This is a genomic window from Lactobacillus sp. wkB10, assembly GCF_000760615.1.
Taxonomy (GTDB): Bacteria; Bacillota; Bacilli; order Lactobacillales; family Lactobacillaceae; genus Lactobacillus; species Lactobacillus huangpiensis.
On record NZ_JRJB01000003.1, the window covers coordinates 173014 to 220986 of the forward strand.

At 35.7% G+C, this 47973-nt stretch carries 43 protein-coding genes (1 of these 43 only partly in view); 23 read left to right on the plus strand and 20 right to left on the minus strand.

The annotated features are described in order from the left end of the window. Window positions 1-422 carry the 5' end (the start) of a BspA family leucine-rich repeat surface protein gene (locus tag LACWKB10_RS09795; protein WP_052060262.1) on the minus strand. Its footprint begins 1816 nt before the window's first position, so only the first 422 of its 2238 coding nucleotides appear in the window; its start codon is at window positions 420-422; its stop codon lies off the left edge, out of view. A 569-nt stretch (window positions 423-991) separates the two neighbouring features. Here LACWKB10_RS09795 and LACWKB10_RS03155 point away from each other — a divergent pair. From LACWKB10_RS03155 to LACWKB10_RS03165, 3 genes are read left to right on the plus strand one after another with little or no spacing between them, the layout of a single operon-like run. Further along, window positions 992-2110 carry a hypothetical protein gene (locus tag LACWKB10_RS03155; RefSeq protein WP_034978671.1) on the plus strand — a complete coding sequence of 373 codons (1119 nt, stop codon included), beginning with the start codon at window positions 992-994 and terminating at the stop codon, window positions 2108-2110. Continuing rightward, window positions 2107-3369, plus strand: a complete 1263-nt coding sequence (locus LACWKB10_RS03160) for a tellurium resistance protein TerC (RefSeq protein ID WP_034978673.1) — start codon at window positions 2107-2109, stop codon at window positions 3367-3369. The genes LACWKB10_RS03155 and LACWKB10_RS03160 overlap by 4 nt, the downstream gene beginning before the upstream one ends. 1 nt (window position 3370) lies before the next feature. Then, window positions 3371-4240, plus strand: a complete 870-nt coding sequence (locus tag LACWKB10_RS03165) for an ABC transporter ATP-binding protein (protein ID WP_034978674.1) — start codon at window positions 3371-3373, stop codon at window positions 4238-4240. Here LACWKB10_RS03165 and LACWKB10_RS03170 read toward each other — a convergent pair. Next, window positions 4237-5082, minus strand: a complete 846-nt coding sequence (locus tag LACWKB10_RS03170) for a helix-turn-helix domain-containing protein (protein ID WP_034978676.1) — start codon at window positions 5080-5082, stop codon at window positions 4237-4239. The two genes, LACWKB10_RS03165 and LACWKB10_RS03170, sit on opposite strands and share 4 nt — an antisense overlap. Window positions 5083-5223: 141 nt before the next feature. Here LACWKB10_RS03170 and LACWKB10_RS03175 point away from each other — a divergent pair, with 141 nt between their 5' ends. The 3 genes from LACWKB10_RS03175 to LACWKB10_RS03185 all read left to right on the plus strand — a co-directional run bounded on the left by LACWKB10_RS03175 (window position 5224) and on the right by LACWKB10_RS03185 (window position 7997). After that, window positions 5224-6822 carry an ABC transporter ATP-binding protein gene (locus LACWKB10_RS03175; protein WP_034978678.1) on the plus strand — a complete coding sequence of 533 codons (1599 nt, stop codon included), beginning with the start codon at window positions 5224-5226 and terminating at the stop codon, window positions 6820-6822. Continuing rightward, window positions 6812-7090 carry a DUF2087 domain-containing protein gene (locus tag LACWKB10_RS03180; protein ID WP_034978680.1) on the plus strand — a complete coding sequence of 93 codons (279 nt, stop codon included), beginning with the start codon at window positions 6812-6814 and terminating at the stop codon, window positions 7088-7090. The genes LACWKB10_RS03175 and LACWKB10_RS03180 overlap by 11 nt, the downstream gene beginning before the upstream one ends. A 265-nt stretch (window positions 7091-7355) precedes the next feature. After that, the gene (locus LACWKB10_RS03185; protein ID WP_034978681.1) at window positions 7356-7997 is read left to right on the plus strand and encodes a hypothetical protein; all 642 of its coding nucleotides are present in this window, start codon (window positions 7356-7358) and stop codon (window positions 7995-7997) included. A 252-nt stretch (window positions 7998-8249) separates the two neighbouring features. Here the strand turns inward: LACWKB10_RS03185 and LACWKB10_RS03190 are convergent, their stop codons facing one another. Then, window positions 8250-10055 carry an FAD-dependent oxidoreductase gene (locus tag LACWKB10_RS03190; protein ID WP_034978683.1) on the minus strand — a complete coding sequence of 602 codons (1806 nt, stop codon included), beginning with the start codon at window positions 10053-10055 and terminating at the stop codon, window positions 8250-8252. A 119-nt stretch (window positions 10056-10174) separates the two neighbouring features. On the opposite strand from LACWKB10_RS03190, the gene LACWKB10_RS03195 reads away from it, so the two are divergent. Continuing rightward, window positions 10175-11068: a LysR family transcriptional regulator gene (locus LACWKB10_RS03195; RefSeq protein WP_034978685.1), complete on the plus strand. Its 894-nt coding sequence runs from the start codon at window positions 10175-10177 to the stop codon at window positions 11066-11068. Window positions 11069-11122: 54 nt separating this feature from the next. Here LACWKB10_RS03195 and treC read toward each other — a convergent pair whose 3' ends face one another. Both treC and treR read right to left on the minus strand, forming a co-directional pair. Beyond that, window positions 11123-12775 carry an alpha,alpha-phosphotrehalase gene (gene treC, locus LACWKB10_RS03200; RefSeq protein WP_034978687.1) on the minus strand — a complete coding sequence of 551 codons (1653 nt, stop codon included), beginning with the start codon at window positions 12773-12775 and terminating at the stop codon, window positions 11123-11125. After that, the gene (gene treR, locus LACWKB10_RS03205; protein ID WP_034978689.1) at window positions 12772-13503 is read right to left on the minus strand and encodes a trehalose operon repressor; all 732 of its coding nucleotides are present in this window, start codon (window positions 13501-13503) and stop codon (window positions 12772-12774) included. The genes treC and treR overlap by 4 nt, the downstream gene beginning before the upstream one ends. A 207-nt stretch (window positions 13504-13710) precedes the next feature. On the opposite strand from treR, the gene LACWKB10_RS03210 reads away from it, so the two are divergent. The 6 genes from LACWKB10_RS03210 to LACWKB10_RS03235 all read left to right on the plus strand — a co-directional run bounded on the left by LACWKB10_RS03210 (window position 13711) and on the right by LACWKB10_RS03235 (window position 20774). Further along, window positions 13711-15687, plus strand: a complete 1977-nt coding sequence (locus LACWKB10_RS03210) for a PTS glucose transporter subunit IIABC (protein WP_034978691.1) — start codon at window positions 13711-13713, stop codon at window positions 15685-15687. 160 nt (window positions 15688-15847) lie between these two features. After that, a complete protein-coding gene (locus LACWKB10_RS03215; protein WP_034978693.1) occupies window positions 15848-16516 on the plus strand; it encodes an NAD(P)H-binding protein in 669 nt (222 codons plus the stop codon). A 187-nt stretch (window positions 16517-16703) separates the two neighbouring features. Beyond that, window positions 16704-17549, plus strand: coding sequence for a sce7726 family protein (locus LACWKB10_RS03220; protein WP_034978695.1), 846 nt, complete (start codon window positions 16704-16706; stop codon window positions 17547-17549). 13 nt (window positions 17550-17562) lie between these two features. After that, window positions 17563-18423: a sce7725 family protein gene (locus tag LACWKB10_RS03225; protein WP_034978697.1), complete on the plus strand. Its 861-nt coding sequence runs from the start codon at window positions 17563-17565 to the stop codon at window positions 18421-18423. A 238-nt stretch (window positions 18424-18661) separates the two neighbouring features. Beyond that, window positions 18662-19558: an ABC transporter ATP-binding protein gene (locus LACWKB10_RS03230; protein ID WP_034978699.1), complete on the plus strand. Its 897-nt coding sequence runs from the start codon at window positions 18662-18664 to the stop codon at window positions 19556-19558. Next, window positions 19551-20774 (plus strand): ABC transporter permease, encoded by a 1224-nt coding sequence (locus LACWKB10_RS03235; RefSeq protein WP_034978700.1) that lies wholly within the window; start codon window positions 19551-19553, stop codon window positions 20772-20774. Before LACWKB10_RS03230 ends, LACWKB10_RS03235 begins: the two co-directional genes overlap by 8 nt. A gap of 59 nt (window positions 20775-20833) precedes the next feature. Here the strand turns inward: LACWKB10_RS03235 and LACWKB10_RS03240 are convergent, their stop codons facing one another. From LACWKB10_RS03240 to LACWKB10_RS03250, 3 genes are read right to left on the minus strand one after another with little or no spacing between them, the layout of a single operon-like run. Next, window positions 20834-21451: a TetR/AcrR family transcriptional regulator gene (locus tag LACWKB10_RS03240; protein ID WP_034978701.1), complete on the minus strand. Its 618-nt coding sequence runs from the start codon at window positions 21449-21451 to the stop codon at window positions 20834-20836. 30 nt (window positions 21452-21481) lie between these two features. Beyond that, on the minus strand, window positions 21482-22651 hold the full coding sequence (locus LACWKB10_RS03245) for an ABC transporter permease (protein WP_034978702.1): 1170 nt from the start codon (window positions 22649-22651) through the stop codon (window positions 21482-21484). After that, window positions 22651-23379, minus strand: a complete 729-nt coding sequence (locus LACWKB10_RS03250; protein WP_034978703.1) for an ABC transporter ATP-binding protein — start codon at window positions 23377-23379, stop codon at window positions 22651-22653. The genes LACWKB10_RS03245 and LACWKB10_RS03250 overlap by 1 nt, the downstream gene beginning before the upstream one ends. A 383-nt stretch (window positions 23380-23762) precedes the next feature. Between LACWKB10_RS03250 and LACWKB10_RS03255 the strand changes: the two genes are divergently transcribed. Then, window positions 23763-24656 carry an EamA family transporter gene (locus tag LACWKB10_RS03255; RefSeq protein WP_034978704.1) on the plus strand — a complete coding sequence of 298 codons (894 nt, stop codon included), beginning with the start codon at window positions 23763-23765 and terminating at the stop codon, window positions 24654-24656. 73 nt (window positions 24657-24729) lie between these two features. Continuing rightward, entirely contained in the window at window positions 24730-25248 is a 519-nt protein-coding gene (locus LACWKB10_RS03260; RefSeq protein ID WP_081945331.1) for an ABC-2 family transporter protein, read from the plus strand. Window positions 25249-25288: 40 nt separating this feature from the next. Here the strand turns inward: LACWKB10_RS03260 and LACWKB10_RS03265 are convergent, their stop codons facing one another. The 3 genes from LACWKB10_RS03265 to LACWKB10_RS03275 form a co-directional block, all read right to left on the minus strand. Further along, window positions 25289-26296 carry an aldo/keto reductase gene (locus LACWKB10_RS03265; RefSeq protein WP_034978705.1) on the minus strand — a complete coding sequence of 336 codons (1008 nt, stop codon included), beginning with the start codon at window positions 26294-26296 and terminating at the stop codon, window positions 25289-25291. A gap of 3 nt (window positions 26297-26299) precedes the next feature. After that, on the minus strand, window positions 26300-26992 hold the full coding sequence (locus LACWKB10_RS03270) for a carboxymuconolactone decarboxylase family protein (protein WP_034978706.1): 693 nt from the start codon (window positions 26990-26992) through the stop codon (window positions 26300-26302). 102 nt (window positions 26993-27094) lie between these two features. Beyond that, the gene (locus LACWKB10_RS03275) at window positions 27095-27976 is read right to left on the minus strand and encodes a LysR family transcriptional regulator (protein ID WP_034978707.1); all 882 of its coding nucleotides are present in this window, start codon (window positions 27974-27976) and stop codon (window positions 27095-27097) included. Between the two features lie 313 nt (window positions 27977-28289). Between LACWKB10_RS03275 and LACWKB10_RS03280 the strand changes: the two genes are divergently transcribed. Then, window positions 28290-28643: a MerR family transcriptional regulator gene (locus LACWKB10_RS03280; protein ID WP_034978708.1), complete on the plus strand. Its 354-nt coding sequence runs from the start codon at window positions 28290-28292 to the stop codon at window positions 28641-28643. 13 nt (window positions 28644-28656) lie between these two features. Here LACWKB10_RS03280 and LACWKB10_RS03285 read toward each other — a convergent pair whose 3' ends face one another. Together LACWKB10_RS03285 and LACWKB10_RS03290 are read right to left on the minus strand one after the other, a co-directional pair. Beyond that, on the minus strand, window positions 28657-29523 hold the full coding sequence (locus LACWKB10_RS03285) for an alpha/beta hydrolase (protein WP_034978709.1): 867 nt from the start codon (window positions 29521-29523) through the stop codon (window positions 28657-28659). A gap of 35 nt (window positions 29524-29558) precedes the next feature. Further along, entirely contained in the window at window positions 29559-31304 is a 1746-nt protein-coding gene (locus LACWKB10_RS03290; RefSeq protein WP_034978710.1) for a 1-deoxy-D-xylulose-5-phosphate synthase, read from the minus strand. A 257-nt stretch (window positions 31305-31561) separates the two neighbouring features. Between LACWKB10_RS03290 and LACWKB10_RS03295 the strand changes: the two genes are divergently transcribed. Then, on the plus strand, window positions 31562-32413 hold the full coding sequence (locus tag LACWKB10_RS03295) for a helix-turn-helix domain-containing protein (protein WP_034978711.1): 852 nt from the start codon (window positions 31562-31564) through the stop codon (window positions 32411-32413). Window positions 32414-32490: 77 nt separating this feature from the next. After that, window positions 32491-33354: an NAD(P)-dependent oxidoreductase gene (locus LACWKB10_RS03300; protein WP_034978713.1), complete on the plus strand. Its 864-nt coding sequence runs from the start codon at window positions 32491-32493 to the stop codon at window positions 33352-33354. 77 nt (window positions 33355-33431) lie between these two features. Here the strand turns inward: LACWKB10_RS03300 and LACWKB10_RS03305 are convergent, their stop codons facing one another. The 5 genes from LACWKB10_RS03305 to nrdJ form a co-directional block, all read right to left on the minus strand. Continuing rightward, window positions 33432-33974, minus strand: coding sequence for a cob(I)yrinic acid a,c-diamide adenosyltransferase (locus LACWKB10_RS03305; RefSeq protein WP_034978714.1), 543 nt, complete (start codon window positions 33972-33974; stop codon window positions 33432-33434). Next, window positions 33971-34489 (minus strand): ECF transporter S component, encoded by a 519-nt coding sequence (locus LACWKB10_RS03310; protein WP_034978715.1) that lies wholly within the window; start codon window positions 34487-34489, stop codon window positions 33971-33973. The genes LACWKB10_RS03305 and LACWKB10_RS03310 overlap by 4 nt, the downstream gene beginning before the upstream one ends. 8 nt (window positions 34490-34497) lie before the next feature. Then, complete coding sequence (locus LACWKB10_RS03315) at window positions 34498-34890, minus strand: DUF4430 domain-containing protein (protein WP_034978716.1); 393 nt, start codon at window positions 34888-34890, stop codon at window positions 34498-34500. Window positions 34891-34965: 75 nt separating this feature from the next. Beyond that, window positions 34966-35352 carry a DUF4430 domain-containing protein gene (locus LACWKB10_RS03320; protein WP_034978717.1) on the minus strand — a complete coding sequence of 129 codons (387 nt, stop codon included), beginning with the start codon at window positions 35350-35352 and terminating at the stop codon, window positions 34966-34968. A 36-nt stretch (window positions 35353-35388) separates the two neighbouring features. Next, the gene (nrdJ, locus tag LACWKB10_RS03325) at window positions 35389-37623 is read right to left on the minus strand and encodes a ribonucleoside-triphosphate reductase, adenosylcobalamin-dependent (RefSeq protein WP_034978718.1); all 2235 of its coding nucleotides are present in this window, start codon (window positions 37621-37623) and stop codon (window positions 35389-35391) included. A gap of 636 nt (window positions 37624-38259) precedes the next feature. Between nrdJ and LACWKB10_RS03335 the strand changes: the two genes are divergently transcribed. The 3 genes from LACWKB10_RS03335 (at window position 38260) to proC (ending at window position 40679) form a co-directional block, all read left to right on the plus strand. After that, entirely contained in the window at window positions 38260-38970 is a 711-nt protein-coding gene (locus tag LACWKB10_RS03335; protein WP_034978721.1) for a YjjG family noncanonical pyrimidine nucleotidase, read from the plus strand. 64 nt (window positions 38971-39034) lie between these two features. After that, window positions 39035-39898 (plus strand): aldo/keto reductase, encoded by an 864-nt coding sequence (locus LACWKB10_RS03340; RefSeq protein WP_034978723.1) that lies wholly within the window; start codon window positions 39035-39037, stop codon window positions 39896-39898. Between the two features lie 13 nt (window positions 39899-39911). After that, window positions 39912-40679: a pyrroline-5-carboxylate reductase gene (gene proC, locus LACWKB10_RS03345; RefSeq protein ID WP_034978725.1), complete on the plus strand. Its 768-nt coding sequence runs from the start codon at window positions 39912-39914 to the stop codon at window positions 40677-40679. 88 nt (window positions 40680-40767) lie between these two features. Here proC and LACWKB10_RS03350 read toward each other — a convergent pair whose 3' ends face one another. Continuing rightward, the gene (locus LACWKB10_RS03350) at window positions 40768-41778 is read right to left on the minus strand and encodes a D-2-hydroxyacid dehydrogenase (protein WP_034978727.1); all 1011 of its coding nucleotides are present in this window, start codon (window positions 41776-41778) and stop codon (window positions 40768-40770) included. A gap of 326 nt (window positions 41779-42104) precedes the next feature. On the opposite strand from LACWKB10_RS03350, the gene LACWKB10_RS03355 reads away from it, so the two are divergent. Both LACWKB10_RS03355 and LACWKB10_RS03360 read left to right on the plus strand, forming a co-directional pair. Continuing rightward, on the plus strand, window positions 42105-42932 hold the full coding sequence (locus LACWKB10_RS03355) for an exodeoxyribonuclease III (protein WP_034978729.1): 828 nt from the start codon (window positions 42105-42107) through the stop codon (window positions 42930-42932). Window positions 42933-43005: 73 nt separating this feature from the next. Further along, entirely contained in the window at window positions 43006-45846 is a 2841-nt protein-coding gene (locus LACWKB10_RS03360; RefSeq protein ID WP_034978730.1) for a DUF3427 domain-containing protein, read from the plus strand. A 517-nt stretch (window positions 45847-46363) separates the two neighbouring features. On the opposite strand, the gene LACWKB10_RS03365 is transcribed toward LACWKB10_RS03360, so the two are convergent. Beyond that, window positions 46364-47470: a serine hydrolase domain-containing protein gene (locus tag LACWKB10_RS03365; protein WP_034978761.1), complete on the minus strand. Its 1107-nt coding sequence runs from the start codon at window positions 47468-47470 to the stop codon at window positions 46364-46366. Window positions 47471-47973: the final 503 nt, after the last annotated feature.

The following is a 47973-nucleotide window of genomic DNA, read 5'->3' on the forward strand; positions in this document are numbered from 1 at the left end:
ACTTCTTGATCAGGATCATATGTAAGATGAGCACCATTACTATCAGATGATATTAAGTTGGCTTTTGTAGCAATCTTTTGCTGTTCATTTTCACCATGTTTAACTACAGGAGGCACGTCTTTTTGATTGGCTGCTTTAGCATCTGCATCAGAATTCTCATTATTTTTCGTAGAAATTACCGGCACACTAATTAATGAAGTTGTCTGATCTTTTGAGTTACTATCAGCAGCAGTATTTGTTTGGTCATTACCCTCATTTGTAGCAATAGGATTTTGTGAATCTATATTAGATTTTGTATCATTTCCAGATACAAGATGAGAAACAGCAAGGTGGTCTGCCTTAACTATTTGGGGACTGTTACTTAGTAAGCCGAGACTGACCACAAGGCCACCCAGCAGCAATTTTTCCTTGTTCTTATTCATTATACTTAACCTTCATGTATTAAAAATAGTATATTGTGTATCTAAATGGAGTTTACCACATTTATTATATTAATTAATAATTAAACGCACTTATATATTTTAACAGGTGTAAGAATACTTAAAGCAACGCAAAATAGTTAGAGTGTTTTTAACTACTAACTATTTATATATATTATATATTAATACGATTATTTTAATATTTAAGTATTGAATGAAACACTCTTTTGTCATTTTTCGTTGCACATATGATTAAGCTAACTAGTTAAAATTGCTATAGCTGTCAGTAATAGTCTAGCAAACATAACAAATAGATTTTCTTTTTGCTTTCCTACAGTTTTAAACAAATACAGTAGCAGCATTGGTATTTTTAGCAATTTTTTTAAAATCGGAGTTTTTAATTGCAGCCTTTTGCACCAAATGAAGTTGCTAACCACTTTTCTAACTATATAATTGAAAATATATTTGCAACATAATGCAGTCTTTATTTTTAGCTATAATAGAGCTAAATAAAATATGATAAAATCATTGTTAATTACTTTTCATTTTTAGTAAATCAGGTAGGCATTTCCATGAAGAGAACTTATTTTAAAGCAAATTTTACTATTGCACGCAAATCAAAGAAAAATATTCTGTTAATGGGCGCTTTGGTTTTATTCATGGTTCTCTTTGTATTAGTGGTTGAAGCTCAAAATTTGGGAGATAACTACCGTCAGTGGCGCTCATACTATGATTCTCTTGAGGTTAATATTAGTTATTTTGACAGCAGTCTATTACGCAAACAAGAATATAAAGAGACTTATGACAATTTAAACGCCCAGGAAGGTTGTATTTTCAGTTTGCAAAATGGGGAAGTTTTAAGTGATCCACAAACTTATCTAGACGGGTCGATCACGTTATTTCAAACCATGTTAGACGGCTACCGCAATAATTATCTGGGAGCCAGCACATTGAATGTTCCACCCAAATATCAATTGCATCAAAGATTAGTTACGTATAAATATCTTTATCGTCATCATATACCTGCAGTTATGAATTCAAAGGCATCAGCAACTTATTTAATCTATATTCTCAATTTTGTGGCTATTTTTATTTTCTTTTATATTTTGCTTATTTCTAATGATGTGTGGATGGTTAAGTTGGATCATGATACGGTTTTGCGCGATATCCCTTATCGTGTAGAAGATGAGGTTAAAGGTAAAACCATGATCAATTTGGCTTTAGCCTTGGGTCCTTTACTTATTGGACTAGTCGGTGCATATCTTTTTGCCGGCTTACGAAATGGCTTTCGCAGTTTAAATTACCCTAACGTTTTTTACTTTAATAAAATAATAGCAATCCCTGTCTGGCTGGATTGTTTGCTCTTTTTACTTTATACCGCAGTATTGGTAGTATTTGTGACCAGCTTAACTTTACTTCTTAACCAGTTGACTAAAAATGTATATCTCACTACCTTTATTGGTATTGCTCTATATGTATTAACGTATTTGCCTGCCAAAATGCTTAAAATTATTGCTTGGCTGCCATCTGCATATTTAAATGTTAATGATGTGCTTAATGGCACTGTGGCAAGTAAAACAGGATTTGCAGGGCTAAACCTAGTCACCAGCGGGTGTATCCTATTAGTTTGGTCATTTATTTTGATCATCTGGTTCAGACACCTGGTTAATAAAGGAGGTATTGCACGATGAAATGGCGTTATTTCCTCTTTCAGTTGAAGGCTTTTTTGGTTAATCCCAAAAATATTGGATTGTTTATTGCTACTGTGATTATGTCTTTATATTTTAGTCTGGTCAGTGTGCCTAACCGTCAGGTAATTGAACAGGTCGATGCCAAGCCTATCAGAAAGGAATATATTGATGATACAGCCTTTCTGAAAGTGGCTACGCAAGAGATTGCTTATTCCAAGAAGCCAGGTTATTATTCTATTCCTAGCAAAGGGGCAGTGGACGCTGTCAGTACTTACCCACAGGTCTTATCTTATGATAAAAAAATATTGCTTGCTATAAAGAAAAAAGACTGGGATGCTTATGCTAAATACGCCAGTGCTCGTTATCAATATATTGACGAGTTAATCTTTGTAGAAGGTAACCAAAACTTTTTGTATCCAGCTGCGTATAATCAAAATGATAATTTTAAGCAAGATGGTCATTTTGGCTATCAACGGACGTATCACTTGTATAACGCACTTTTAGCCGGTAAAAAGGATAAGCAAACAGGGCTGAATAAAAACATTTTGGAAGAGCGCACAGCATTACAAGTAATTCAAAACTCACTTTCTGGCTGGGCAGTCTTAATAATGGTAGTGATAGTTTGTTTCTTTGCTGCGGACATTGTGACTAATGACAGGAAATATTATACGGTCTTGGAAAATATTCCTTTAAGTAAACGTACCATTTTATGGTTGAAAACTGGAGTTGTTGAAGTTGGGGTTTTGCTTGACTTTGTAGTAGCTGGGATAATTGCTCTTCTTTGTATAGCACCTAGATATGGTTTGGGATCATTAAGACTAAATACTGTTGATTATTTAGGCAAAATAAACTTCAAAGCAACCTTTAGGACTGAAACACTAGGTATGTATTATTTGCAGTTTATCATTTTTGCAATCATTATTTCGTTTATCTTTATCAGGTTGACAATTCTGCTATCAATCGTTTTGCGTAACGAATATGTTGCCGGCATGCTTAGCAGTTTGTTTGCTATCAGTGCGAAGATGCTTTACTTCTCGTTGGGCATGGGCTTTGTTTACCCGTTTTTGGAAAAATTGCCTATGACTTACTTTTCTATCGGTGACAGTATTACCGGCAACTTGGCTTATTTGATGGATGCACCCGGATGGGGCTTTACTGCTGGCTTAGGGCCACTCATTTGTCTGGCACTTGTCATTGAAATTTTACTGTTTTTGTTCACGCAAATTAAAAGCATCCCTTTAGTTAGACGAGGTGATTAAAATGTTAAAAATAAAAGATGTCACATTGGCATTTGGTAAGAACGTTGTTTTAGACGACGTTAACTTGGAATTTAAGCAGGGCGAGATCGTTGGTCTCGTAGCGCCTAACGGTACGGGGAAGTCGACCTTGATCAACGTTATTTTGCATAATCTGATGCCGCAAAAAGGGTTTGTTGAATATGAAAATACACGTTATCAAACACAAAAAGATACGATTAAATTACACCAGGAAATCTGCTCGTTTCCTGAACAAAGCGATCTGTTTCCCTTTATGACTGGACGAGATCATCTTAATTTATACGCTGATCTTTGGCACAATTCTGTCAAATCAGTCGGGCAAGTCATTAATGACTTGCAAATGGAAAATTATGTGGATAAGAAGGTGCAGACTTATTCTTTGGGGATGAAACAGCGACTTTGTTTTGCAATGGTAGTAGCAGCTGATTCTCCTGTAATGTTGTTAGATGAAGTAATGAATGGACTTGATCCACAGAACGTAGCTTTAATTTCACAGATGCTTCTTAAACTAAAGGATGAAAACAAGTTGATCATTATGGCTTCACACCTTTTGTCTAACTTGCAGCAGTATGCTGACAGGGTCTTGTTTATGGGCAAAGGACATATTATTGAAGATCTAGACAATAAAAAGCAAAATAAACGGTATCTAAAGATGCAGACTACCCCTGAAACGACTAAGTTGCTAGCCGGTTATGACTACGAAACCTTGCCTAATAACCTGATATTAGTTCCTCTAGAAAAAATTGAGCAGGATAAGCTGACACAACTTATAGCAAGCTTAGTTAGAGCTGATATTCAATACGCAGTTGAAAGAATTGATATTGAAGACTTATTTAATAAATTTTATGATTAGTTTAAAGCTTTAGCCTGATTTAATATTTGCAAAAAATAAGCAGCCGTAGTTTGCATGTCCATATTAGTTAAAAAATGAATGATTGAGACAGCTGCTTCATCATTGGCAGTATTGTGGAATGTAAGAATTGCATTTAAAAATTTGCGCCCAACAATTAACAACATTTCGTTATCTGGTAAGTCAATCTGGTTTATTCGTGTAAGTAGTTGGTCTGCAAATTTAAACTGACTTTTTGTAATTAAGCCAATTACAGCTTCAAATAATGCTGCTATACTAAAATGAAATGTACCTTCTCCTGCCTTTTTAATAAAAGAAATATTGATGATAACCTGAACAGAGATTTGGTAAATAATTCTAGGACTAATAATAGGTATAACATTGGCAAACAGTGAAAGAAATTCATGGCCCCAAACAGTTATTTTACTTAACTGATGGTTTAATTCGTTTTGCTGGGCTACAGGAAAGATGTTGTGTTGTGAAGTTTTATAATACAAACTGCAGGCTATTGCTGCATAGTCAAGGTCAAAAGGATCTTGACTTGACTGATATTTATTTAATGCCGCTTGAGCCAGTTTTTCCAAATAATCTCTGTCGTGGTTACTCCAAGACTCTTCTAAAATTTGGGCAATGTGATCCTTTGGGTCGACTTTAGCAAGTGCAATATATTCAGTTGCGGATAAACTAAGCTTTTCACACAATTTTAATACCCGGTTAAAATCCATGTGTCCTTGATTATTTTCCCAGCGAGAAAGCATTTGAATGGAACAAATGCCTGCGGCAGCTTCTTTAAGAGTAATATGCTGCATTTTTCGCAACTGTTTAAATTCATTCCCTGATTGCATGCTGTTTTTGTCCTTTTTAAGATATTATGGCACTTTTTTCTCATATATGAGAAGTAAAAAAATCTAAAAAATAATTCATGCTTTAATATGTTTAATCAAAAAATATCTTAACCGTTTTAATAATAAAGATGGAGTAGAAAAATGCAATCTTCATTAAAATTTGCACCTAAATGGAAACTCGTTGCCTACACACTTTTAGCAATAGTAATGGCATTTAGCAATGTGGTAATTGCATATGTCACTAAGATCATGTTAAATGCAGCGCAATATCGTCAAGGCGATAGTGGCAATTTAATTAGAATTGCCAGCATTGGTGCTGCAACAATCTTAATTATTATGCTGTCTAATTTTGTGTACCGTTATATCAAGTACGCTATTATTCAGGATGTCAATGTTTATCTTAAAGACAAAACGATGAGCTACCTGATTGAACAACGCAGTGACTCACAAAAGGATGGTTTAAGTCTGATGACGAACGATCTTAAACAGATTGAGACGTCTAAGACTACAAATGAATTAATGATCATTGCAGAATTAGTATCTTTTTTGATATCAGTAGTAGTTGGTTTAATCAATTCCTGGATTTTAACATTAATTTTTATGGTAACTACTTTAATTCCTGGACTAGTGCAAAGGGCTTTTACCAAAACAATTCAAGCCAAAGCAAAAGTTTGGGAGACAAATAACGTCGCATACACTCAGAGTGTAAATGACGGGTTAAACGGAGCGCAGACTGTCGGCTTATATGATGCCCAAAGTTCGACTATTAGTAAAGTGGTTAATAGTGCCAAAAGAATGGAAGAAGCATTAAAGAACTTAAACTTCACACAAGCTGCAGCGGGAGAAGTCATTATGGCTTTTGCAGATATTTTTAGCTTTATTTTACCGTTTCTAGTAGGTGCCATCTTAATGCTGCAAGGTCAAATTGGTGTTGGTACTTTAATTATGATAGTGCAACTATCTAATGAATTTATTAACCCGATAGTTAATATTTTTGAACAATTGAATGCAATCAAGTCTACTAAGCCGATGTGGGATAAAGTAGAGCAGGCTCTGTCTTTTTCAGCTGACAGTACTAAAAATGCAAAAACTGGTAAATTTACTGGTTTGAAAGTTGAAGATGCAACATACAGTCAAGGTGGCAGAGAAATTTTCACTCATCTTAATCTTGCTGTAGCACCTAATGAAAAAATCTTGCTCATGGCACCAAGTGGTTGGGGAAAGACTACGTTGTTAAATTTAATGTTGGGTAAAATTAAACCTAGTGAAGGTCATGTTTATATTGATGGTGAAAATGTCACTGGCAACTGGACCAAAGCGCACGATAATTTCAGTTACGTTAACCAAAAGCCGTTTATCTTTGATGATACAATTAAGTTTAATATTTTACTGGGGCGGAAGGCTTCTCCAGAAAGTTTGGCTAAAGCAGTTGAATCGGCGGGACTAACTGAACTCGTGGATGAAAAAGGCTGGGATTATCAGGTTGGTGAAAAAGGAGCAAATTTATCCGGAGGACAAATTCAAAGAATTGAAATTGCGCGTGCTTTTCTCTCTGAACGGCCAGTATTGCTCGCTGATGAAGCTACTAGTGCCCTTGATCCGGAACTGTCACTTGCAATTCATAAAACGTTATTAAAAAAGCCTAATTTGGCAGTAATTGAAGTGGCTCATAAAATTTCTGCCGCTGAAAAATCATTATTTGATCGGATAATTAATTTAAATGGAGAAAATGAAGAATAAAGAAGTATTAATGCGCTATGTTGATAATGATGGAGTTGTTAAAGTTTGGCCTGGTAAGGCTAAAAACCGGCTGTTGATTTTACAATATTTGGCAACTAAATTTGAACCAGCAAAAAAATATTCTGAGCAGGAAGTAAATTTAATTTTAATGCGTTATGTGGCTGATTATGTTACCAGAAGGAGAGATTTAATTGAAAATCATCTTTTAAAGAGAACGGATGACGGTAGATTTTACTGGCTAAATGAAGAAAATAGAGTAAAGGATTAGGATTTAATTGATACAGAAAAGCGGGCATTTAAAAAGGGTGTTAAGACAATAGTTTATGATTACAAAGCAGTTTAAAAGGACAAGTGGCTATATACCGCTTGTCCTTTTTTGCTTTTTAAACATATTTTTATCTTTTTATTGAATGCAGTTAATTAAAGATATATAATCTCAATATTAAATTATTATTTTAATATGTGAATACAGTTAAATTAATAATGAAATGGGAAAATATTATTAGTATCAAATCAAAGTAGGTTGAATAAAAATGAAAAAATCACTTAGTATAGCAGCAATTGTAGCTGTTTTTGGCGCAAGCTTGATATATAGTGCAACAAGCAATAATTATATGCCTGTTAAGGCAGCTGACGTAAGCGATACAAACACTGTAGTCAATAATCAGGATGTGTCTGATAAAACATGGTCTAACAAATTAGCCAAGGCAGGCTATGTTTTCAAGTTAGCTAAAAATGTAGCTACTGCTGATGGCGGATTGTATCAAAGAAAGAATGGTTTACTTAAAAAATATAGTTTGAAGTATGCTAAAAAAGTTTTTGCTAAAAACATGTTATTCAGAATAGATCGCGCTATATCAATAGAAAATGGTTCCTTAGTTCATATTGTGTCGCAAAATGGCAAATATAAGTTTTGGACTAACTTTTTAACCGGGACATACAACGTAAATGGTCTGAGAAAAGCGCTTAAACCATTAATAAAAACCGAAGTAGAAATGATCACTAATACTCCTAAAGAGAAAATAGCAAAGAAGCTAGTCACTGCCGAAAAATTGGCTAATAAATTAAAGGGTTCAGATAAAAAATTGGCTCAAGAATCAATCACTCAATTGAAGCAATGGATTGATAACGAAGTTTTTGCTAATATTCCTACTCTTTTAATCGGTAGTTTTTAGATGTCTGATTGTAAATAAGGCTAAAATTTAGCCTTGTGGATCTAGAGCGTGTTTAATTAGCTTATGCTAAAATATAAATGTATAAATAGTATAGCGATTCCACTGGAATCATACAAAAAGCTCTATTCCAATAAATAGAGCTTTTTTATTTGTTAATTTTTAAAGATGCAATACTCAGTTAGAATTTAATATATTATCTTAATTTTGGCTCACCCCTAATATTAAAGTAAAACTAGTTTTATATTTGTGTAGCTATTCTAACCCTAATACTGACTTTGCTGCACGTCTGCCTTGATGAACGATGCCACCGATGGCTGTACCAGAACCAGGATAGTATGAGCCAAGCCAGCCACCGGCATTGAGTCCTGCTGCGTACAAACCCGTAATAGGTTGATTGTAAACATCAAGTACGTTGCATTTCTTATTAATCTTTAGTCCACCTAAAGCGCCTAAATTGCCTGGAGTGTTGCGGTATGCGTAGTAAGGTTCGGAAAATGGTCTTACACCATTTGTTCTATTGTATTCTGGATCCGCGCCATTAGAGGCATTTTTATTCCAAGTATTAACGCTGTTAACAAGGTTTGCTTTAGGAACATTAATTTTGTCTGCTAATTCTTCGAGTGAATCTGCTTTAACTACCAAACCGCTTTTGACATCGCTCTCTAATGATTCTGGGTTCCATGGACTAGTTTTTTCATTAATAGAATCTGCACCAAAAATCTGATAAGTTGGTTTGTCTAGTTGCTTTTCCTGGTTGAAAATTGCCCGGAATTCATAAGCATAAGTTGCATCTTCGTTAACAAATCTTAAGCCATTGCCATTAACAAAAATTGAAGGGATTGTAGGAACACGGTCATCAGTACCATTGCCAGTTCTGGCATCAAAATCAATTGTTCCGCCAAAGCCGGTAACGGCTGCGCCAATTGCCATGCCCATCACAATGCCGTTACCTTGATCTGTTAAGACAGACCAGCAATGATGAGCTTTAACATCTTCATAATGTTGAGGACTCAAGTCCTTAGCTAATGCTACATTTTGATCAATCGAGGCTGTGGCCAGAATGACTCCACGGCGTGCTTTTAAATATTTAAGCTGATGGTCTTTTCCTTCACTAACAACACCAATAACCTTGCGCTCGGTACCATCTCCAGCCGTAATTAATCCTATTACAGCAGTATTATAAGTAATTTCTGCTCCTTGTTTTAAAGCATATTTGAGGAGATGTTGGGTTAAAATAATACCGTTGCCACTGGCACCGCCATTTTCATAAACATGAATCCGATCCGCAAAATGATCTTTAGCATAAGGAATCTCAGTGTGTCCGTAGACATTCGTCCATTTAATGCCCATATTGGCCAGCCACTCAATATTTTTCGGAGAATTTTGGGTAAAATCATGTACTAAATCTTGGTAAACACGACCTTCACCTGCTTTTAAATATTCCTGCTCATGATTTTCAGGGGTATCGTTTTGATATTTAGTAGATTCTTTTTGTAATTTCGTACCCGCTGCTTGAATGACACCTCCGGAATAGTTAGTTGTACCACCAGCGATGCCTTGTTTTTCAATTACCATCACAGAAGCGTGATTTTCTGCGGCCGTAGCAGCAGCGGCTAGACCGGCACCACCGGAGCCTACGACAATTAAATCATATTCACCGTCATATTCGTCTACATCATAATCGGTAACTGTTTCTTTAAGTAACGGATAATTTGCAATCTCGGGAATACCGTTTTCTTTTGTGTGAGAATCAGGTTGCGAGGCACCTGATACAGCATCTACATTAGTTTTTGTCTTTATTCCTGCTTCATTAGCAGCCTTGATAGCAGCCTTTCTTAAAGCACCAGTTGAAATTGAAGCGCCTGAAATTGCGTCAACTTCAACAGAATTTTCTTCATTGGCTTTTTTCAGCCAAGTTGCAATTCCTGCTGCTCCTACTGTATTGGGCGTAACATTTTCAGCCCAAACCTGCTTAATTTTGTTTTTATTTTCATCAACGTCAATCACAGCTTTAATTATGCCGTGAAAACCTTTTTCTTCTGCACTATATTGACTCATAGTTTTACCTCTAAAATATTTAATTTTATTGTTATCGCTTTCGAAATTAGTATATTTTATTTATACTTATAAGTGAAATCAATATCAGTTATTAATAATAGAAATTATTTATAAGAAAAATGGATATAAAAAAATTAGAGACTTTTATTAATTTAGTTGAAACTCGAAATTATACTAGAACAGCAAAAGCACTTCATGTGACTCAACCGACGGTTTCTCATGATATTAAGGCAATTGAAAATGAAATTGGTGTGAAACTATTTAATCGTAATAAACGTTATGTAAATGTTACCCAAGATGGCAAAGCCTTTTACAAAAAAATCAGGCCTATAATTAATAACTATTATTCAGCTGTACAAGATATTCAAAAGAAAGATTTGGCTGATAACTATAAAATAATAATAGGCTATTCATATACGCCTTTTAACGACTTGTATATTCCAATCTGGATTAAAAATTTTCAGCAAATGTATCCCAAAGCTAAGTTTTCAATTATTAGTTTGAATCACAACGAATTAAAGCAACAAGTCTTATCGGGAGAAATAGATGTTATTATCACTACGGGACGGGATGCAGCAGATTTAAATAATATAAAAAGTTATCATATTGAGACTGAGGCATTTAAGGCAATTGTTCCTGAAAAGAATCCTTTATGTAAGAAGAATAAACTTGAATTAGAGGATTTCCAAAATGAAAAAATGCTTTTTCTTGATAACAATTGGGCAGCAGAGGATCTAATTAATTTACAAAATAAAGTAATGCATATAAATAATCAAATGCATATTACATATGTTAATGATCTATCTGCTCTTAATATTTTAATTAAAGCTGAGCAGGGCATTGCTTTCGGACTGTATTGCCTCTATCCTCATTTGAATGAAAATTCTGTTTATGTTCCTCTTGATTGGGAGCCGCAAGTTGATTTAGTAGCCATTACGCAGAAAAATAATGAAAAAAGAATTGTTTACCAGTTTATCAAGTTTATTCAAGAATTTAACTTTGACTTTAACTAGTACAGAAAATATAAAAAGAAAGGCTGACAGGTCAGTCTTTCTTTTTGCATTAAGCTATATTAATAAAGCCAGTGATTCATATGGTTGTAAAGCTAAAGTTTCAGGTACCTCTTGTAAATTTTTATCGTAGTTGCTAATTAGAGTTTGTGCTTTTTGCCCTTTATAAGAAGCGGGTAAACCGTATGTCACTTTTTGACCATAAAAATTGTTAATTACTAGTAAGGTTTGTCCTTGGTAAAGTCTGCAATAAGCAAAAATTTGTGGGTGGTTCAAGTCAATGGGTTCATAGCTTCCCTTAGCGATGATAGGATAATGTTTTCTTAAGTAAATCAGCTTTTGATAATATGGGAAAATTTCACCATGATCAAGTTCAGCCGCAACGTTAATTTGTTCTTGATCTTTTGGCTTTAGCCACGGAGTTCCAGTAGTAAAGCCTGCGTTAACGGTGTTATCCCAATGCATTGGCGTTCTGCTATTATCGCGAGACTTTGCCTGAATAATTGCCAGAGCTTTGGCGTCATTTAAGCCCTCCTTTTTAAGTTCATCATAAGCATTGAGTGTTTCGACATCGACATAATCCGTGATTTTTTGGTAATTAGGATTGATCATGCCAATTTCTTCGCCCTGATAAATATAAGGGGTACCGCGTAATAAGTGCATTGCGGTAGCCAGCATTTCAGCTGATTTTTCCCGAAAATGAATGGGATCGCCAAAACGACTCAGCGCCCAAGGCTGATCATGATTATTCCAAAACAGAGCATTCCAGCCACCACCTTGACTCATTCCAATCTGCCATTTATTAAGAGCACTTTTTAAAGCGGAAAAGTCAAAGGGTATATTGGTCCATTTCTGACCATTTTGATAATCAACTTTTAGGTGATGAAATGTGAAAACCATTGATAATTCGTGATTACCTTTTTTAGTATAAGCAACAGAATTAGCAACAGTTGTTGAGGACATTTCTCCCACAGTAATCGCATCTGGCTCCTGACCAAACGTTTTTTGATTTAATTCTTTTAGGTATTGATGCACTATCGGCTGGTCTGTATACATTAATTTGCTGGCAGTATTTTTAGGCGCATCAGTGAGTTTTTCGTCTTTACCAATAACATTAATCACGTCAAAGCGAAAACCTTTAACTCCTTTGTCACGCCAAAAATTAACAACCTTAAATAATTCTTTTCTAACTGCAGGATTATGCCAGTCGAGATCAGCTTGAGTTTTGTCATATAAATGAAGGTAATACTTGCCGGTCTTGCCAAATGGGGCCCAGGCTGGTCCGCCAAACTTAGATGTCCAATTGTTAGGTAAGCTGCCATCTGGCTTGGGTTCTCTGATGTAGAAAAATTTTTGATAATATTCGTCTCCGGCCAACGCCTTTTTGAACCAAATGTGATCGGTGGAACAATGATTTAAAACCATGTCAAGCATCACATCAATGTGGTTTTGAGCAAGCTTTGTGACTAATTCTTCAAAATCGGCCATTGTGCCAAATAATGGATCAATTTCGTAATAATTTGCAATGTCATAGCCACTATCATTTTGTGGAGATACAAAAAAGGGATTAAACCAGATCATGTCGATATTTAGTTTTTTTAAGTAGGGTATTTTTGCGATAATTCCTCTTAAATCCCCAATGCCGTCACCATTACTGTCGTAAAAAGATTTAGGATAAATTTGATAAATCACTTTATCTGCCAAACTCATAATATAAGTCCTCCATTTTTAGCTTTTCTGTGGGCGAAGTCTACAAATTTGAATTTATCAGGTCGGTGTTGAGAAATAGTGTACTGAAAAAAAGAAGTATCCTTTAAATAAGTTAAACTACGGACTACTACCACTAAGTTAGTATCGGTAAGATGCAACTGCTCCATTACATCTTTACTTGCCGGTTCTACGGTAATAGTTTTACTTGCATAATCGATTTCAAGTCCTAAATCATGTTCAAAATAGTGGTATAAGGAACTTTTAGCCTGTTCAAGTGATATGTCAGGTACATATTTTTTTAAAATATAATCTTCGTCAACCACTATTGGCTCATGATTGATTGATCTTAAACGGGCTACGTAGGTTGCGGCAGTTTCTGTTAAGGATAAATGCTTACGGATTATAAAAGGCATCTGTGCATCTTTTAATTCCAATATTTTAGTTGCAGCATTCATTTGCTTTTGCTTGTTCAGTTCATCAAAAGATTCGATATTAGAAATCGGAAAGGCAATTCGAGCTGCGTTAATAACTACTGAGCCCTTTCCTTTTATTTTTTGAATTATACCGGCATCCAAGAGCTCGTTTAAAGCTTTTCTAATCGTTTCACGTGAAACGTTATAAAGCTCTGACAGAGCAGGCTCACTCGGTAAAAAATCACCGGCAACATATTGCTTATGCTTTATTTTATTTGTTAGATCCGCTGCTATTTGTAAATATTTAGCTCTCATTATTAGTTATCCACCTTTTAACATTAATCATACCACCTTACATTTATTTTTAACCTGTCTAGACCGATAAAAAATAAAAAAATATTTATTACAACACCATAATAATCAATTTATTGACACCTGTCTATACAATAACTATAATTTTAAGGAAAGCGTTATCAATATATATGACGACCTTTTATGTTGTAATTTTCTGGAGGCTAAAATATGAGTAGTACGATTAAAATACTGGCACCTGTTGCTGGTCAGGTCATTAATCTCAGTGATGTTAATGATCCGGTTTTTTCCCAGAAAAAATTAGGTGAAGGCTTTGCTGTTAAACCTAGTTCTGGGAAAATAGTTTCACCAGTAACGGGTAAGGTGGTAATGGTTGCTGAAACTAAACACGCACTCGGCTTGCAAACAGCAGAGGGTGTGGAATTGATGATTCACCTGGGTATAGATACCGTTGAACTTGATGGCAAACCATTTGACTGGCAAGTAGCATCAGGATCAGAAGTAAAAGCAGGCCAGCAATTGGGGACAATGGATCTGCAAGAGATTAAAGATGCCCAAAAAGACGATACAGTGATCTTGGCAATCACTAATACCGCTGATGTTTTAGCTGGTATCGATGTTGCTCTTGGCACCAAATCTGCTGGTGAATCTGCTGCCACTATCACATTGAAGCAAACCAAGACTTCACCTGTAGCTAGTAAAGATGAAAATAAATATCAGACTACAGCACGTGAAATTGTTAAGGCAGTTGGTGGTGCTGGCAATGTTAAAAACGTTATGCACTGCTTTACCAGATTACGATTTACTTTGAAGGATAATAGTATTCCGCATGATGAAGAAGTTAATAATATTAAAGGTGTTATTGATGTTACCCGTGCTAATAACCAATACCAAATAGTTATTGGTCAAACAGTAGAAGATGTTTATGATGAACTAATTAAGCTGCTCGGGCCTGAATATGCCGGACAAGGGGAGACTACACCAGCTGCTCCAGTTCCAGAGGCTGACCAATCTATTGGTGGCAAGATTAAAAATGGCTTCTTCCAGTTAATAGGCGTAATTACCGGCTCTATGATGCCTGTAATTGGTTTGTTAGCCGCCAGTGGTATGTTAAAAGGTATTCTTAACATTTTAACTAACTTTTGCCACATGTCTACGGCTTCTCCAACTTACACTATTATTAATGCGATGGGGGATGCATCGTTTTACTTCTTGCCTTTAATTGTTGGATTTACTGCTGCTCAAAGATTAGGCTCTAATCCAGTGGTTGTTTCTATTATTGGCGGCTTTCTGATTTACCCTGATTTAGTAAAAATATATGCCAGCGGTAAATTCAGTTACTTTCTAGCTGGTGTAGGTATTAATGCCAATTTCTTTGGTATTCCAATTCATATTCCGCAATATACTTATTCGATTTTTCCAATGATTTTTGCGGCTTGGATGGCTGCTAAAATTGAACCGTGGATTAAGAAGTGGATGCCAGTCACACTAAGACAAATTTTTACTCCTCTAGTAGAAATCTTTTTAGTAGGGATGACAGTCTTAATTATCGTAGGACCCGTAATTTCATTTATTTCTACAGGAATTGCTAAAGTATTGCAATGGCTGTTAACTGTCAACACTGCACTTTCCGGCTTAATCATCGGTGGTCTTTACCAGATACTGGTTATCTTCGGACTGCACTGGGCAGTAGTTCCAATTATTGCGAATGATATTGCTGCAACGGGACACAGTATTTTAAACGGTATTGTTTCAGTAACTATGATTGCACAAGGTGCTGGTGCACTTGCTGTCTGGTTTAAGACCAAGCATAATCCTGATCTAAAGGGATTATCTTTAAGTGCTGCTATTTCTGCAGCTGTAGGTATCACTGAGCCGGCAATGTATGGTGTTAACTTAAAGTACGGTCGTGTATTTATGACTTCAAGTCTTGGTGCTGCCATTGGCGGATTGGTAAACGGACTACTTAAAGTTGATATGTACGGCTTTACTGGCAGTTTGATTGGCTTTCCATCCTTTGTTCCTAAAGCCGGACAAGGCAATCCTAATAACCTGTTAAACTTCTGGATTGCTTCTATTGTTACCATTATTGCTGCTTTTGCTTTGACCTACTTCTTTGGTTATAAGGAGAATGACGCTGATAGTCCTAAGACTGCACCCAAGAAAAAGAATTTAGCTGATTTATAATATGTGGGGTTGTTTAATAGATTAATTTTTAAAAAATATTGAATTATATAAAAGGGTTCTAAAACTAATAGTGATTAGTCAAGAGCCCTTTTATAATGTATTTTTGAAATACTCGGTTAAACTATAATAAAATAGATTATTGTAGATGGAGTGATTGAAAATGAAAGTTCTGATAATTGGTGCTCACGGACAGATTGGGCAATTATTGGTAAAAATTCTACAAGAAAGTACGAATTGCCAGGTCATTGCAGGCTTGCGCTCCCATGAGCAGGAAAAAGCATATCAAGAAAAGGGAATTGCTACTGCTTTTATTGATCTAGCAGGGTCGCAAAAAGAAATGGCAAAAGTGATGCAAACGGTCGATACAGTAGTGTTTGCGGCTGGTTCAGGTGGCAAAACAGGTGCTGATGCAACAATGATGATTGATCTTGACGGTGCAGTCAAAGCAATTAACGCTGCAAAAGAAACTGACATTCAGCGTTTTATCATGGTTAGTGCGATTAAATCTGACGATCGCAGTTTTTGGTCGGATAATGCACCAGCAGCAGGACCACAAAATTATTACTATGCGGCAAAATATTATGCTGATCAATGGTTGTTACACAGCTCACTGGACTACACAATTTTACGACCAGTTGCACTGACTAATCAAAAGGCAACAGGGAAAATTAAAGTAGCAAGTCATTTTACTGATTCTATTGCAGATATGACAATTACTCGTCAAGATGTGGCCCAAACGATTGCTGACATTATTTTAACGGGAAAATTACACCAAAAGGAATTTGATATTGCCAATGGAACTATACCCATTGCACAAGTTGTAAAATAATTTGAATAAAATAACAATTGATTAAATAAAGTATGAAATTATTTGGATTATTGATTAACAATATTCATTATACTTAGGCTTTTTATTTCGAAATTAAAATTAGAAGATATATTAAATGCTCAATATCACAAAAATATAGTTTTAAAATACCATTAATAAAAGTACAATATAATTTAGGGGATATGCTATGGAATCTTTAATTAATCGAGTTTTTACTAAGAGAAATTTAGATAATATTTTAAACTATGGGACTAGTGAAATTAATAAAGCGGTTCTAGAAAAATATAAAATATCATATGGCGATTTGACACAGAAAGATGCTTTTATAAATATATATAATTATATGAACAAAAAGTACCGCAATGAATATTTTTATAAAAATCAGCTATTGAATAAAATATTGATTGGTAGACACAGCTTAAATACTACTGGTGCATTAAGAGAACTAAGTGTTGGGCTTTCAATTGCTGATTTTCTGTTAATCAACAAAAAAATACAAGTATTTGAGATAAAAACTGGATTAGATAATTTACAAAGGCTTCGTGGTCAATTGACTGATTACTATAAAGCCTTCACATATGTGAATGTAATTATGGATGAAAAACATCTTTTAAAAGTAAAAAATTTTTTACCTTATAGAGAGGTGGGTTTGTATGTTTTAACTAAAAGAAATACTATTGAAAAAATTCGAGAATCACGAGAAAAAAATAATCTTTTAAATTACACGACTATTTTTCAGATATTGAGAAAAAAAGAATATGAAGATATTTTAACAAAATACTATGGAGAATTGCCCCGAGTAGATCTTTTTTATTATTATGATGTCTGTTTAGAATGGTTCAAACGAATACCTATGGAAATAATTCAAGAGCAACTACCTGCTACTTTAAAAATGAGATATTTTAAAAAATACAAAGAAAAAAACTCCTTAATATTAGATTTTCCTCCAGCTCTTAGAGAAGTTATATATTTTTCAAATTATTCAGAAAAGAAAATTAATAACTTTAAATCTTGTCTAATGAATAAATTATAGAAAGGGAAAAAATATGTACTATCCTTATTTTCGTGGCCGAGAATTTGAATTGCTTGCCATAAAAGAATTAGTTTTAAACGGTAAAATTGACAATAAGGTTATTCCGATAATCGAGCCAGTAAATGAAGACGTAAAAAGGCTGAATGATCTAATAACTTTACTTGATAAAAATCAAAAAAATTTTATAATTATTCAAAATCCACAAGTAGGATTTTTTAAAGGACGAATACCCACAGGAATAAAAAAAAGTCACTATCTTATGGAAGGAAGAATCATAAATAATGGTGCAAAGTTAAAAAATATTAATTCATCTACGGATATAGTTTTTTTGATTACAAATCTTTCCCAAAATAGTGTTAATAAATTAAGTCATTATAATTTTGATATTGCAACTTCAAAAAGTCAACATTTTCAACAAAAAAGAAGAATTATTTTATTTGAAGATAAATTTCATAAACAACCTACGAATACAAATTATTTAAACCAAACTGATGAATTTTTTTCAAGTGATAACAAAATATATAAAAAAATACATGCTAAGGGATTTGGAGATTATTCAATTGTTGGTAATAAATTTCAACGAAGTGGTGGGCAAGCTAAAGAAGTATCTATTCATATAGTTTATTTAGACAAAGAAGATAATATTCGAGTACACCACTTTACTTCAAAACTAGGCAGTGGTACGAGTATGTTGTATAAAAAAATTCAAGTTGCTATAACTGATTTTTGTAATTGGTATAAAAATCAACCTGCTAAGAATCATTCAACTGGAGCAGATGAAATTGTAAAAAGACTTAATAAAAAAGTAAGTTTAGGAAAACTTAAACAGTATTCGATAATGCATCATTTGGAAATCATAGAAAATTATTTATAAGTATAACAAACTTCCACTAAAAATATTTGATCATAAACTTTAAAAGGCTAATAAATTAATGCTTCGCTAACATAATTTATTAGCCTTTTACTTTGGACTAAAACCCAATAAAAAATGAATGAAAGTAGTAGTGTAAATATTGTTGCTTTAAGTCTGATTAAATTAAAAAAGTATTGCTTTTACATGAATGCATATAGTAAAATCAACTTATGTTATTATTAGAATAAAGGAGGGAGCTATGCTAAAAGTAGAACATTTAAGTAAGCGCTTTGGTGATTTTCAGGCTCTTAAAGATGTCAACTTTACCATTCAGCCTGGTGAAATTATGGGTTTGATTGGTCAAAATGGTGCAGGAAAAACCACCACTTTTCACAGTATTTTAAATTTTCTTCATTACGACGGAAAAATTTCCTGGGAAGATCAGCCCATTACTGAAAAAACTTTTGATACGATAGGCTATTTGCCGGAAGAACGCAGTTTACTACCCAAAATGACTATTGAGCAGCAAATTGTTTATTTGGCGGAGCTAAAAAGCCGCCCTGCAAAAGAAATAAAACCGCAAATTGATGACTGGCTGAAACGCTTTGATGTGCAGGGTAAGAAAAGTGACAAAATAAAAACACTTTCGAAGGGTAATCAGCAGAAAGTGCAGTTAATTTGTACTTTAATTCATCAGCCCAAGTTAATTATTTTGGATGAGCCCTTTAGTGGTTTGGATCCGGTAAATGCAGATTTGCTTAAAAACGCAGTTTTAGATGCTAAAAAGAATAATGCAGCAATTATCTTTTCCAGTCACGATATGTCAAACGTTGAAGAAATCTGCGATAGTTTGATCATGTTGAAAAAGGGACAAGTTGTTTTAAGTGGTACAGTTGACGCTGTTCGTGACTCATTTGGTAAAACAGAAATTTACTGCAAAACTACTAAGTCGCTTGCAGAATTGCAGCAGCTCCCTCACGTTAAAAAAGTGGAAAAGAAAGCGCATGGTCAATACCTTTTGCGAATTGACGATGAAAACAGTGGTCCGGAAGTTTTTGACGCATTGACAAATGGCGAATATGTTGAAGAGTTCCGGCAACAACCACCAACGCTTGACGAAATATTTAGAATGGAAGCTGGTGAACAACATGAATAAATTATGGACCGTAACGCTGCAAACTTATTGGCATCAAGTTAAATCTTGGTCTTTTCTGCTTTTGATTTTGGGACCATTTTTTATAATTGGATGTGGTGCTTTAGGAGGAGCTATCGGTGCTAGTTCTGATTCAGACAGTCAGATTGCAGTTATCAGTTCCAATGAGCAAGTTCGCCAAAACTTTATTAAAAATAATGATAAATATGTTGATTCTAAAATTAAAACCGCTGAATCTGCTAAAAAGGCTGTCAAAAAAGAAAAGATTGATGGCTACTTGGTATTTGAAACGCAAAAAAACCAGGTTAAGGCCATTTATCATGGAGCGTCACCTATTGATGATGAATTGAAACCCAAAGTAAAAAGCTATTTACAAGTCTTGCAGAGTCAGCTTAATTTGCAGCAAGCGCAATTGGCGCCACGTCAATTTAAAGCCCTACAGCAGCAGCCAAAATATCGCGAAGTACTCCAGAAAAATCATCAGGGAGATAAACTGGTTAAAATGGTGTCTTTAATTATTGTGATTATGGTCGTTTACATGGTTTTGATGTCCTACAGTAGTATTACAGCTCAAGAAATAGCCTCTGAAAAGGGCACGAAGATTATGGAAATCATTTTTTCCAGTACAACTGCTGCAAAATATTTTTTAGGCAAAATTTTGGGTATTTTCGGCGTAATTTTTACTCAGCTCATCATTTATATTGTTGGCGGCTGGGCAACTTACCGTTGGGCATTGCATGCAAAAATTACGGCTTCTTTTATGCATAACAATCAAGCAGTAATAAATAAAATTTTGGGCAATTTGTTAAATGTCAATCTCATTTTTCTGATTCTTGGTGTAATTATTTATACGATATTAGCAGCCTTTTCAGGAGCTTTAGTAGCTAAGCCGGAAGATTCTTCAAAAGCTGCTCAAGGTACTACAATGCTTTCCCTCATTGCATTTTTCCTGTCATTTGCGTTTATTACTAGCCCAGAACAAATTCTGCCACAAGTATTATCTTACGTACCTTTCTTTTCCTCATTCATGATGCCGATTCGTATAATTAATGGCCATGTGGGTAATGTGGAAGTTATTCTGTCGCTGGCGATTTTAATAGTAAGTATTATTGGCTTGACAATATACATTAGTAAAATCTATCAAGGCGTAATTTTACAAACAGAAGATACCAGTTTTTGGAAGAGACTGAAACGAGGGTTGGCATATAGTAAAGCATAAGTAATAAAAAAGACTAGGATGAAAAAATCCTGGTCTTTTTATGTGAAACCAAACTGCTCTTAATTGGTTAGTCCAGCTATAATTTGTTTTTTAATCAAACCGTAATCGGTATTAGTGTCTCCTTGGTAATTAAAGAGATCAGTTTGTAAAGCATAGGTACCTATAGGCCCAATGATTATTCTAATTATTTCAATTGGGGTTAAGCTCGAGTCAATTTCAGAAAATTTTTGTTTCCAACTGTTGAACACATTAATAAAATCAGTTTCCTTACTGATTAGATCTTTAAAATATTGCAGTAATTTGGGGTCAGTAAGTATTTCTTGTAAAAGCAGCTTGATAAAATCAAAGTTGGCTTTAATAAATTCAAGTCGGTCTTTGACAATAAAAGTGACCAATGCGTCCAAAGTTTGATATTGGGAAAGACTGCCAATAAAGTCTTGCTGTAATTCAATAAATAAGGGACTGAGCAGTTTTTTAAGCAAATCATCTTTTGATTGGAAATATTTGTAAATTGTGGCTTCGCTCACTCCAGCCGCTTTTGCGATTTTAGAGGTGGTAGTAGCATGAAAGCCTTGATTTGAAAATAAATCAAGTGCTGCTAACAATACCTTCTTTTTCCCGGCTGGAATTTTTTCATTGTTTAGTTCTTTTTCATATGCGGAAATAACTTGGACCAAAAATATCACCTTTTTCTGCTTTTAGCTTAATTATACTTTGCGGTACCGTTTTAAGCCAACAATGTTTAATGCTACTAAGACAACTATAAATATTAATAAAGCTAGCATATCGCCAGCAAATGATTCAAATCCGCGGCCGTAAAGTATTACTTGATTTAATGCGTTTCCCGCATAAGTTAGTGGCAGTATTTTACCCAGGTAAGATACCCAGTTCGCCATTGAATCGAGGGGAATAATACCTGAGAAGAATATTTGTGGCACAACAACAAGTGGGATGAACTGCATCATTTGAAATTCTGATTCTGCAATGGTTGATAGCAAGAAACCGAAAGCTAAAGCAACCATTGCTACTAGAATACTAATTAAAATTACCCACAACACATTGCCTGCTACTTCAATATTTAATAACCAGATTGTGACACCAATAATGATTATTGATTGAATGACAGCAACTATGCCATAACTAATCATATAACCATAGATGATCTCACTTCTTTTAACGGGAGTGGCCAATAATCTGTCCAAAGTGCCTGTGGTTCTTTCTTTTAACAATGCCATTCCTGAAATAAGAAAAACAAACAGGAAGATAAAGAAAGCAACTAAGATGGGCTCAATCTTATTAAAAAAGCCTGTATCACTGTTACCGTAGTAATACTTATTGATGATCTTAGCTTTTTTTGCCTTCTTTTGTTTAGGTTTCTTTTGCGCACTTGGTTTAGCCGGCACCTGCATACCATTTTTTTGCGCTATAACTGCTAATTGTTTAGACAGTTTAACTAACTTCTTCTGACTCTGGGTTAGTGCAGATTTCATTTTAGTAATTGACTGCCCTGTAATTGCTGCTTTCAAAGCTTGTTTGGTCAGAGCAGTTTTGCTCGAATCCGTATTAGCATAATCTACATAGTATTTATTGTGGTGGTAATAGATCACACCATCGATTTTATTTTGTTTTAGTTTCTTTCTTGCTTGAGTTCTGTCGGTATATTTTTTTATGGAAACGTGATCCACTTTGTCTAAGTTTTTGTTTACTTGATGAGGGACATCAACCACCGCCAGCTTAGCATTGGTTGATGAATTGGAAGCAAACATTACATTCATCAACCACAAGACTAAAATTGGTGCCAGAAAAATCATTGCTAAAGTTCTTTTATCACGAAAAAGTTCTTTTAAAACTTTTTTGACAATTGCTGTTACTCTCATTATTTTTCTCTTTCCTTCTGTTCTGCTTTTAAAAAGACATCTTCAATAGTTGGTACGCCATAATTCTGTTCAAGAACTTGCGGATGATCAAAAGCAATAATTTCACCATGAAGAAGCAAGGCGACACGGTCAGTTTTTTCAGCCTCATCCATAACATGAGTGGTGATTAATACGCTGCAGCCTTGACTGCGTAAATTATTTAATTCATGCCAGATTTTTATACGTAAAGCGGGATCAATTCCGACAGTGGGCTCATCTAGAACAAGTAATTTAGGATAAGAAAGTAGGGCAATTGCTAGCGACAGGCGGCGCATCATGCCTCCGGAATACTCTTTAACATATTTATCTAATGCATCTGTTAAATCAACCACTTCAGCGACATATTCAATTTGTTCTGCTATATCTTTCTTAGCAACACCCTTCATTTCACCAAAAAATTCCAGGTTTTCTGCTCCTGTTAGTGAAGTATATAGGGCGTCTGATTGCGCCATGTAGCCAATTTCACCTAAAATTTTTCTATTCGGCATCTGCTTTCCTAAAACTAAGGCAGATCCCGAGTCCGCCTTTTCCATTCCTAAAGCTGTTTTAATTGTCGTAGTTTTTCCTGCACCAGAGGGACCAATTAAACCGATGATTTCGCCTTTTTTAAGTGTTAGATCAACATTGTTCAAAATGATTTCTTTACCATATTTTTTAACTAAGTTATGAATTTCAATAAAATTGTTCATATTTCCTCCTAAAGTGTGTAATCACTCACAAAGAAATATTATAGTGAGTAGTTACTTACTTGTAAAGAACAATGAGTTAGAAAAATGAATTTTGGTCAATGTAGCAAAAGTATTTTTAAATAATTATGACTCACAGCTACTTTTTTGAATTTTTAACTTGGTGTATAATAAAATACTATTCAAACCAAATACTGTATTTTTATGATTAGTCTTAAGTGGATACATTAGAATACATTTAAACTTTGTATGTCCAATGGCTGGATTTTAGCAACTGAACAACTCATAGTTACTGATAATGAATATTTCTCTGACTTTTTAATTGTGGCTGCAAAGACCAAAATATTAGTAATAGTTTTAGACTATGTTTTTCATATGGAGGAAGCATGATTATCAGTAATATTTGGTTGATTATTTTTGCCACTATTTCATCATTTTCCAGGGGAATAATATCAGTTATTGACCGTTATCAAATGGGGTATCGGAAGCAAAGCTCAATTGATGTGAACTTTTTAAATAATATTTGCAGTTCGGTTTTAGTGACTTTCTTCCTGATTTACGTCCTGCACAGTTTTCCCAGTGCCAGAACAACCAACAACTATATTATTAAAGTCCTTTTGTATGCTTTTTTGGCGCAGATAGTTGCCTATGGTTACAGCTATGTGTTCAAAAAAGTTTCAATTATGCAGTCTGTGCTTTTGAGCAAGGTGACCGATCTTTTTATTCCTTGGGCCATCTTGCTGACTATGGGTTACTTTAGCAAGTCTTCATATTTAGTTTCTATTATTTCCACCGTAATAGTAGTTATTTATATTGTTTTCGAGCAGCGTCATAATAATTTAAATTTGAAAAACCTGTTGACGACTTTTGCCGTAATTGCGCCCTTGTTGATTATTCAAGCAGCACTTTCACCGTTATTAACTAAAGGCCTAATCAAACCGATTGATCTGGTCTTTTTTACTATTATGACAATTTATGTGCGCTGTTTAATTACCTTAATTACTTTTATTTATAAAAACAGAACTCTTAAAATCAGCGCTGAAAATCTTAAAGGCAAGGTTTACCTGATTTATGGCTCCCGGGCAGTTCTAACGCTTTTAGCGCAAGTAACTTATACTTTGGCAACATCTTCTCCCAATTCAAGCATTGCCTGGATCTTTTTAAACATGACCTCTTTATACAGCGTCATCTTTGGCGATATTTTCCTTAAAGAAAAGATGAAATTTGCAGATATTTTGGTAATTGTTGCCATTTTTATCTTGGCTTTATTTTCAAAGTAACTGTAACAGTTTGGAAAATTGGAAGTGAAGTGCTAAAATAGCGAAATGACTTGGAAACGTCGGTTCAAGGTAAATGTTGGTTTTATTTAGGGATGAAACCTGCGTTTTAATTAAACCCGTCAATCCTTTATTTCAGCTTGTTAATGAACGTGTGGATGAAGATGCGTGGGGCGATTTAATTGTTGCGCTATTGCTGTTAATAATTGTGGACATGCAATTGCATAATCCTTGGTACATCACGATCATGTTTATTTTTATTTCATTTTTTTCTTCGCTCATCTTTTTGGGATTGGCCATATTAGGTAACATAGTTTCGCTTTTTTCTAATGGCTTAGGCGACTTGGCAGAAACAACGTTTGACTTTTTTGACATGAGTAAATATCCCTTAGCGATCTATTCATCGGTTTTAAAGATAATTATGACTTTTATCTTGCCAATCGGCTGGGTTGCTTCAATTCCACAAGAAAAAATTGCAGTTAAACATGAGTGGATATGGTTGCTATTAATTCCTAGCGCCTGTGTATTCTTTTTTGTCATAGTTTATCAGTTATGGCGAGTATTTTTACAAAAATACCAAAGTACTGGCAGTTAATATTAAAAAGCCCTGTAGCTATTGCTACAGGGCTTTTGTTTTAACGAGTAAAATTACGATCTTCTGGAGTAAGAGGACCTACAACCCGATGAGGTGTGTATGCTTCTGCCAAATAATTCAAATCATCTTCAGCCAGCTCTAAATCAACTGCCGCAACAGAAGATTGTAAATGGTCAGGATTGGTGGCACCAACAATTGGCGCTGCTACTTGTGGCTGATGAAGCAACCAAGACAAAGCAACTTGTGCTTGGGGAACATGATATTTTTCTGCTACTTCGCCTACTCTGCGAATAATAGGCATATCTTTTTCCTTGTCTGCATCATACTTTTCTTTAGCAGGTTGATCTGTCCGAAATCTTAAAGTATCTGCACTCCATTGTCTGGTTAACCGACCCGAAGCTAAGGGACTATAAGGTGTTAAAGCAATGTCTTGGTCTTCACAGTAGGGAATTAATTCCCGTTCATCTTCACGATAGAGTAAATTGTAGTGATTTTGCATTGAAACAAATTTAGTCCAGTTATGTTTTTCTGCAATATTTTGAGCTTTTTCTAATTGCCAGGCAAACATTGCAGAAGCACCGATGTACCTTACTTTGCCCGCTTTAACTAAGTCATGCAAAGCTTCCATAGTTTCTTCAATTGGAGTTTGATAATCCCAGCGGTGAATAATGTATAAATCAATATAGTCCATATCCAAACGCTCTAGGCTCTGGTCAATTTGCGTCATAATTGCCTTGCGCGAAAGACCATGTTGATTAGGTTCATTAGTTGGGGTATAGAATACTTTAGTTGCAACTACTACTTGGTCACGGTGAGCTAATTTTTTAAGTGCAGCTCCAAGATAACGCTCACTGTCACCATGAGAATAAATATTTGCAGTATCAAAAAAATTAATACCTAATTCCAAAGCTTTGGCAACAACTTTTTCGCTTTTTTGGGCATCAATTGCCCAGGGAAACATTCCGGATTCTGGACGACCAAATCCCATTGTACCAAGACAAATGCGTGAGACATCCAGCCCCGTATGACCCAGTTTTGTATATTTCATTTGTTACTCTTTTCCTTTCATTTGTTCTGCTGCTTGATGAATAACTTGTACGCTGTTAATAACAAAAGGAAAGCCAATATAGGGCAGTAATTGAATTGTTGACCAAATCAGTTCACTTTCACTGTTGCCGGCTTTCAGACTGCCACGAGCATGTGCTTTAATCTGAAAGTCTACATTCATGGTAATTAATGCCAGCAACTCATAGCGTTCTCTGTCGCGAACATCTAATTCTTGGCGTTTATAAAAATCTTTGAAAAAGTGTTCCGTTAAAGCATGCGGAATGAAACTGCCGGCTTCATCAGGCAAGTCATGCAATAATGTTTTTATTTCAGTACCATAAAGCTTTTCTTGTGCTTTTGCACCATAATTTGGATCTGATTCAATCTGCGGGGAGTTTAATACTATCTTTCGTTGAGTAAAAACATTTTGCACTTGCTCTAAAGCTTGTTCAACTTTTAGTGTTCCAATCACAGGAGCTAATTGAAATAGCATTTCTAATAAAACTTCTGGTTTTATTTTAGCATCCAAAATTTTTGTCACTTGGTCGGGAATAGCAACCGATACTCCTTGCACCGTGCTGGCGATTAATGGTATTAATACCCGATCTTTTTGTAAATGCTTTGCGCAATTACGTTCTACATCCGCTACATAGTTTTCAATCAAGTCCTGAAATTGATTGGCAATACGTTTATTCATCAAAATCCTCTTTTTATCTGTTTTAGTAAATCATAAGCTCGTTTAAAGCAGTTGTATAATACTTTTTATTCATTAACTGTAATAAGTTTTTTTCATAAAATTTTATTTTTTATAAATTGATTCCTGCAATAATTTTAAAAATAGTTCTGCGACGGGTGATAAATTAACACCGTGTTTCCAAACTACTTTGATAGCTTGATGCAGCTCTGGCTGTAATTTTCTGAATGTAATGCCCGAGCCTTTAGATGTATCAGCTAATTTATCTAGAGTAAGCATTAATGCGGCATGATTTTTAACCATCAAAGTACCGTTAAAATTTAAATTATAGCTGCCAATAAAATTGACTGAATCATAGTAATTTCCTAGCCAGTTTTGAAAAAGGTGCATTTTTTGCGCTTGCTGCGAATTTAGCAGTGTCCTGCCTTGTAAGTCTGCTGGCCTGATCACTGTCTTTTTTACCAAAAGGTCATCATTGGGCATTAAAATTCCCCAAGTATCTTTTTCAGGCAGTGTTAGAGAAGCATAATTTCCTAAAGGAACATCTCCGATAATAACTGCAAAATCAACTGTCCCATTATTTAATTTGCGCTCGGCATAACTATAGTCACCGCTTAATAAGTGAATTTTCACGGAGGGATGTTCCTTGATAATGTTGCTGATCACATTTATTACTCGTTGCATACCGATGCTTTCACCCGCAGCAATGGTCAAATCACCACTGACAAAAGAATCTTTTTCGATATTTCTTTTAGTTTTGGCAGTTAATTCCAATATCTCTTGTGCCTGTTCTAATAAGTAATGTCCTGCTGGAGTTAACGCCAAGCGCCGTGACTTACGGCTAAATAATTTAACGCCAAGTTCGTCTTCCAGATCAGCGATTTGCCTTGATAACGCTGGTTGAGAGATAAGCAGCTTTTTGGCAGCACGAGTCATATTGCCTTCTTGGGCAACAGCTACAAAATAATTCAAAACTCTTAATTCCATGTTATCCTTCCTGTCTTTAACAAAAAGACTTTAATGCAAGTAAGTTATAACTGTTCATGTTTAATAAGTATTTTACATAATAATAGATGTGATTAAAATTTTAAGTGTTAGGTAAAATAAGATAATTTTTATTTATACCAAAATTAGCGGTCTAAGAATTTATATATAAAAAGCACCTATAATGTTATTATAGGCTACTTTTTAACGATATTAGGCTTAAAAACGAGTAAAATTGCTGCAATCAGCCTAATATATTTTTTTAGATAAGACTTAAACTTAGATCTAAGTTTAATTACCGGAAAGAAGAACAATAATGAAAATATCAGAAGTGGCTGAAAAAGTAGAATTAACCCCTGTAACACTCAGATATTATGAAAAAATGGGTCTGATACCTGAAGTCAAAAAAGAGCACGGGGTTAGAAACTATGAGGAAAAAGATCTTACCTGGATTAGTTTTATTAAATGTATGCGGCAGGTAAAAATCCCAGTGAAAGATTTACTTGAATATACCGAATTATTGCAACAAGGCAGTGATACCAAGAAACCCAGACGGCAAATTTTAGTCAAGGAGTTGCATAGGTTAGAAAAACAAGATCAGAACATCCAGGCTACAATTGTTCGTTTAAAAAATAAGATTAGTTTGTACGACCAAGGCAAAATACAGTAAACTAGGTTGCTACTTACCATAAAAAGTTGACTAACAAGCGATCAACTTGTGTATTTTCATGTAATTTACTGTGTTGAGCTTTAGATCCACGTATTTCTTTTTCCTGATATGAGCGGGCGCGTTTACCGACTAAGTAACGATAAGAACGAGCTGAGTTAACGGTGACGTCACCATCACTGCCAGTGCCAGTATCACCAAAAATATTTAAAACCACTGCGTTTTGAGGGAAATTTTTTCTTAAACTTAAAAGTTCCTGGTAGCCTGCACTCATTTTCTGCGGTTTGCCAGCGCGATTTAAGACAGTTTTATTTGGTGCCCCTTGTTCTCCAATATAACCGTTATAATGGCCGGCAATCGAAACCTGCTTATTTAGATGAGGCATGTGCGAATTAGTCGCATTATTGTGTAAGTAATAGGCAATTTGTAGATTGCCCATCGAATGTCCTACTAAGTTAATTCGCTTAAAGTGATACCTTTTTTGCAGTGCAATGATCACGTCTTTAATATAATTGCTGCTCTTGTTCATAGCAGCAATTTGATTATTTGTTCCAGCAAAAATGCTCTTATTATTTTGGAGGTTGACTTCAACTACCGGGTTCTTGGCCCGCTTTTTTATTGTCCCTATTAAAGTAACTTTACCGTTAGGATTAACATCAGCACGAATAACAGAATTAGTAGCATGCTGTTTTTGGGCATAAGCGACCATACTTTCTTCAGCATGGTAACTGCTGCCCCAGCCATGTACAAAAAGTGTTGGCGTATCGATGCGAATGCTGGCACCATTTTCTTTTTGGTAATTATTTTTTAAAAAGTAAATTCCTAATAGCAGTATGACTATTATTAATGTACTAAAAAGAATGGCCTTACGTTTTCTAGTCATTATTAATCAGCTCCTACTGTAGCCATCGTTTGCAATTACAAAAGCTGTTGCACATCCGCCACAATTTGATCAGCAGTTAAATGATTTTGCTGGTAAATTTCTTTAACTGGAGTTTGGTCAGTATAAACGCGCTTTTGGCCGTAATTGAGTACTTTAACTTTAGTTTTTCCAAGGTAGGATGCCACTTTTTGCCCAAAACCACCATCTAACGAATTATCCTCAAGCGTAACAATTACTCGATGATTGACTGCTAATTCGTCTAAGGCTTGTTTGTCCAAAATATTAGCAGAGAGTGGATTAACTAGGGTAGCGCCTAATTTAGTTGCCACGTCTTTACCTAATTGATAAAAATCTCCTAGCGCTAAAACTGCCACATCTTTACCTAGTTTAACTTGATACTTAATTTCTGAACAATCAGTCGCTACTGTTTGTTCGTCTGAATCTGGTACATTGGCCGGCATTTTAATAGCAACGGGGTGTTTTCTTTGGCTAATTGCCCACTTAATCATTGCTTTTTCTTCTTCTAACGTAGTGGGAGCCAGGTAAATCCAATTAGGTAAATTAGAAATCATTACTTGGTCAAAGATTCCCAAGTGCGTCTTAGATTGATTAGAGATTCTGCCACCAGCTACCAGCATTACAACTGGCAGGTTATTGGCAGCTGTATCGTGAGAAAGTTGGTCAAAAGCACGCTGTAGGAAAGTAGAATTTTCCATTAAAACTGGAATGCCACCTTCTTTAGCAAAACCAGTGGCAAAAGCAACAGACTCTTGTTCAGCAATACCAACGTCAGTGTAATGATCTGGAAATTCGTTTTTAAAATCATCAAGGTCAAAGACACCCGGGATGGCTGCATCTATGGCCATTATATTCTTTCCTGCTTTAATCTCATTTTTAATCACATCAAGAGCAACTGAATTGGGAGTAGAACCCTGACTTTCTGGAGCAAGTGGCTGATCGTTTTCTAAATTAAACGGTGAGACCCAGTGGTGAGCTTCTTCATCAAGAACTGCGGGCTTATAGCCTTTGCCTTTAAGAGTATTAATGTGTAATAAAATTGGATGATCAATATCTTTGACCGCTTTAAAAGCGACAATCATATCAGTAAGGTTATTACCGTCTGCGACATAGCGGTAATCAAAGCCCATAGCTGTAAACGGATTTTCAGCAGTCTGGCCATTTGTGTCTCGTAATTTTTTCAAAGCAGTTACTAAGCCGCCAACATTTTCATCAATTGACCACTGATTATCATTAACTACGACTACCAAGTTATGCTTTTCAATTGCGGCATTGTTTAAACCTTCAAAGGCCAGTCCGCCAGTCATGGAACCATCACCAATTAAAGCCATAATGTTTTCATGGTTGCCCATTAAGTCTCGCGCTTTAGCCATTCCTGTTGCTAGAGCAATAGATGTTGAAGTGTGACCGATTGAGTAATAATCATAAGGACTTTCATCAGGGTTGGTATATGGGGTAACGTCTTCATAGTGGTCAGGATCAAGCCAAGCCTGTGCCCGTCCTGTTAACATTTTATGTGGGTAGGTTTGGTGCGAAACGTCCCAAATAATTTTATCTTGTGGAGCATTAAAGACGTAATGATAGGCAATTGTAGCCTCCACAATCCCTAAATCGGGACCAAGGTGTCCGCCTTCAGCTGCATCTTTTTCTACAATTAAAGTTCTGATTTCCTGGGCTAATTTTTCCATTTCAGGGATGCTTAATTTTTTAAGATCCTTTGGTCCGGCAATTTGGTTTAGTAAAAAATCTTCATGTTTGTTCATTATCAAGTGCCTCCTGCACTAATTTATTCAATCTTTATTAATAATTATAAAATACTTTCCTATAAGAGTGAGCTAGCAATTGGGTAAATTGCTCTCACCTGCAACGTAAAATTTTATAATTGTAAAAATTGTAGTACTTAAAGTTAAGGTTAAGTCAAACAGCAAACTAAAATTTTTTATTTAAAAAGAACTTGATACCATTTAAACTATAATTATTGAGTAAGTCGCAAAACACGAAAACTAGTTAAGGAATCAAAATGACAATCGGAGAACTACTAAAAGAATTTCGTATTAGAAATTTAAAAACGCAAAAAGAGTGGACAGCTGGAATTGTTAGTCCTTCTTATTATTCAAAAGTAGAAAAAGGGATTCACCGCATTACTGCAGAAGATTTGTTGGCAATTCTAACTGCTAATCAGATTAAGCCATGGGATTTTTTTAGTAAATTAAGTCCAGATCAAGCTCAAGATAATGCGGCTAGTTTTATAGAAGATGAAGTAAACAGCGCGTATTATCAAAATGACATTCAGAAAATTAGACAAATCAGGCAGTATGTAGCAGATGGTGATTTCAAAGATCAAGAAAAAATGCTCTTGCTGATTGACTTTGAATTAGCTGATGCGGAAAATAAGGTGGCAGATTTAAGTGAAGTTAAAAAGAATAAATTAAAAAGCTGGCTCTTTGATCAAAATGATTTTGACGAAAAAGCATTGCGGATCTATATTAATTTGATTCCTATTTATGATTTGAAAAGCAATTTGCTAATAGGTAAAAAGGTAGTTGAAAAATTAAAGAACGTTTCAAAGCCGCGCCAGCAAGAAGAACTATTAGGAGTGATTTGTAATCTCTTAATGATCTGCATTGAACAACAGGCTTATAATGAAGCGCGTTATTTTGTTAAAGCTGCTAAAAACGTTAAGACGAGGCCTGAATTGTTTTTCTTAAAAAATGTATTAGTATTGCTGGAAAATATGATCAGCTATCATTTTGAGCATAAGTCAGAATATTTATCTAAGTGCAAATGGGCTGTTAAAAATTTTACATTGCTGGGGATGCCGGAATATGGTGAACAAATAAAAATATTTTTTAATGAAAACCTAAATAAATAAAAAACTTGCTTATTAAAGATAAGTTAGTGGTATGATTAAGTTGTCGAGAAAACGCTTTTATAAGGGAGATGTTGATGATGAAAATAGGTTTTATTGGCACTGGCGTAATGGGCAATGCAATTTGTCTAAATTTGTTGAAGGCCGGTCATCAGTTATGGGTCTATAACCGGACAAAAAGCAAGACGGATAATTTAGTTGCTCAAGGTGCTACTTGGTGTGAAAATCCTAAAGCTGTTGTTGAACATGCAGACACGATTTTTACAATTGTAGGTTTTCCGAAAGATGTTGAACAAGTTTATTTCGGCGATAACGGCATTTTGCAGGCTGATGTCAAAGGCAAAAACCTGGTTGATATGACAACCTCAAAACCAGCTTTAGCACAAAAAATATTTGCTGCAGGTGAAAAGCAGGGCGCTAAAGTATTGGATGCTCCTGTTTCTGGTGGTGACCTGGGCGCTAAAAATGGTACTTTAACCATCATGGTTGGAGGAGATGAATTTGCTTATCAAAACTTGGAACCTGTTTTTAAGGATTTTGGAAAGCAAGTTCACTATTTTGGACCAGCTGGTGCAGGTCAGAATACCAAAATGGCAAACCAGATTATGATTGCAGGTACGATGACTGGTATGACAGAAATGCTGGTTTATGCTAAAAAGGCAGGACTTGATTTGGAAGCGGTCCTCAAAACTGTCGGTGCGGGTAGTGCTGCTAACTGGAGTTTAAGTAATTACGGTCCGAGAGTTTTAAAAGGGGACTATACCCCAGGATTTTTCAGTAAACATTTTTTGAAAGATTTACGCATTGCTTTGGAGACGGCTAAAGAAATGAAAATTGAATTGCCTGCCACTGAAGAAGCTAAAAGACTGTATGAGACTTTGGTTGATGAAAAGCATTTAGGCGACCTGGGTACACAGGGATTGATCAAACTATGGTGGCAGTAAAGTATTAATTTTAAATAAACTAAAAACGGAGTAGTTTCTTAATTTGAAACCACTCCGCTTTTTTAATATGAGTAAGCTTATTTGATTTTACTTTTGACCTCTGGCACACCATCTAATACGTTGGCATAGCGTGCTAAGATAAATAGATAATCTGATAGGCGATTGATATATTTTAAACAAGCAGGAGCAAGCTTTTGCTCCTCAGCGTTCAATTTTGCCATCGAACGTTCTGCTCGTCTGGCAACTGTACGTGCATAATGTAAATGAGTTGCAGTAACCGAACCGCCAGGTAGAATGAAATGGGTTGTTTTAGGAATTTGTTTATTGAGGTCATCAATTTGTTTTTCCAGATTTTCTACTTTTTCTGTCGTAATTTCTTCATGCCTTTTGACAACAATATCACTTTCAAGTTCATATAAGTCACGTTGCAAATCTTGTAAAGGATCATGCAATTTTTGACATTTGGCAGACAAATTGGCAATTACAACGCCTAGATATGAATCAAGTTCGTCAATATCACCAACGGCAACAATTTGCAGGTCATATTTAGGAACCATTTTGCCAGTAACCTGTTTAGTGAAGCCTTGGTCGCCCACCTTAGTATAGATTTTAATTGTCATAAAAGCCTCCGTTTGTAATGATCAAGTGCAATGTTCAGTGGCTTGTATAAAATGGGATAAAATACTAAATCACCGACTGCATGATAAGTATCAAATACCAGACTACCGGCCCAGTATGCTAAAAATGCATTAAAACCACCGAAAATAGACATACCAAAGTCAACGAAGCAGCCGTATTCCCAGCCAAGAAAAGCAGCTAGAATTAGTTGCAAGGTAAAGTGCTTCTTAAGCGGCGTAAATTTACCCAGCAAAGCAACGGTTAAAACGCAACCGCCATAAGCCAAAACTTGTGACACAGTCCAGATGCCAAAGCCTAAATAGATGTTGGAGACTACCATGGTTAAAAGGGCTAGGGCAAATCCAAATCCAAAACCGATATTCAAAGTTACAATCATTAAGATATCGGTTACCGGCTGGACATTCGGCACAGGAATTATTTTAAAAATTCTCAGTGCTACACACATTGCCGTTAAAATGGCTAACAGTGCTAACTTTTTAGTTGAATTACGTACCATAGCAAACTTTAAAAGCTAGTTTTTGCTAAAGTAAATTTAACCTTGTCTTTATTTGCCAATTTTTGAATTGCTGCGCCTTTTTGAGCGAACTTACCATTAATTCTGTAGGTCCAATAGATTTTTTTACTTGGATTTTGGCTCTTGCCAGCAATAGAAGTAATAAAACCATTAGTACTCTTTACTTTCCAACATTTCTTTAAACCGCGCATTACTGTTGAGTGCTTAGGCAATTTAACAGTCTTCTTTTTGTAAGTCTTGTTGTGTACTTTCAGAGTATAAGTAACTTTAATCTTGCTGCTGGCATCAACCTGTTGGACGTTTTGGGTTGTTTCAAGACCTGCAAACGTAAAGGTAAAAATAGTGGCAATTCCGGTTAAAACAGATAATTTGCTTTTTTTCATATAAAAACTCCCAATCTATAAATTTTTTGTGCAAGCACTAAAATATTTCGTACTTAGTCGCTTGCACGGACTTTTTTATTTCATTTTTGCTAAAGTGAATTTTACTTTATCGTTACTTGCGACTTTTTGCTGGTTAGCACCTTTGGTAGCGTATTTTCCGTTAACGGTGTAAGTCCAGTATATTTTCTTTTTGGCATTTTGCTTTTTACCATCAATTGCAGTAATAAACCCTTTATTGCTGTCTACTTTCCAGGCCTTTTTCAGACCAGTCATAACAGTAGACTTTTTAGGAACTTTAACTGTCTTTTTTTCTGTATCTTTTTTCGTAGCTAAAACATAGCTAACAGAAATATTATTGTTTGCTTTAGGTTTTTGCTGGGTCTGATTGTTCTGACAACCGGATAAAGTAAAGGCAAAAATGGCTGCAACACTGGTAACAATTGGTAACTTGCTTTTTTTCATGATTAAAATTTCGCCTACTTAAATTATTTAAATAATTTATTTAACAGGACATGCACCGGATTCACAATCGGTTTGATCAACTAATTCCAAGTCTTTTTGATCATCATTTTGCTCAGCAAAAACTTGAGCGACATCGCCGGTAATCTGTGCTTTTCTTTCCTCGTATTTTTCTTTATCGATTGGCTCTTTTGGTGCTTGTTTGAGTGAACCGCCATAATATGGCAACAGTGAAGTTGACTTAATTACATGACGGTATTGTTTAAAGAGTGAAGTGATCTTGTCTCCTTCGTCACTTTGGAAAGTAACAGTGCAGCTGACGGCGTTGTCTGACCAGTAAGTTTGCAGAAATGCTTGCGTAGCAAATTGCTCTTCAATTGAAACAGTACCAGCCGAAGCAAAGTTTTTACTATCAGCGTGAGCAGCACGTAATGGAAATTCAACACAAGTTGTGTTTGGTGAGTAAATATCTGGCTCTGAGTAGTAACCGCAAGCGTCAAGTGCTTTGAGCAGCGGATCAGAAGCTTGGAACCTGATTCTTTGAATGAGATAACCGGCATAGTGGAAGTGCATTCCCTCAGAAGCTCCAGCCAGTTTGGCAACAGTACCTGAAGGTTTAACAGTTGTGTGCTTGATTGATTCGTTGCATTTTAAAGTCTTACTGTATTCTTTATCAGCATCGATGACGGCTTGGTAAGCATCAGTAACCATTTTAATTCCCTGAGGATCATAAATTGGCTTCTTAATCTTTGCACCAGTTTCTTCATCAATGCTGTCTTCAAAGCCGGTAACAACGCGGTGACCCAAGTCATTTAACAACCAGTCCTGGATACCTGACATTGAAACACCAATTCTCCTGTTCTTGGAAATGATGTTACGGGAAATTTCCCAGTCATAGTCGCTAAAGGTTACACGTTTTGCGTAGCGAGTCGCTAATCTGAAAACGTCTTTCAGATCCCAATTTTCTTGTTCTGCAATATATGGAAATACTTCGAACAGGTTGCAAGGTTCACCGTTACCCAGGGAAATTTCTCCACAAGGGTTAGTACCTTCAACATCACCGTCAATATCTTTTTGATAACCGTCAATGATCCGGCCGTAATTACGAGATAAGTCAAGGTTAACTATTCCAGGCTCACCGTTTTCTCTGATGCCGTTAGCAATTGGTTCATATTCATCAAAGTTAGAATCAATTGCCACACTGTTATTTGATGCCCAGCGGTGGTGGTAGAGTTTATCTTTATCCTGTTTCATAGCGATAAAGTCTTGATCAGTACTAGTGCCTAAAGCCAGTTCTGCTGATCTTCTTACGTTGCCGGCAACGACTGTTTTACCAATTAAGTTGCAAATGTCAGTACAATCAACAGAAGTTAAATTGTCACCGACCCGGTTGTTAATAATGTTGTTAATATCGAAAAACATTTCCACTAAAGGCATAGGACCAGAGGCTGTACCGCCAAAGCCGTGAATCTTAGCTCCGTAAGGACGAATTCTGCTGATGTCAAGTACTAGTTTCGTCTTATTTTCAGAATTGGTTTGGTTAAAGTGCACGTCGATTAAGCGAGCGTTAGCTAAAACCCAGCCTTCACGGGTATCGGGCAAATTATAATAAATATAATCTGATTTACCATCGTTTTGCTTGATCCATTCGTCTTTGTCCGTTGCACCCAGCTTAATTGAATCTGCGTATGAGGCACTCTTTTTGTTAATCACGACTGTCAAGTCAATTTTATTATCAACTGCAGGAATCTTTTTAATATTATCTTGGACAACAGAAAAGCCAACGCCGCCGCCTTTCATTGATTCGTCAAAAAGAAATGAAAAAGGCATTGAAACTGCTTCTTGATCTTGATTTAAATAATCTGGAACTATATGACTGTCACCGTATTTTTGCGGACGAATAGCTATGAACCAGCAATTATTCAAAGAGTCACCATTGCGCTTTTGGTAATCTGTACCAGAAACCCACAGATTACGACCAGAAGGCGTTGCGCCAAGGCCGTAAACTAGTTTAAATAAATTCTTAGCTTCGTTTGTTAATTCGTTGACTACTTCTTTTGAAGGAGAATCTTTGAGACGAGGGTCCAGATTAATATTCCCCTCAACTACGCGTTTAACCGTTTCGTCCCAATTTTCAGAACGATTTTTTTCAGGAAGCCATCTGGCATAGGTTCGTTTGTAAGTAACCCAGCCAAGCTCTCCCCAGTGGGGAGTGACATTTTGTTTCACTTGATCAATGTAACCCTGATCTAAGGTTATGCTCGTATTTTTCATATTCAAAGTTACTCCTTAAACTAGTAAATTGTTCCACAGACACATCATCTATGGCTACAGTTAGAACTATACCACAATATCTTGTATTTGCTAGAGCAAAGATTGCACACAAACACGAACAAAAGTCTTAACTTGATGTGCGAGTAAGCTATTGAGACTAAGAAAAAAATATATAGAATTCAAAGCAAGAAAAAAGCACAATAAGTTGAATCTAATACTTATTATGCTTGAATATATCTTTAATTTTTTAAGTTAAATTAATGCCTGACCGCAGCAAAGAAAAGGAAGATTAAACCTAGAAAAATGATTGCGGGAATAAATAGATGAATTAAGAAAAAGAAAGCAAGAGCACAAGCTAAAAGGAAAAACAGGATTTTGACAATCCCAATTCCCATTTTGACTAAAAGCCAAATGAGAAACAAAATCAATAATAATGTAAACATGCCCAATCACCCCTTTTGCTTAAATTAAAGGATATTATATCTTATTTCGTGAAATAGCAGTAGCAATGTAAGCAAAATTTAAAAATAGTTAATTATGTCCTTTATCAGTGAAATATTGTTATAATGAATCTCCACACTAATTTTAGTGAATACGCATTATATTCTTAGGAATATTTGGAGAGGAAGAAATTGCTTGCGTTATAAACAAATAATTTTTGATGTTGATGATACTTTGATTGACTTTGCTGCTACAGAAAGTTTTGCTTTGCATAGTCTCTTTAAAGCACATCATTGGCAGTTAACTGATGAGATGCAACGTGATTACCATGCATATAATCAAGGACTGTGGCGTAAGCTGGAACAAGGCAAGATCAATTATGATCAGCTCAGTAAGATGGCTTTTACTAATTTTATTAAAGAAAATTTGGGTATTGCAGTTGATGGCTTAGAAATAATGAATGAATATCGTTCGTATTTTGGCAAGGCTCATAAATTGTTGCCCGGCGTTGTGGATACTTTGCGTTATGCCCGTAAACAAAATTATTGCTTAACAGTCTTAAGTAACGGTGAGACCTTTATGCAGAGGCACCGATTGGAATTAGCGGGAATTAAGGATTATTTTTCCTTAATTGTGACATCGCAAGAAGCTGGTTTTGCTAAACCTGATACCCGGATTTTTGATTACTTTTTTGCTCACACCAATATTGGTCCTGAAGATACAGTCTTTTTTGGTGATGGACTGCAGTCAGACATATTAGGAGCAGAAAAATATGGTTTTGACAGCATTTGGTATAACCACCGCAGGCGCAAGAATAAGATGAATCTTCATCCGCTGTATGAAGTAACTACTTATCCGCAATTTGTAACTTTACTCAAAAGCGACTTTCAAAAACAGCTGCAGTAATTACTATCTTTTTCTGTAGAAGTATAGTTCAGTTCGGTATAATATTGGTGAGAGGTGAAAAATTATGACTAGTAAAATTCAATCTTTACATGACACTTATGAATTAAATAATGGCGTCAAAATACCAGTTATCGGACTGGGGACTTGGCAAACTCCTGATGGTGAAGTTGCTCAAAAAACCGTCGAGGATGCGCTAAGTCTTGGCTATCGCTTAATCGATACGGCTGCTGCCTACGGCAATGAGGAAAGTATTGGTCGGGGCATTAAATTAAGTGGGGTCAACAGGGGTGACTTATTTGTAACGACTAAGTTATGGAATGATCATCACGGTTACCAGAAAACTAAAGCTGCAATTGATGAAAGTTTAACTAAACTGGATTTAGATTATCTTGATTTGTACTTAATCCATTGGCCTAATCCGGCTCCAGTGCGTGATCACTGGGCTGAATTGAATGCGGAAAGTTGGCAGGCAATGGAAGAGGCAGTTCAAGCGGGAAAGATTCGTGCAATTGGCGTCTCCAACTTTAGACGTAAACACTTAGATGAACTTCTGAAAACTGCTAAGATTCGTCCTGCCGTTAATCAAATTTATCTTAACCCTAGTGATATGGAAGAAGACGTGACGGCTTATAATAAAGAACTTGGTATTCTGAGCGAAGCATATTCACCACTGGGCAGAGGTGGTTTGTTTGCTAATGACACGGTAGTTTCTATTGCGCAGAATTATGATAAGAGTCCGGCACAAGTTTTATTACGCTGGTCATTGCAACATGGTTTCGTTCCACTACCAAAATCAGTTCATCGCGAACGCCTTGAAGCTAATTTGCAGGTCTTTGACTTTACTATTACTGAGGCTGATATGGCAAAACTCGATGGTTTGCATGGGGCAGCCCAAGTGGCAAATGATCCAGATCAAACAGATTTTTAAAAGGTGATTGCTGATGAAAATTGGATTTATTGGAGCTGGTAAGATTGGCTCTGCGATTATTAAGGGCTTGTTAAATGCTCAAAATCCCAGTGAGGACATTTATGTCTTTAATGGTGGACGCCATCACACTGCTCAAAAAATGGCAGCTGAACTTCACTTAAGTTTGATTAATAATTATGAGGACTTTAATGCTTGTCAAGCAGTTATAGTAGCAGTAGGTGGTTCTGCCACTGAAACAATCATCAAAAATTTAGGTCAAAAATATCACGGCATTATTCTGTCAACTGGTGGTGGCGATCTGACTCAAATTAATCAAAAGTTGCCAGCAGAAACTTCTTTTGGCAAAATTGTGCCCAACACACCGGTACAAATCGGTGCCGGTATCACAGTCATCAGTTTTGTACCTGATGAAAAGCCGGCAGTAATCACTACTGTCAAAAACATTTTTACCCAAATGGGAACTGTTTACGTTGTACCTGAAAATTTGTTGGGCATATATGGTACTGTAGCTGGTTGCACACCTGCCTATGTTGATTTAATGGTTGAAGCTCTAAGTGATGCCGCAGTACAGAATGGAGTTAACCGAGCCGCATCATACGAAATCATTAACCAGATGCTTTTAGGCACAAGTAAGTTAGCACTTGCTAGTAAAAAATTGCCCGAGGAGCTAAAAGATGAAGTTACAACACCGGGCGGTTCGACAATTAGAGGCGTAACAAAACTTGAAGAAGAAGGGTTTAGGAACGCGCTGATTCAGGCAGTAAACGCTTCTGCTAATTAAAATAATCAATTAAAAAGACACCAGATAATTTTATCTGATGTCTTTTTTGACAATAAAGTGTATTTAAGAAGGGAAATAAGTTAAGAGACTAAAACTCTTTGTCTAAATCAACTGGAGTATCAGCTTTTTCACCCTTAATTAGCTTCAAGTTGTTGTCGAAAGCCTTGATAACCATGTTACGTACAGCATGAGTAGTGTAAAAGGCTGTATGTGGAGTTACCAAAACATTTGGCCGTGCAATCAAGTCAGCTAAACGTTTGTCAGGAAAGTCCTTACCACTGAAGTCACTGTTGAAAATACCAACTTCATTTTCGTAAGTATCCATTACGAAGCCAAAAACTTTACCTGAATCAAGACCGCGAACAATTGCATCCGTATCAACTAATGGTCCACGGGAAACGTTGACAATAACAACGCCATCCTTCATCTTCTTGATTGAATCATCGTTAATCATGTGAACATTTTCTGGAGTATCAGGAACGTGAAGTGAAATAACGTCAGACTTAGCGTAAAGTTCATCTAAGTCATCAACGTAGTAACCCTTCTTTTCTAATTCTGGGTTCTTGAAGATGTCGTAGGCAATAACCTTAGCGCCAAAGCCTTCCATAATTCTCATGAATACTTGACCAATATGACCAGTACCTACAACACCAACAGTTTGGTCACGTACTTCGCGACCAATTGTAGGTGCCCAGCGCAGATCATGCTTAGCAACTTTTTCGTCCATAACCTTGTCTTGGCGCAAAACTCTGGCAGCTTGGATAGCGGCGTGTTCAGCGATGGCATCTGGTGAATATACCGGAACATTAGTAATCTTAAAGCCTAATTCCTTAGCTTTCTTTAGGTCAATATTGTCAATACCAACGTTACGGATTGACCAGTTGTGAATACCTAATTTATCTAAAGCTTCAATAGTATCAGCCTTGTAATCTAGTTGCTGGTAAGTTACGACACCATCGGCACCTTTAGCTAATTCAGCTGTTTCAGGGGTGAGAAGTTGATCAGTAAAATCAACATCAACATCCTTGTGAGCTTCCTTCCATTCATGTACATATGGTTCTTCATCTTTACGAATGGCATAAGCATAAATTTTAGTCATAAAATCTAACCTCCAAAGATTATTATTGTTGTCTCTTGTGCTATTATACACTTGCTTAATCAGATTGAAAAATATAAAAATGTGAAAAAATTATTTTTTAAAAAATACTGCTATATCGGTAATCGCTTACATTTATGTTGCAAAAGGGATTATAGCAAAACAAAAAAATTACAAATATTTTTTGCTAAGGTAGTGAAAAATATAACAGCAAATTTAATGGCATTACGTGCAGGTTGGTAAAAAATAATACTGATAAAAATCATAGAAATTTTGAGTCCCTGTGAAAAAACTATATAATGAAAGAAATGATTAATAAGGAGAAGAAAATGATCTTAATTTCGTGGAATATTGATTCACTTAATGCAGCTTTAACAGGAACTTCCTCACGTGCCGTGGCAACACGCCAGGTTTTAGAAAAAATACATGCTCAAAATGCCGATATTGTCGCAATTCAAGAAACAAAATTGCGCTCAACTGGACCTACCAAAAAACACTTGGAAATATTAACCAAGGAATTTCCAGAATATGATATAGTATGGCGCTCATCAGAAGAACCAGCTCGTAAAGGATATGCCGGTACTATGTTTTTATACAAAAAAGAACTTAAGCCTAAAGTAACTTATCCTGTGATTGGTGCACCAGAGCCAATGGATCATGAAGGCAGAATTATTACTTTGGAGTTTCCAGAGTATTTTGTGACCCAGGTTTATACGCCAAATTCAGGTAATGGTCTAAAGCGCTTGAGTGAACGACAAGTATGGGATGAAAAATATATTGCATATTTGCAAAAGCTGGATCAGGAAAAACCGGTATTAGCTAGTGGAGATTATAATTGTGCTCATCATGAAATTGATCTAAAACATCCAGATACTAACCATCATTCTGCCGGTTTTACAGATGAAGAGCGAGCTGATTTTACTAAAATGCTTAAGGCCGGTTTCACAGATACCTTTAGAAAACTTAATGGCAACGTTGAAGGAGTTTACTCGTGGTGGGCTCAACGTGTAAGAACTGCTAAGGCTAATAATTCAGGCTGGAGAATTGATTATTGGCTGACGAGCAATAGAATTGCTGATAAGGTCAAGCGTTCTGAAATGATGGATACTGGAGAGCGTGCCGATCACTGCCCAATTTTATTGGAAATAGATTTATAAATAGTAGTAAAAAGAGATCCAAAGGGTTGGGTTTCTTTTTCTTTTGTGTAAAATAGCTTTGAGGTGATATTGAATGAATGAGCCTTTGCAGGATGCCATTCTTAACGGTTTGTATGATCCTATCTATCCAGGACATGAATTATTAGGACCAAAACTGTTGCAAAATAACAAACAGGAGAATATCTGGCTGACGCTGCGTCAAGAGCTTCTTAGCTGCCAAAGTTTTACCTGGGCAGTGGCCTTTATTACTCAGGATATGCTTGTTCCGTTTAAAGTAGTCATGGCTGATTTGGCTAAAAGAAATATTACGGGTACTTTAATTACAGGTGACTACTTAGGATTTAACAACCCTAAAGTTTTCCGTGAATTATTAAAAATTCCCAATTTAAGCGTTAAAATCACCTCTAAAAACGGTTTTCATGCTAAAGGCTATCTTTTTGAACACGAAGATTGGCAGACTTTAGTTATCGGCAGCGCTAATTTTACCCGGGCAGCTTTGCTCAGCAACTGTGAGTGGGCTTTGAAGATTAGCTCAAAGAATAATGCTACATTAACTGTGCAGATTGCCCAGCAGTTACGTGATTTAAAAAGAAACAGTATGCCCTTATCTGAAAGTTGGATAGCAGAATATGAACAAAATTGGGTAAAACCACAGTCGCAATCAGGGGCTCAGTTAAATGAAAAAGCTAAAATTGTACCTAATGAAATGCAAAAAGAAGCTTTGCATGAGTTAAAAGGACTAATTGATAGCGGACAAAAACGCGGTCTGGTAGTTTCAGCAACAGGAACAGGCAAAACGTATTTGGGAGCATTTGCAGTCAAAGACTTTAAGCCTCATAAATTTCTTTATGTTGTCCACCGCGAGCAAATTGCCAAAAAGGCTTTAAAAAGTTTTTACCAAGTGATTGGTGGCAAGTCATCTGATTATGGGCTATTAACAGGACATAAGCATCAGATTGACTGCAAATATGTTTTTGCTACAGTGCAAACTTTAAGCCAGACAGATATACTTGACAGCTTGGAGGCAACAACTTTCGATTACATTTTGATTGATGAGGCTCACCGGGCGGCTGCACCAAGTTATCAGCGTATTTTTGCCAAGTTTAAGCCACAATTTTGGCTGGGGATGACTGCTACGCCGGAAAGAATGGATGATCAGGATGTTTACCGCTTGTTTGATTATAATTTAGCCTATGAGATCCGTTTGCGTGAAGCACTGGAAGAAAAGATGCTTGCACCTTTTCATTATGTCGGCGTTGAGGACTATGAAGTAGATGGTGCAACGATTGACGAAACTACTAACTTGCGCAGACTGCTTGCGCCAGAGCGTGTTGATTATGTTTTAAAGCAGTTGGACTATTATGGCTACTGTGGTTCACAAGCCAAAGGGTTGGTTTTTTGCAGTCGCCAAGAAGAAGCGCGTAAATTAGCGCAGGCTTTTTCAGAACGTAAGCATCCAGCAGTTGCTTTAACTAATGAAGATAGTGAAAAAAGAAGACTGCAAGTTGTCAACCAGCTGGAACAGGGTAAAATTGATTACATTATTACCGTTGATCTTTTTAATGAAGGTATTGATATTCCAGCTTTAAATCAGATTATTATGTTGCGCAATACCCAGTCCAGCATTGTGTTTATCCAGCAGTTGGGACGCGGTTTGCGTAAATATCCTGGTAAAGATTATGTGACTATCATTGACTTTATTGGTAACTACAAAAATAATTATTTAATTCCGATTGCTTTAAATCAAGATGATAGTCGTTCGCAAGATAAGGCTCGTGAGGAAAGCATGCTTCCTAGCTTTATTGATGTTTCAACAATTAACTTCAGTCAAATTGCTTCTGCCCAAATTTTGGCTTCACTTGATAAGATTAAATTGGACAGCATCAAAGAATTACGTGAGTCTTATCAAGAACTAGCGCAAAAAATAGGACGTCCGCCTCTGTTATTTGATTTTTACCGTTATGGTTCAACCTCACCTATGGTTTTTGCGAATAACCATAGTCTTAAACATTATGGCGACTTCTTGATTAAAATGGGTGAACCTGTGAAGCTAAGTGATTATGAAGATGGCGTTTTGTCTTTTGTTACCAAGGAATTATTAAATGGGAAAAGACCACATGAACTAATACTATTGCAGCTGCTTTTAGAAAAAAACCAGGTTAGTCAAGAAGAGTTTGAACAGACCCTGCATGATTATGGTGCTTACGTTAATGAAAAGGTGCTGACTTCAGTAGAAGATATTCTTTCTTTGAACTTTTTTGACATCAAACAAGGCAAGACAACGAAAAAAGACCAGTATGGCGGTCAACCTCTTATAGTCAAAATTGATTTGTTTGACTATTCATTAGCACCAGTATTGGCACAATCTCTTAACCAAAATGAAACTTTTAGGAAATTATTTAGAGATGTGATTAAAACGGGTTTGGCACTTAATCAAGACTATGACAATCACAAACAATTTACTCTTTACCAGCAATACGATCGTAAAGATGTTTGTCGGTTGTTAAACTGGCCTAAAGATGTTTCCGCACCTATGTATGGCTATCGTGTAGACGAAAACGAAACGCCTATTTTTATTACTTATCAAAAAGATTCGACTAAAAAGCGCAATGCTTTGTACCATAATACGCTAGAAGACGGTCGCTGTTTGCGTTGGTATACGAGATCGCCCCGTCATCTAGAATCAGATGAAGTTCAGAGACTGCTTGATACTCCTCAAATGAAATTATTGCTTTTTGTTAAGAAGAGTGATGCGATTGGCAAACAGTTTTACTATTTGGGACAGGTAGATATTCAAAAGGATACGGTCAAAGAAGAATTGCTGGGGCCAAAGAAAAAAGCAGCGGTAGGGATGAATTTGCTGCTGGAAAAGCCATTGAGTACAAAAATGTATGAGTTATTATTTGATGAATAAGGAAAAGTCTAAGAATTGAATTTCTTAGACTTTTTGTGTTCGCTATGGCGTTTCAAGAATTAGCTATCGTAGATTTTCTGCTTAGTAAAGTAGGCAAAAAACATAAAATTTAAATAAGTGTTCATAAAAAGGAGGCAACAAAATGGCAGAACGTAATCTTAAAAATACAGATCAAAATAAAGCAATTCATGCTATTCACTAAGAACATTGAATTAATCAAGTTGTTTTACCAATTGTGGCTCTTTATGTAGTTTTTTTAATGTGGACAGTACTAACTGATTTTTAGTTTGTTTCTTAAAACTGTTACAGTTGCACTTTTTGTTACACTTGTCTATTTTGTTATCTCCGATACTTTGTATTTACGTGACAAAATGAAGAAGAAACGTAAAAGATAGTTTTTGATATTCAATGTTAAAAGTATAAAAAAGGGCTAATAAATCACATTGACAAATGCTGATTTATTAGCTCTTTTGATGTATAAATAGGAAATCACTTTAACTAATTTTTTGATAAAAATTTAGCGTTCTACAAAAGTATTAGGCTTGATACGCTTCAGGATTTCATATCCCACATCTTTTTGATCGTTTTCATTATCGTTAGTTTGGTTTAAAAACATAACAATTCCGTTTTGATTATCGGCAGTTAATTGCACCCAGGTGCCAAAATGTTGTCCCTTAAAACTGCCATAGGCGTTCCTAATATTATCATTATTGTATAAATACATTCCGCCTGAATAATTAACTACTTTGCTTTTTAGGTGGGTTAAATAATAGAAATCGTCTTTATTTAAGATTGAACCGTCTGTTAAGCCTACCTGAATTTTGTAATATTCTGCAGGAGTAGAAAACAAGTTACCAGCGCCAGGAATTTGTGAAACTAAGCTTTTCTTGAGATAAGTCGCTTTTTGATAGTTCTTGCTTCCGTTTGAATAGTATGAAATTGGATCGGTCATTTTTTTAGGGATGTTTTGGTAAAGATAAGTATTTTTTAAATTTAGCTTATCAATAATGCGGGTTTGCAAGTTATCTTCGTAAGATTTGCCTGTAACTTGCCTAATGATACCGGTAAGTAAAATATAGTTACTATTATTGTAGTGATAATTACCTATTGTGTCAGATGCTGAGGCATTAATATTATTGACTACCCAGTTAATAGCATTGTTTTCTGAATAATTATAGCCTCTGTCTATTTCTGTTTTAGTAGCCATAATTCCTGAAGTATGAGTCAGCAGATTGCCTACGGTAATATTATCGGCATTCTTGAGGTTAGGGTACCAGCGAGATATTTTGGTGTATTGAGTAAATTCGTCTTTGGTACCCTTGGTTTCATTAATTAGTTGAACTATCATCGCACCAGTAATTACTTTTTGTAGTGAAGCGGTGGGATAAACAATTTTGCTGCTGCCGTTACCAATTCTTTTGCCATACCAGGCATAACCGTAGCTGATTGTTTGTGGAACACCATTTTGTACTACTGTGACTATGCCACGAACATTATGCTTTTTAAAAGTATCTCTAACAAAATTGTACATTTCAGTCTGCTTATTATTAGTGGCAGTTGCTGCACTAACCTGACTGCTTGCAGTAACTAAAGGTGAGGCAGCAATAACTAGGGAAGCCACCATTGTAATAAATTTATGCTTCAAAATAATTCTTTTCTCCTTAAAATATAGTAGTATTATAAGACTTTAAAATTAATTTGGGGAATACGAAAAGATTAAATTTAGATAACGTTTGTAATTCGCCTGAAAACACTTTGTTTTATTATGACACTGAAAAGTAGTGCTTTTAACCATTTAAAACTTCACAAAAGAATACAAAAGGTAATGTGAATGAAATATTTGGAGAAAGAGGTTTTACTTTTTCTTAAAAGTGCTAGATAGTTAAGGCTTTTTGGATTTAACAGAAAAAATGATAAAAAAGACTTGCAAAAGGCAAAAATAATTGCTAGTATTAATAACTGTCGTCGGGCAATGAGCCGCAAGGCAGGAGGCCTAAGAGGCAGCGCAAAAAAACGAGCAAAAGCAGTTGACAAAAGCAAGCTGTTTTAGTAAGATAATAAACGCTGTCAGGGAAGACGGCGAAAAGGTACCAGAAAAAAGTGCTTGACAAAAGGGACTGAATCTGG

Excerpts from the sequence above, each read along its gene's own strand:
- LACWKB10_RS03155 (WP_034978671.1), top strand. The coding sequence starts at position 992 with ATGAAGAGAACTTATTTTAAAGCAAATTTTACTATTGCACGCAAATCA.
- LACWKB10_RS03160 (WP_034978673.1), top strand. The coding sequence starts at position 2,107 with ATGAAATGGCGTTATTTCCTCTTTCAGTTGAAGGCTTTTTTGGTTAAT.
- LACWKB10_RS03165 (WP_034978674.1), top strand. The coding sequence starts at position 3,371 with ATGTTAAAAATAAAAGATGTCACATTGGCATTTGGTAAGAACGTTGTT.
- LACWKB10_RS03170 (WP_034978676.1), bottom strand. The coding sequence starts at position 5,082 with ATGCAATCAGGGAATGAATTTAAACAGTTGCGAAAAATGCAGCATATT.
- LACWKB10_RS03175 (WP_034978678.1), top strand. The coding sequence starts at position 5,224 with ATGCAATCTTCATTAAAATTTGCACCTAAATGGAAACTCGTTGCCTAC.
- LACWKB10_RS03180 (WP_034978680.1), top strand. The coding sequence starts at position 6,812 with ATGAAGAATAAAGAAGTATTAATGCGCTATGTTGATAATGATGGAGTT.
- LACWKB10_RS03185 (WP_034978681.1), top strand. The coding sequence starts at position 7,356 with ATGAAAAAATCACTTAGTATAGCAGCAATTGTAGCTGTTTTTGGCGCA.
- LACWKB10_RS03190 (WP_034978683.1), bottom strand. The coding sequence starts at position 10,055 with ATGAGTCAATATAGTGCAGAAGAAAAAGGTTTTCACGGCATAATTAAA.
- LACWKB10_RS03195 (WP_034978685.1), top strand. The coding sequence starts at position 10,175 with ATGGATATAAAAAAATTAGAGACTTTTATTAATTTAGTTGAAACTCGA.
- treC (WP_034978687.1), bottom strand. The coding sequence starts at position 12,775 with ATGAGTTTGGCAGATAAAGTGATTTATCAAATTTATCCTAAATCTTTT.
- treR (WP_034978689.1), bottom strand. The coding sequence starts at position 13,503 with ATGAGAGCTAAATATTTACAAATAGCAGCGGATCTAACAAATAAAATA.
- LACWKB10_RS03210 (WP_034978691.1), top strand. The coding sequence starts at position 13,711 with ATGAGTAGTACGATTAAAATACTGGCACCTGTTGCTGGTCAGGTCATT.
- LACWKB10_RS03215 (WP_034978693.1), top strand. The coding sequence starts at position 15,848 with ATGAAAGTTCTGATAATTGGTGCTCACGGACAGATTGGGCAATTATTG.
- LACWKB10_RS03220 (WP_034978695.1), top strand. The coding sequence starts at position 16,704 with ATGGAATCTTTAATTAATCGAGTTTTTACTAAGAGAAATTTAGATAAT.
- LACWKB10_RS03225 (WP_034978697.1), top strand. The coding sequence starts at position 17,563 with ATGTACTATCCTTATTTTCGTGGCCGAGAATTTGAATTGCTTGCCATA.
- LACWKB10_RS03230 (WP_034978699.1), top strand. The coding sequence starts at position 18,662 with ATGCTAAAAGTAGAACATTTAAGTAAGCGCTTTGGTGATTTTCAGGCT.
- LACWKB10_RS03235 (WP_034978700.1), top strand. The coding sequence starts at position 19,551 with ATGAATAAATTATGGACCGTAACGCTGCAAACTTATTGGCATCAAGTT.
- LACWKB10_RS03245 (WP_034978702.1), bottom strand. The coding sequence starts at position 22,651 with ATGAGAGTAACAGCAATTGTCAAAAAAGTTTTAAAAGAACTTTTTCGT.
- LACWKB10_RS03250 (WP_034978703.1), bottom strand. The coding sequence starts at position 23,379 with ATGAACAATTTTATTGAAATTCATAACTTAGTTAAAAAATATGGTAAA.
- LACWKB10_RS03255 (WP_034978704.1), top strand. The coding sequence starts at position 23,763 with ATGATTATCAGTAATATTTGGTTGATTATTTTTGCCACTATTTCATCA.
- LACWKB10_RS03260 (WP_081945331.1), top strand. The coding sequence starts at position 24,730 with ATGTTGGTTTTATTTAGGGATGAAACCTGCGTTTTAATTAAACCCGTC.
- LACWKB10_RS03265 (WP_034978705.1), bottom strand. The coding sequence starts at position 26,296 with ATGAAATATACAAAACTGGGTCATACGGGGCTGGATGTCTCACGCATT.
- LACWKB10_RS03270 (WP_034978706.1), bottom strand. The coding sequence starts at position 26,992 with ATGAATAAACGTATTGCCAATCAATTTCAGGACTTGATTGAAAACTAT.
- LACWKB10_RS03275 (WP_034978707.1), bottom strand. The coding sequence starts at position 27,976 with ATGGAATTAAGAGTTTTGAATTATTTTGTAGCTGTTGCCCAAGAAGGC.
- LACWKB10_RS03280 (WP_034978708.1), top strand. The coding sequence starts at position 28,290 with ATGAAAATATCAGAAGTGGCTGAAAAAGTAGAATTAACCCCTGTAACA.
- LACWKB10_RS03285 (WP_034978709.1), bottom strand. The coding sequence starts at position 29,523 with ATGACTAGAAAACGTAAGGCCATTCTTTTTAGTACATTAATAATAGTC.
- LACWKB10_RS03290 (WP_034978710.1), bottom strand. The coding sequence starts at position 31,304 with ATGAACAAACATGAAGATTTTTTACTAAACCAAATTGCCGGACCAAAG.
- LACWKB10_RS03295 (WP_034978711.1), top strand. The coding sequence starts at position 31,562 with ATGACAATCGGAGAACTACTAAAAGAATTTCGTATTAGAAATTTAAAA.
- LACWKB10_RS03300 (WP_034978713.1), top strand. The coding sequence starts at position 32,491 with ATGAAAATAGGTTTTATTGGCACTGGCGTAATGGGCAATGCAATTTGT.
- LACWKB10_RS03305 (WP_034978714.1), bottom strand. The coding sequence starts at position 33,974 with ATGACAATTAAAATCTATACTAAGGTGGGCGACCAAGGCTTCACTAAA.
- LACWKB10_RS03310 (WP_034978715.1), bottom strand. The coding sequence starts at position 34,489 with ATGGTACGTAATTCAACTAAAAAGTTAGCACTGTTAGCCATTTTAACG.
- LACWKB10_RS03315 (WP_034978716.1), bottom strand. The coding sequence starts at position 34,890 with ATGAAAAAAAGCAAATTATCTGTTTTAACCGGAATTGCCACTATTTTT.
- LACWKB10_RS03320 (WP_034978717.1), bottom strand. The coding sequence starts at position 35,352 with ATGAAAAAAAGCAAGTTACCAATTGTTACCAGTGTTGCAGCCATTTTT.
- nrdJ (WP_034978718.1), bottom strand. The coding sequence starts at position 37,623 with ATGAAAAATACGAGCATAACCTTAGATCAGGGTTACATTGATCAAGTG.
- LACWKB10_RS03340 (WP_034978723.1), top strand. The coding sequence starts at position 39,035 with ATGACTAGTAAAATTCAATCTTTACATGACACTTATGAATTAAATAAT.
- proC (WP_034978725.1), top strand. The coding sequence starts at position 39,912 with ATGAAAATTGGATTTATTGGAGCTGGTAAGATTGGCTCTGCGATTATT.
- LACWKB10_RS03350 (WP_034978727.1), bottom strand. The coding sequence starts at position 41,778 with ATGACTAAAATTTATGCTTATGCCATTCGTAAAGATGAAGAACCATAT.
- LACWKB10_RS03355 (WP_034978729.1), top strand. The coding sequence starts at position 42,105 with ATGATCTTAATTTCGTGGAATATTGATTCACTTAATGCAGCTTTAACA.
- LACWKB10_RS03360 (WP_034978730.1), top strand. The coding sequence starts at position 43,006 with ATGAATGAGCCTTTGCAGGATGCCATTCTTAACGGTTTGTATGATCCT.
- LACWKB10_RS03365 (WP_034978761.1), bottom strand. The coding sequence starts at position 47,470 with ATGGTGGCTTCCCTAGTTATTGCTGCCTCACCTTTAGTTACTGCAAGC.